This is a genomic window from Streptomyces sporangiiformans, from assembly GCF_005768555.2.
GTDB classification, from domain to species: Bacteria; Actinomycetota; Actinomycetes; order Streptomycetales; family Streptomycetaceae; genus Streptomyces; species Streptomyces sporangiiformans.
Window position 1 is genome coordinate 1 of record NZ_VCHX02000109.1, and the last position, 56,652, is coordinate 56,652.

The following is a 56,652-nucleotide window of genomic DNA, read 5'->3' on the forward strand; positions in this document are numbered from 1 at the left end:
GGGACGCCGCGCGCGTCCCGGTCCGCGGGCTCACTGTCCTGTACGACGCCGAGTGCTCGCTCTGCACGTTCCTGCGCGACTGGCTCGTACGGCAGCGGCAGTTGGTGCCCCTCGAACTGGTTCCGGCCGGGTCGCAGGCCGCCCGGCGCCGCTATCCCGGGCTCGACCACGGGGCCACCCTCGACGAGATCACCGTCGTCGGCGACGCGGGCCAGGTCTACCGGGGCGCCGCGGCCTGGATCGTCACCCTGTGGGCGCTCTCCGAGCACCGTCCGACAGCCCATCGGCTGAGCACTCCGGCCGGGGCGAGGCTGGCGCGGGGCGTGGTGCTCGCCGCCGCGAAGTGGCGCGGCGCCCAGTGGCGTGAGGGCCGGCGGAGCGGGGCCCGGTGGGGCGGCCGCACCTACAGCCGTGGCGACGGGTGGGTGTACGACCCGAGCTGGGGCTGGGTCTACAACGCCCCCGGCTGCCACAACGGCGCCTGTTCCACTGGTTAGGCTCTGTTCCCGTGCCAGCAGCGAAAGACAGCAGTGCGAGCCAGGACGGCCCCGCCGAGTCGCGTACCCCCGCGAAGAGCGAGCAGACCCGGGCCCTGATCCTGGAGACGGCGATGCGCCTGTTCCAGGAGCGGGGTTACGACAAGACGACGATGCGGGCCATCGCCAAGGAAGCCGGGGTGTCCGTCGGCAACGCGTACTACTACTTCGCCGGCAAGGAGCATCTGATCCAGGGCTTCTACGACCGGATGGCCGCCGAGCACCGGGTGGCCGTCCGGACGGTCCTGGACCGGGAGACCGACTTGGAAGCCCGGATCGCCGGGGTGTTGAAGGCGTGGCTGGACGTGGCGACGCCGTACCACGAGTTCGCGGTGCAGTTCTTCAAGAACGCCGCCGACCCGGACAGCCCGCTCAGCCCGTTCTCGCCCGAGTCGGAACACGCGCGCACCGAGGCCATCGGAGTCTGCCGCGAGGTGCTCGTGGGCTCCAAGGCGAAGGTGCCGGAGGAACTGCGGGACGTCCTGCCGGAGTTGCTGTGGCTCTCCCAGATGGGGCTCGTCCTGTACTGGATCTTCGACCGCACCGAGGGCCGCGAGCGCAGCTACCGCCTCGCCGAACGCGGCGCCCGCCTCACCGCCCTGGGCGTCTCCCTGGCCCGTTTCCGCGTGCTGCGCCCGCTGGTTCGCGAGGTGCATGACCTCTTCACGGACTTCCTGCCGGGGATGACGAAAGCCTTCCCCGACCCGGCGGCGTCGTCCCAGGACAAGAGTCAGAGCAAGGACAAGGACAAGAGCAAGGACAAGGGCAGGGTCAGGGGCAGGCGCTTCGGCGCACGTGAGGAGTAGCGCCTGGGCGCGCGAGGAGTGCGCAAGGGCTAGCGCGAGGGGCGCCCGCCTCCGCGGCGGGCGCCCCTCTCACCGACTGCCCCTCAGTTCACCGCGTCCACCTCATCCGCCTCGAGCTCCACGTCGTACACCAGCGGCTCGTCGGACACGGACACCTGCCCCGCGCGGGCGGCGTACGAAGGAGCCGTCACCGTGAGCATGTACGTCCCCGGGAACGGCACCGCGACGATGTAGGAGCCGTCGGCCAGCGACGTCACACGGTCCAGCCGGCGGCCTCCCTGGGAGAGCAGGTTCAGCACGGCACCCTCGACCGGCTGCCCGTCCGCGCCGCGGACGAAGCCGTGGACCACCGAGCTGCCCGCCTCCCCGCCCTTGCCGAGAGGCACGCGCGCGTGGGCGCCGCCGTCCGGCACGCGCGCGTGCGGCACGTCCGTGCGTGCCTCCGCTTCCTCTTCCTCCCGTTCCTCCCCTTCCTCCCTGGGCTCCACCGCCAGATGGGGCAGCCGCTTCTCCAGCCACCCGGGCAGCCACCAGTTGGAGTTCCCCAGGAGGTGCATCGCGGCCGGCACCAGCGCCGTACGGAGGATGAACGCGTCCAGAGCGACCGCCGCGGCGAGGCCGATGCCCGCCATCGCGGCTTCGGGGTCGCCGCTCAGCACGAAGGCGAGGAAGACGCAGACCATGATCAGAGCGGCGCTGTTGATGACGCGGCTGGTCTCGGCGAGGCCCACGCGCACGGCGCGCGCGTTGTCCCGCGTGTGTACCCACTCCTCGTGCATCCGGCTCACCAGGAACACCTGGTAGTCCATCGACAGCCCGAAGAGCAGCGACAGCATGATGACCGGCAGGTAGGCGTTGATCGGCCCCTCCTTGCCGAGGCCGAACAGATCCAGGCCCCAGCCGTACTGGAAGACCGCGACGAGTACGCCGAACGAGGCCGCGGCCGCGACCAGGTTCATCACCGCGGCCGTCAACGGCACCACGAGGGAGCGGAAAGCGACCAGCAGGAGCAGGAAGCCGAGTCCGATGATCGCCGCGATGAAGTACGGCAACCGGTCTCCGGTCACGGTCGCGAAGTCCTTGGACACGGCCGTCACACCGCCGACATGGGCAGGCGCACCGGCGTCCGGGATCACCTCGTCCCGCAGGGTGTCGATGAGCCGGTCCGTCTGCTCGGACTGCGGTGAGGTGGTGGGCACGACCTGGATCACCGTGACGCCCCGGGCGGTCGGAGCCGCCGCGACCTGCGCGACGCCCTCGGTCGACCGGATGCGCGAGACGAGTCCATCGGCGTCGCCGCCGTCCGTGACCACCTGGAGCGGGCCGTTGAAGCCGGGCCCGAAACCCTCGGCGAGCAGGTCGTACGCCTGCCGGGTCGTCGACGACGCCTCGTGGTTGCCCTGGTCGGTGGCGCCGAGGCGCAGCGACAGCACGGGGAGCGCGAGCACGGCCATCACCACGACCGCGAGGGTGGCGATCGAGCGCGGGCGCCTTTGGACGTTCGAGGACCAGCGCACCGCGAGACCGCTCGCCTGCTCCCGTTCCGGCCCCGTGGCGGCGAGCCTGCGCCGCTGCCGGCGGCTGAGCACCCGAGTGCCGAGGAGGCCGAGCAGCGCGGGCAGCAGGGTGACCGCCGCGAGCACGCTCAGTACGACGGTGAGCGAGGTACCGATGACCACACCGTTCAGGAAACGCAGGTTCATCACGAGCATCCCGGCGAGCGCGATGCACACCGTGCCGCCCGCGAACAGCACCGCCCGGCCGGAGGTGTTGAGGGCCGCGACCGCCGCCTCCTCCGGCTTCATGCCCCGCAGGATGCTGCGCCGGTGCCGGGTGACGATGAACAGCGCGTAGTCGATGCCGACGCCGAGTCCGATCAGCGTGGCGAGCAGTGAGGCGAGTTCGGGGACGTTCGTGACATGGCTGAGCAGCTGGGTGGAGAGCAGCCCGGTGCCGACGCCGAAGACCGCGATGACGATCGGCACCAGCATCGCGAAGAGCGATCCGAAGGCCAGGAACAGGACGACCGCCGCCGCCGCGATGCCGACCAGCTCGGCGGTGCCGGTGGGCGGCTCCTGGATGCGTGTGATCGCCTGGCCGCCCAACTCGACCTGCAGACCGCCCCGTTGCGCGTCCTGTGCCGTGTCGACGACGTCCTGCACCAGTTCCTTGGGTACGGAGTTCGCCTGCTCGGCGAAGGTGACCTGGGCGTAGGCGATCTTCCCGTTCTCGCTGATCTGGGCCCCGCCCCGCGCGGTGTACGGGTTGGTGACCTCGCCCACGCCCTTCATCTCGCCGATCGCGGCGAGCGCCGGCTCGATCCGGGAGCGTACGGACTCGTCCCGTACGGTTCCGTCGTCGACCTTCCACACCACCGTGTCGGTGTCGCCCGACCTCTCGGGAAAGGCCTTCTTCATCAGGTCGTACGCGCGCGTGGAGTCCGTGTTCGGAAGGGAGAAGGTGTCCGCGTAGTTCGTGCCCGCGGTGGATCCCGCGAAGCCCAGCCCGAACAGCGCCCCCAGCCACAGCAACAGGACCACCAGCCGGTGCCGATAGCACCACCGTGCCAATGTCGTCACGCCTCAACGCTCCTTAGTCGGTCCGTCGGTCGGTCCCCCCAGGTCCTGCGGCTCAGCATCGGGGGCACCGCACGGGCGTGGACACGGCACGGCCATGACTCTCAAGGAACTCCAATGCGAAGGGCAGCCCCAACGGCCACTGCCCGCGCCGATACTGGGGCCATGACCGCTCACGAAGGAGCCACGGTCCTGGTGGTCGAGGACGAGCCGAGCATCGCGGACGTCCTCGCCATCGCCCTGCGCTACCACCGCTTCGAGGTGATGACGGCGGGCACCGTCCGCCAGGCGCTGACGCTCGCCGAGCGCACGCGCCCCGACGCAGCGCTCCTCGACGTGATGCTGCCGGACGGCGACGGCCGGACGCTCGGCCGCGAACTGCGCGTCGGGCGACCGGATCTGGCCCTGGTGTTCCTGACCGCGCGGGACGCGCCCGCGGAGATCGTCGGCGCGCTCGGCTTCGGCGACGACTACATCACCAAGCCGTTCAACATCGACGAGGTCGTCGCCCGGATCACCGCGGTCCTGCGCCGTACGCGATCCGACGACGTCCTCCCCCAGCGGCCGCCCCTGCGCTACGGCGACCTGGAGCTGGACGAGACGACGTACTCGGTGCGCCGCGCGGGCCGCACGGTGGAGCTCACCCCGACCGAGTACGCGCTGCTGCGTTTCCTGGTGCGCAACGGCGGGCGGATCGTGCCCAAGGAGCAACTCCTGCGCCACGTCTGGCAGTACGAGCACTCGGCCGAGTCGACCGTCGTGGAGACCTACATCAGCTATCTGCGGCGCAAGCTCGACGCTCTCGGCGCGCCCGTGATCACGACCCGCCGGGGTGTGGGGTACGGGCTCGCATGAGCATCCGCCACCGTCACCGCCATGGCATCCACTCGCTGCGCGGCGGGCTGGCACTGGCGAACGTGGCCCTGCTGGCGCTCGGCATCGTCGTGGCGACCGCGGTGAGCCTGATGGGCATGCGCGTCTACCTGCTCGACGGCATCGACACGGATCTGACCCGGACCCGCGACTCGATCGGCGGCACCCGGCTCACCATCGAGCAGATCGACTCGCTGAGCGCGCTGACGGCGCTGAGCGACAAGTTCGCGTCGGAGTCCTCCGGCCGCGATGCCGACGCGCCGGCACGGGACGCCGTCTTCGCGGCGCTGGACGCTCGGGGACGCCCGCTGACCCTCGGCAGTTTCGCGCCGACCGACGACCAGCGCGCGCTCGCCGCCGCCGTGGACGACCCGGCCGCCCTCGCCGCCGACGAGGAACCGCACGACGTCACGGTCAAGGGCACCCCGTTCCGGGTCACCGCGGCGTCCCTGGCCGACGGCACCACGGTGCTGATGGCCACGTCGACCGGCTCCGTGCACGAGGTCATCAGCAAGGCACTCAAGCTCGACCTCGCCGTCGGCACCCTGCTGCTCGCGCTGCTCGCCGTACTGACGATGATCAGTGTGAGCCGACGGATGCGCCCCCTGGAGGACATGGTGGAGACCTCGTCGGCGATCGCCGAGGGGGATCTGACCCGCCGCGTGCCCTCCAGCCGGCACCCGACCGAGGAGGTCGAGCAGTTGCGGCTCGCCCTCAACTCGATGCTGCACCAGGTCGAATCGGCGTACCGCACGCGCGAGCGCAGCGCGGCCCAGCTGCGCCGCTTCGTCGGCGACGCCTCGCACGAGCTGCGTACGCCGCTGTCGGCGATCCGCGGCTATCTCCAGCTGTACGACAAGGGAATGCTGAGCGATCCGGCCGAACGCAAGCGGGCCTGGGACCGGATGAACGGGGAGGTCGACCGCATGGGCCGGCTCGTCGACGAGCTGCTCACCCTGGCGCGCCTCGACCAGCAGCCCGAACTGCGCTTCAAGAACGTCGACTTGAGCCGTCTCGTCCGGGACGCGGCCGAGGACCTGCGGGCCCAGCAGCCCGACCGCCCGGTCTCGGTGGACGCCGACGGTGCCCTTCTCGTGCACGCCGACGAGTCGGGGCTGCGTCAGGTCCTGGGCAATCTCGTGGGGAACATACGGACGCACACGCCCGCCGACGTGCCGGTCACCCTCGGTCTGGGACGCCAGGACGGGACCGTACGACTGTGTGTCGCGGACGAGGGCCCCGGGCTGGCGGAGGAGGACGCGGCGCGGATCTTCGACCGGTTCTTCCGGACGGGCGGCGGCGCGGGCAGCGGTCTGGGAATGGCGATCGTGCAGGGCGTGGTGGCCGCGCACGGGGGCGAGGTGGCGGTGCGGACGGCTCCGGGCAAGGGGCTGGCGGTGACGGTGACGCTGCCGACGCGGACGTACGACTGACGGTCCGGCCTCCGGTGGCTAGCCCGCCGGCACGAGCGCCCACACGGTCTTGCCCTCTCTGCCCCGGCCCCACACGCCCCAGGCCGCCGTGAGGTGCTCGACGAGGTGCAGGCCGCGCCCGGACTCCGCCCCCTCCTCTCCGGCATCCTCGGTCGGCCGCGGGCTCGGCTGGACGGAACTCGCGTCGGAGACCTCGATGAAGCACGAGCCGTCGGCGAGCGCGGTCACCGCGACCTCGAACTCCCGCTCCTGGGGCTGTCCGTGACGTACCACGTTCGTCGCCAGCTCGGAGACGAGCAGGACGGCGTCCTCGAGCGCCGTTCCGTCCCGTCTGTGCCCCCAGTCCGCCAGATGGTCCCGCACCCGGCGCCGGGCGACCGCTACGGAGGCCGGATGCCGGGGCAGGCGGAAGGCGTTGCGTCTCAACACGTTTGCTCCCCCTCCAGCACACGCCTCCGTCACATCATGCTGGGTGGAGTGAACGCACCGCATCACGCCTGCAATCGTCAACCCCGCGTGAACGCGTCAATTCCAGAAGGGGCCTCACGGCCGGGAAAGGCGCCGATACCGTCACAAGTCGACCGCCGTACGGCTCCGTGCACCCCGTGCCGACTGGCCGGAATCCACCGGCGACGGCGCGGTGCGGTGCGGCCGAGACCTTGCCTCAGGCCTGCCGGGAGGCCAGCTGTACGACCGTGATGTCGGACGGTGCGCCCACGCGCGTGGGCGGGCCCCAGGCGCCCGCGCCACGGGTGACGTACAGCTGGGTGTCGCCGTAGCGCTCCAGGCCCGCCAGGGTCGGGTTGGCGAGTTCCGCGATGAAGTTGCCGGGCCAGAGCTGGCCGCCGTGGGTGTGGCCGGAGAGCTGGAGGTCCACGCCGTGGTCCACGGCCTCGTGGATCTGCACGGGCTGGTGGGCGAGCAGCACGCACGCGCGGGCCCGGTCCCGGTCGCCCAGCGCCTTCGCGAAGTCGGGCCCCTGTCCCTCGTCCTCGCCCGCCACGTCGTTGACGCCGGCGAGGTCGAAGCCGGCCAGCTCGGTCCGCGCGTTCTCCAGCGGCCTCAGGCCCAGTTCGCGTACGTGCTCGACCCACTGCTCGGCACCGGAGAAGTACTCGTGATTGCCGGTGACGAAGTACGCCCCGTGCCGCGCCCGCAGTTGAGCGAGCGGTGCGGCGGCGGGCCCCAGGTCCTTCACCGTGCCGTCGACGAGATCGCCGACGACCGCGATGAGGTCGGGCTGGGTCGAGTTGACGGTGTCGACGACCTTCTGGGCGAACCCGGGCCCGAGCAACGGCCCCAGGTGAACATCACTGACCACAGCGATCCGGAATCCGTGCGCGGACCGCGGCAATTTGGCCAGCGGCACGGTCACCCGCTTCACCTTCGGCCCCCGCAGTACCCCGTACGTCCCGTATCCGACCGTCCCCAGAGCGGCGGCCGCGGCGGCCCCGCCCACGACACGTGACACGAAGAGACGCCGCGAGGGACCACTGGGCGTGGTCGGCGGTCCGTCGGAAGACGCCGCGGCCTCCGAAACGCCGTCGGAGGCCCCGGCATTGCCCGCATCGGCGTCAGGCGCCGCGGGATCCTGTGGATCGCCGTCGGGTGTGCCCGCGGCCCCCGCGCCCACTGCGGCGGGCGCGGCGATCTCCACCGATCCGCGATCGTCCAGTGTCCTGGGCACCGCACGCCGCTCGAGGACCCGCCGCAGAACCGGCCGCACGACCTCCCCCACCAGCACGCCCAGCAAGAGGTAGATCGTCAGCGCCATCCACAGGAAGCCCGGCCAGCCCAGCAGCTGCTGGAGCCAGAACGGCGCGCCCGCCCGCTCGGTGGCGATCGCCGCGAACATGATCAGCGGCCCGGCGACGAACACCACCGTGCCCGCACGCCGGGCGAGTCCTCGCCGGGCCGTCGTGTCGCGCACCAGACGACGCCACACGTACCAGTGCATTCCGCCGAAGACGGCCAGGACGGCCACGGCGACCAGAAGAAAGACGATGACCACGCGGTGGCTCCCCGTTATGACAAGTGGCGCATGGCGCGAATACCGCGCAACCCGATGACCCCGATGACCGTCCCAAGGACAAAGGAGACAACGGCGAGCGTCAGGTGCACCCAGAAGTACCCGGTCGGATCGCCCGCGTCGTCGAACGCGAGCCCGCTCCCGTCCTTCCACAGGTTCTTGACGAAAGTGATCCAGATGACCCAGCTCCACACCCCGAAGGCGAGCAGGAACCAGGACACGGGACGGCTGAGCTTCATACGTTCAGTATCGCTGCCGTCGATCGGGCTCCGCCTCCGGGGTGGAGAGGGCGATGGGACTTCCCGGTCGGAGCCATGTACGTTCTCGACCGTGTCCGCCATGAAAAAGACCACCAAGTCGTCCTTGCTGGTCACTTCCGCCACCTTGCTGTCCTTGTCGCTCACCGCGGCCGCCACCGCGCCCGCCTTCGCGGACGGAACGCCGAGCCCGAAGGCCACGACCAAGCCGAGCACGTCGGCCAAGCCGAGCGCCACACCCCCGGCGAACATGTCGGCCGTGGGCGGCGCCCAGCTCGGCAAGGCCGGCACCCAGGCGAACCTCGGCGCCGGCGCCCCGGTCCTTCCGAAAGAGCTGAGCGCCCGTTCCTGGATCGTCGCGGACGCCGAGTCCGGCGACGTCCTGGCCTCGCACAACGCGCACTGGCGGCTGGCCCCCGCAAGCACCCTGAAGATGCTGTTCGCGGACACCCTGCTGCCGAAGTTCGACCGGACCGAGAAGCACAAGGTCGTGCCCTCCGACCTGGCGGGCATCGGCCCCGGCTCCAGCATGGTCGGCATAAAGGAGGACGAGACGTACACGGTCCACGATCTGTGGCTCGGCGTCTTCCTTCGCTCCGGCAACGACGCCGTCCGCGTCCTGTCCGCGATGAACGGCGGCGTCGACCAGACCGTCAAGGACATGAACGCGCACGCCGAGGAGCTTCAGGCCCTCGACACGCGCGTGGTCAGCCCGGACGGCTACGACGAGACGGGCCAGGTGTCATCGGCGTACGACCTGACCCTGTTCGCCCGCTCCGGCCTGCAGAAGAAGGACTTCCGGGAGTACTGCTCGACGGTACGCGCCCAGTTCCCTGGCGAGACCAAGAAGAACAAGAAGGGCAAGAAGACCCGCAAGTCCTTCGAGATCCAGAACACCAACCGGCTGCTGACGGGTGCCTACGACCTCGATGTCTACAAGGGCATCGCGGGTGTGAAGAACGGCAACACCTCGAACGCGGGCTCCACCTTCACCGGTGTCGCCGAACGCGACGGCAAGGTGTTGCTCGTCACCGTCATGAACCCCGAGAAGGAGGAGAGCAACGAGGTCTACAAGGAGACCGCTCGCCTCCTCGACTGGGGCTTCCAGGCATCGGGCAAGGTCGAGCCGGTGGGCGAGCTGGTGCCGCCGAAGGGCGCGGACACGGGCGCGCAGCCGGGTCCGGAGGCCTCCGGACAGGCGGGGGGATCCGGGGCCGGTGAGAAGCCCGTCGCCGCTTCGAAGAATGCGGGTTCGAGCGGTATGGGTATCGCGCTGGCGATCACCGGCGGCCTTCTCGTGCTCCTCGCGGCCGGCGCGTTCCTCGTCAACCGCCGCTGGCCGCTGCCCGACCTGATGCGCCGTCGCCCGCGCCCCTGACGTGCTTTCGGCGGGCGTCGGCCTCGGCGGCGTCCGCATCGTCTGCTTCATCGGCGTCGTCGGCGCGGGCTTCGGCGTCGTCGGCGGCGCGGGCTTCGGACTCGGACTCGGACTCGGACTCGGACTCGGCCTCGGCCTCGGCTTCCACTTCGGCTCGGGCTTCCTGCGAGGACTCCTCGGGGCCTTCCAAGGACTGCTCGGGGCCTTCCGTGTCTTCCGCGTCACCGGCGTCTTCGGAGGAGCCCTCCCCCGTCGCCGTCCAGGCGGCGCAGAAGAGCACGAGCTTCGCGGTGAAGTTGATCCACAGCAGCAGCGCCACGGGCACTCCGAAGGCGCCGTACATGTTCTTCGAGGCGACGCCGCTTATATAGCCGCTGAGCAGCAGCTTCAGCAGCTCGAACCCGACGGCCCCGATCAGTGCGGCGGTGAACAGACGGCGGCGGGGCGGCTCGACCCCGGGCAGCAGCGTCAGGGCGTACAGGAGGAGCAGGAAGTCGGCGAGGACGGCGATGGCGAACGCGGCGGCCTGCAGCAGTCCGCCGCTCAAGCCGGTCTCGTCGATGCCGAGCTGCCGGGCCGTCCAGCCGACCATCGTCGACGCGACGGTGGACGCCGCGAGCGTGACGAGCACGGCGCCACCGAGCCCGACGAGCACCCCGGCGTCCTTCGCCTTGCGCAGGAGGGGGTTCTCGTCGGGGTCGGGCAGCTCCCACACCGCCCGCAGGCATTCGCGCATGGAGCCGACCCAGCCGATGCCGATGAACAGCAGGACGGCGCCCGCGATGACGCCGACGGTGCCGGCGTTCTCCACCAGGCCATCGATGTCCAACTGGTCGGAGATACCCGGGATCTGATCGGCGATCTTGTCCTCGAGCTGGTTCAGCCGCTTCTTGTCCAGGGTCGCGGCGGTCACGGCGGCGGCGACGGTGATCAGCGGGAAGAGCGCGACGAAGCTGATGAAGGTCATCGCCGCCGAGAGCCGGGCCCACTTCACCCGGTCCAGGCGCTCGTACGAGCGCCACGCGTGTGTGGTCATCAGGCGCGCGACGACCGGCCCTATGCCAGGGAGCTTCTTCAGCCAGTCCATGATCCGATTCTGCCCTCGTTACGGCCCTCATGCCGGAAGACCAAGGACCGGGTACCCCAGAACCGCAGGACTGTAGCCAGCGCCATACCGACTCCCGCGCCCGAGATCGTGTCCGCGCGCTGCGAGGTGAACCCGAGGCCGTAGTGACTGACGGTGAGACACAGCAGCTGGACGAGGGCGCCCGCGATGTTCACCGCGAAGAAGATCCCGTACTGCCGCAGTCCACGTGCACTCGTGTGCCGGTAGGTGCCGAGCGCGTTGCCCGCGTACGCGACCGAGCAACCCGCCACGAATGACAGCGCCTTCGCGGTCAGTGGGTCCAGGCCCACGGGGCCACGCAGCCACACGAAGAGGGCGAGGTCGGCGGCGTACGCGAGGAGCCCGGCGGTCGCGAAGCCCAGCAGCTCCCCGGCCGCCGGGCGCCGCGTGTTGCTCACGAGTCCGTCCCGGGGTCGTGGCTCATCGGTCGGGCTCCGGCTCGTGGCTCACCAGTTGGCCACGGCCAGGCCGTACATCGCGAGCCACACCATGCCGATCAGCGCCAGCGCGCGGTCGCGCAGGACGACGTCCTCGGGTTCGCCCGCCGTGCCCCGGTCGGCGAAGACCGCGTACCGCAGGATCGCGAGAATGAAGGCGACCATCGACAGCTGCCGCCAGGGCAGCACGCTGGTGTGCGGCACACCGCCCTCCTCCATGGCCCACAGGCAGTAGGCGAGGACGGCGACGCCGGCCGCGAGCTGCCAGACGAACCGGAGGTAGCCCACCGTGTATTCCGTGAGCAACGCGCGCGTGGCGCCCGATTTCCCGGCCATCTGGACGGCCTCGGAGTAACGCTTGGCGGAGACCATGAACAGCGCGCCGAAGCCCGTCGTGATCAGGAACCAGCGCGACAGCGGAATGCCGAGCGCGAGCCCGCCGATCATCGCGCGCATCAGGAACCCGGTGGTCACCACGGCGAGATCGATGACGAGGACGTGCTTGAGGCTGACGCAGTACGCCAGTTGCATGCCCAGGTAGGCGATCAGCAGGGCCGAGGCGAGCGGCGAGCACAGGAAGGTGGCGGCGGTCGGGGCGGCGACGGCGAGGACTCCCCCGACGGCGTACGCGACAGGGACGGGCACCTGTCCGGCGGCGACCGGACGGTGGCACTTGACCGGATGGGCGCGGTCGGCGTCCGCGTCCCGCGCGTCGTTGACCAGGTAGACGGCGGCGGCGCAGGCCGTGAACAGGACGAAGACGAGCGCGACTTGGATGATCACATGGCGTGAGAAGAGCTCGCCCGCCGCCGCGGGAGCGGCGACCACGAGGACGTTCTTGACCCACTGCCTGGGGCGGGCCGTCCTGATCAGGCCCCTGAGGAGGCCGTATTTCCGCGAGGAGGGCGGCCGCTGCGGCGTTCTCTCCAGGAGTGCCGTTTCAGACATGGTCGCGGCCGCCCGTCAGCATCCAGCGGGTCCCTAGCCCGGCCATGAGACCGCCGAGGGCCGCGCCCGCCGCCACGTCCGAGGGATAGTGGACGCCGACGACGAGCCGCGAGACGCACATCGCGGCGGCCAGCGGCGCCACCACGCGCACGCCCAGTGCTCCGAAGGCCACGGTGGCCGCCGCCGCCGAGGTGGCGTGCGAACTGGGGAAGGAGTGCCGGCCGGCAGTGCGCACCAGGGGCTCGACGTGCCCGGGGCGCGGGCGGCGCACGAGCCGCTTCACGGCCATGCTGACGACGTGCGCGCTCGCGGTGAGAGCCGTGCCGCGCAGCCAGGCGCCGCGCCGCTCACGGTCCACCGCGGCGCCCACGACCCCGGCCGCGAGCCACAGTGTGCCGTGTTCTCCCGCCCAGGACAGGGCGCGTGCGGCGGCCGCGACGCGTGGGTCCGTGCCGCAACCGTGGAGGACCGTCAGCAGCCGGCGGTCCATGTCGTCGAGGTCGTCCATGTGGATTCACTGTTCACTGCCACCGCCGCAGAATTACGTCAATACTGGGCGACATCCAATTAATCACCCATTTCGGGGAGAGACGGTATATTTCATCCACTTCGTAAACAACCGCGCATATAGGGGCGATACGGTCACCGGTATGCCTGTCGACTCTCCGTACACCGCCGTTTCCGGTACCGGCCCCGTACCCGTCACCGGCTGGGGCCGCACCGCCCCCACGGCCGCCCGTCTGGTCCGCCCCCGTACGTACGAGGAGGCCGTGGCAGCCGTCCGGTCGTGCGGGGCCCGCGGAGGCATCGCACGAGGGCTGGGACGGGCGTACGGGGACGCGGCGCAGAACGCGGGCGGGGCCGTGCTCGACATGACCGGGCTGGACCGGGTTCACACCATCGACGCCGGCGGCGGCACGGTTCTGTGCGACGCCGGAGTCAGCCTGCACCGGCTGATGGAAGTCCTGCTGCCGCTCGGCTGGTTCGTGCCGGTGACGCCCGGCACCCGCTACGTGACGGTCGGCGGGGCGATCGGCGCCGACATCCACGGCAAGAACCACCACGTGTCCGGGTCGTTCACCCGCCATGTGCTCTCGCTGGACCTGCTGACCGCCGACGGTGAGATCCTTACGGTGAGCCGCGGCACCCCCCTGTTCGACGCCACCGCGGGCGGCATGGGCCTGACCGGCGTCATTCTCACGGCGACCGTCCGGCTTCAGCCCGTCGAGACCTCGCTGATGTCGGTCGACACCGAACGCGCCACGGACCTGGACGACTTGATGGCCCGCCTCACGGCCACCGACCACCGCTATCGCTACTCCGTCGCCTGGATCGATCTCCTGGCCCGCGGCAGGTCCATGGGGCGCTCGGTGCTGACGCGCGGCGACCACGCTCCCCTGGACGCCCTGCCCGACCGCACGCGCGCGCGTAGGGACCCACTGGCGTTCCGTCCGGGCCGCCTCCCCGCCGCGCCCGCCTTCGTCCCGGAGGGCCTGCTGGGCCGCACGACAGTGGGGCTCTTCAATGAGCTCTGGTACCGGAAGGCGCCACGCGCGCGTACCGGTGAGCTGCAGCGGATCTCCGCCTTCTTCCACCCGCTGGACGGCGTCCCGCACTGGAACCGCGTCTACGGGCGGGGTGGTTTCGTGCAGTACCAGTTCGTCGTCGGATACGGCCAGGAGGACGCACTGCGCCGGATCGTGCACCGGATCTCGCGGCGCCGCTGTCCCTCCTTCCTCGCCGTCCTGAAACGGTTCGGGGACGGCGACCCGGGCTGGCTCTCCTTCCCGATGCCCGGCTGGACCCTCGCCCTCGACATCCCGGCCAACCTGCCGGAGCTCGGCGGTTTCCTGGACGAGCTGGACGAGGAGGTCGCCGCGGCCGACGGACGGGTCTATCTCGCGAAGGACGCTCGGCTGCGGCCCGGCCTGCTCGCCTCGATGTATCCACGGCTCGACGAGTTCCGGGCACTGCGGGGCGAGTTGGACCCGGCCGGAGTCTTCACCTCGGATCTGGCCCGGCGTCTGGGGTTGTGAGCGGGCCCGGCGGTCCGGCGGCGCGGGCGCCCGCTCGGCCGCCTCGCGAGTTTGGTTTCCCGACCCACCTCTATAGGAGTTCGGTTTCATGAAGGACGCCTTCGGAACCCCCCAGTCCCTCCTCGTCCTCGGCGGCACGTCCGAGATCGCGCTCGCCACCGCGCGCCGCCTGATCGCCCGCCGCACCCGCACCGTATGGCTCGCGGGCCGCCCGTCGCCCGCACTGGAGACGGCCGCCTCCGGACTGCGCGACCTGGGCGCGGACGTACGTACCGTCGCTTTCGACGCGCTCGACTCCGACGCCCACGAGGCCGCGCTCGGCAAGGTGTTCGCCGAGGGGGACATCGACATGGTGCTGCTCGCGTTCGGCGTGCTGGGCGACCAGGCCCGCGACGAGAACGAGCCCGGGGCGGCGGTGCGTGTCGCGCAGACCAACTACACCGGCGCGGTCTCGGCCGGTCTGATCTGCGCCAAGTCCCTGCAGACGCAGGGGCACGGCTCCCTGGTGGTGCTCTCCTCGGTCGCCGGCGAGCGCGCCCGCCGCGCCAACTTCATCTACGGATCCAGCAAGGCGGGCCTCGACGCCTTCGCGCAGGGCCTGGGCGACGCACTGTACGGAACGGGCGTGCACGTGATGGTCGTACGGCCCGGATTCGTCCACTCGAAGATGACCGCGGGGCTGCCCGCCGCCCCGCTCGCGACCACTCCCGAGATTGTCGCCACGGCCATCGAGACGGGCCTGCGGCGGCGCTCCGAGACGGTATGGGTGCCCGGCACGCTCCGGGTCGTCATGTCGGCGCTGCGCCACGTACCGCGAGCGGTGTTCCGGCGGCTGCCGGTGTAGGCCGCTGCCCGCGACCGCCGGGGCGCCGCTGCCGGCGCTTGCCGTCGTAGCGGCGACCACGTCCGCCAGGCGCCGGGGGTCGAAGATCTCGTCGTCGCGTGGTCCGCCGGTGATCCCCGGGCGCACGCGCCCTCAGCGCGCGTGTTCTCAGCGCGCGCGTCCTCAGCGTGCGGGCAGCGTGGTGTCCCGGTCCGCGGACGTGCCGCTCTGCGGGGGCACGACGGTGCCGCCGAACACGAAGTCGCGCAGCCTGCGCCACACCCCGTCGGCGCCCTGCTCGTACAGCGCGAAACCGGTGCACGGCCACTCGGCCTCGTACTCGGACAGTTCCTCGAACGCCCGGTCCATCGCCTCGTCGTCGATGCCGTGCGCCACCGTCACATGCGGGTGGTACGGGAACTGCAGCTCGCGCGCCACGGGCCCGGACGCGTCCCGGACCTGCTTCTGCAGCCAGGTGCAGGCCTCGGCCCCCTCGACGACCTGCACGAACACGACGGGTGACAGCGGACGGAACGTTCCCGTGCCGGACAGCCGCATCGGGAAGGACCGCCCGGCGGCCGCGACCTCGGCGAGATGCGCCTCGATCGCGGGCAGCGCCGAGTCGTCGACCTCTGTCGGCGGCAGCAGCGTGACGTGGGTGGGGATGCCGGAAGCCGCGGGGTCGCCGAAGCCCGCGCGCCGCTGCTGGAGCAGGCTGCCGTGTGGCTCCGGGACCGCGATCGACACACCGATCGTTACGGTCCCCACGTCGTCTCCTGTCGTCGTTGTGGTGTTCTGGCGTTGTCGTGTTCTGGCGTTGTGACGCTGTGGTGTTCTGGCGTTTCTGCGCGTTCCTGGCGGGCAGGGGCGGCGGTCGGTCCTGTGTGTCCGCTGTTTCCGTACGGCCTACGACTGTACGGCGGTCGGCCCGATGCCGGTATCAGTGCCCGGGTCAGTGCTTGGCGGGCAGGAAGCCCACCCTGTCGTACGCCTGGGAGAGCGTCTCCGCGGCGACGGCACGCGCCTTCTCCGCGCCCTTGGCCAGAATCGAGTCGAGCGTCTCCGGGTCGTCCAGATACTGCTGGGTGCGCTCCCGGAACGGCGTCACGAAGTCGACCATGACCTCGGCGAGGTCCGTCTTGAGCGCACCGTAGCCCTTGCCCGCGTACTTCTGCTCCAGTTCCGCGATACCGGTGCCGGTGAGGGTCGAGTAGATGGTCAGCAGGTTGCTGATACCCGGCTTGTGCTCGGTGTCATACCTGATGACGGTCTCCGTGTCGGTGACCGCGCTCTTGACCTTCTTGGCGGTGGCTTTGGGCTCGTCGAGGAGGTTGATGAGGCCCTTCGGAGTCGAGGCCGACTTGCTCATCTTGATCGACGGGTCCTGAAGGTCGTAGATCTTCGCCGTCTCCTTGAGGATGTACGGCGCCGGGACCGTGAACGTCTGTCCGAAGCGGCCGTTGAAGCGCTCGGCGAGGTCACGCGTGAGCTCGATGTGCTGGCGCTGGTCCTCACCGACCGGGACCTCGTTGGCCCGGTACAGCAGGATGTCCGCGACCTGCAGGATCGGGTACGTGAAGAGGCCGACGGAGGCGCGCTCCGTCCCCTGCCTGGCGGACTTGTCCTTGAACTGGGTCATGCGGGAGGCCTCACCGAAGCCGGTGAGACAGTTCATGATCCAGGCGAGCTGCGCGTGCTCGGGCACATGGCTCTGGACGAAGAGCGTGCAACGCTCCGGGTCGAGGCCGGCGGCCAGCAGCTGGGCCGCGGCGAGCCGGGTGTTGGAGCGCAGGTCCGCCGGGTCCTGCGGAAGCGTGATCGCGTGCAGGTCGACGACCATGTAGAACGCGTCGTGGGTCTCCTGCAGGGCCACCCACTGGCGGACGGCGCCGAGGTAGTTGCCGAGGTGGAACGAGCCTGCGGTGGGCTGGATTCCGGAGAGCACGCGAGGTCGATCAGAGGCCATGGCCTCATTCTCTCAGGTGCCGGGACCCGCTCCGGAACTGGTCGGAAACAGATGTGACACAGGTGGGAACCGATCGGCCTCCGGCGGTGTAGCAAGAGTGTGAAAACGCGGGAGGGGGACCGCATCGTCGATGAGGCCGCGGTGATCGCACGCGTACGCGCCGGAGAGCCGGAGGCGTACGCCTACCTGGTGCGCGCCCACACGGGCATCGCGCTCAGGGCGGCCCGCGCGCTCGGAGCGGGTGCGGACGCGGAGGACGTGGTGCAGCAGGCCTTCTTCAAGGCGTACTGCTCCCTGGGGCGCTTTCGGGACGGCACGGCGTTCCGGCCGTGGCTGCTGTCGATCGTCGCCAATGAGACGAGGAACACAGTGCGGGCGGCGGGCCGCCGACAGACGCTGGCCGACCGGGAGGCGGCACTGGTCGGGTCCGATCCGCTGATACGGGAATCGGCGGACCCGGCTGTCGCCGCGCTGGAGACAGAGCGCCGCGTGGCCCTGCTGGGCGCGCTGGAAGAGCTGAGCGAGGAGCATCGGCTGGTCGTCACCTACCGCTATCTGCTGGAGATGGACGAGCCGGAAACGGCCCAGGCCCTGGGCTGGCCACGCGGGACGGTCAAGTCCCGGCTCAATCGTGCGTTGCGCAAGCTGGAGCGGTTGCTGCCCGGTTTCCAGCCGCGGGAAGGAGGTGATGAGCATGAATGAGTCGTACGAGAACGGGGGCGCGGAGTCTTCGGGCGGTCGTGCGCCCGGGGAGTCCCGAGAGCCCGGGGGTGCGCGTCGGTCGTCCGGAGGCGGCGGCGAGCGCCGGAGCGCGGGCGCCTCCCGGCTGCCCGAGGAGCTGCGCGCGCTCGGGCGGTCGATGGATCCGCCAGGTGCGAGCGGGACCGAGTCGATGGTCGAGCGGGTGCTTGAGCAGATACTCGCGGAGCGGGTGCCGGTCCCGGTGGCCGAGCCGCCGGGGCCCCGCGCCAGGGTCCGGGCGATGCGAAGGTGGGCGCGGCTGCGCCGTCGCTCGCTTGTCGCGGCGCTGTGCGGGCTGCTGACGGTGCTGGTGCTCACGCCTCCGGTGCGGGCCGCGGTCATCGACTGGTTCGACTTCTTCGGGGTCGAGGTGCGGTACGACCCGTCGGCGCCGCCCCCTTCGCCGTCTCCGGTGCCGGGCTGCGAGGAGGGCCTCGGCGTGGCCGACGCGGCGCGGAAGGCGGGGTTCGAGCCGCTGCTGCCACGGGAGTTGGGACGGCCGGCGGCCGCGCAGGTGTCGGGGGACCGCCGGGTCCTGTCGGTGTGCTGGCGCGACGGGGACGGCGAGGTGATACGGCTCGACCAGTTCCGGGCGAAGCTCTCACCGCTGTTCTGGAAGTCGACGACGGCACCGCACAAACCGGTCACGGTGAGCGGCGACTCGGGCCTGTGGTTCGCCGAGCCCCACCGCCTGGAACTCGCCCTGGTCGACGACCGGGGCCGCGAGTACGCCAGGACGGTCCGCACGGCGGGGCCGACGCTGCTGTGGACGCACTGGAGTGAGGTGACGCTGCGGCTTGAGGGAGTGGCGTCACAGCCGCGGGCGCTGGAGATCGCGGAGTCCGTGAGGAGCGGGAGTCCATGAAGCAGGCGGAACTGGTGGCGCATGGATCGGTCCGAACGGGCGAGGACCGAGTGGGAACCTCGACGGGTCGAGCGGTGTACCAGAAGTGACGAGGTGCGGACGGGCCGCACCCGGCACCGACTGGGGGTCCGATGCGAAGCGTTCGTGAACTTGCGGCGGCGGCCGGGGCGTTGGCGGCAGCGCTCGCTCTGCTGGTGACGGGGGCGCCGGCTGCGGTGGCGGGTGGGCCGACGAGTGTGCTGCTGGTCTCACCCAACAGCGGGGAGACGGCGTCGCTGTACAACAGCGAGCAGGAGTACATGCGTCTGAGCGACCTACTGCTTGCCGATCCGGGCCGCGGCCTCGACAGCTCGAAGGAGAAGCCGCCGGAGCCCGACTTCATCGGCCGCCGCATCAATGTCACGTGGATGATCCATGACGTCACCCCCTGGCGAGTGGACATGATCCACCCCGACGTGGCCGGATCCCGGAGCGTCTGGATCCTCACGCAGCTCAAAATGGATCTTGGTACGTCGGAGCCTTCGAAGGAGATCTGGCACCAGGCGAAGAACTCGGACGAGCTCCGGGCCCTGCTCACCGATCTCGGCGTCATGAGCAAGCACCCCAAGGGGACGAACCCGGATTCGGGGCCCGAGCAGCCCTCCGGCGACATCTCTGCCGCCGCGCCGGCAGGAACGCCCGCCACGGGAGCGGGCGACGGGACCGACTGGTGGTGGGCGATACCGGGGCTGGCGGCCGGAGCCACGCTGGCGCTGATGCTGCGGCCGGTCGCCGTGCGGCTGTCGGGGGCGGGGCCTGTGGGGTGGTGGCGGAAACGGGAAGCCGGCCCTCGGCAAGAGCTGAGGGACGTCTGAGGCGGGATGTGCCGACGAGCTCATGCGGGGAGCGGGACTCGTGAGGGGGGAATGTCAATGAGGGGGATCTCATGAAGGAGCCGGCTGGACGGGCCAGGGCGGCCCGGGGCGTGTTTCTCGCCGTCGAGACGCTTGCCGCTGCGGTGCTCGCCGCGGTCGTGCTCGCCGGACTCGGTGTGTCCCCGGCACACGCTGCCGCGCCCGCTGAGGTGGACCCCGACGCCCCGGATCTGGCGGTGGTCATAGCCAACGGCACGGGACGGACGACCAGCGTGCGTTCCGGGGAGCAGGACTTCGCCCGGCTCTGGAAGTTGTTGGCGCCCTCGTACACGGACACGGAGGAGGTGCCGGAGGACTGGATCGACGGCCGCCATCCGCCCGTGCGGGCCACCGTGCTGTGGGGATTGACCGGTGTCGGCGGCTGGCCGGAGACCGACAGTCCGCCCCGGGGCGACGTCTATATGGGACGCCAGGACCAGGTGTTTCGAGCGGAGGACGGCACCCCCTGGGTGCGGACCGACCCGTCGGTGGACGTGAACGACGACGACATCCGCTGGCATCGGGCCCCGCGCTCGGTCTTCGACCAGCTCGAGAGGAGGGAGCTGTTCGGGCCCGCCCCCACGGAGGACGGGAAGTCGGACCCGCTGGCCGGTGCGTGGTGGGCGATACCGGGACTCGCGGCGGGCCTCGCGCTCGGCTCCGGCGGCACCCGGCTGATACGCCGCGTCATGCACGGCGCGGCGGCCCAGCGCGAACCAAGGCCGCCGAAGGAGCCGCGACAGGAGCTGATCGACCTCTGAGACCGAGCGGCTGCGGGCCTGCGCCTTGGGGCATGCCCTCGGTGCGGGCCCAGGGCCTCCTACGGCGAGCCGGGCCATGCTGTCCGGCCGGACAGACCCCATGCCTGGGCTCAACGACGCCCGGCACGCGGAGCCGGCTCGGGGGGTGCCCGTACCCGGCCCGGCTCGGCCGGGCCGGGTGGCCGAGCCCCGGGAGGTCCTGGGCCGGGGACCCGCCTCGGAAGTGGTCTCCGGCCTGGCGGGGTGATGGTCGGGACCCACATGGCCGACCGCCGCGTCCGTCTCGGCCACGCCACATCCCTGGGTCCGGGTCCGGGTCCGGGTCCCGGTGCGAGGACCAGGAGCCGGGGCCGACACGAGGCCGCTGGGCGAGGCCGGGAGCCGGGGTCCGCTGGGCGAGGCCGGGGCGAGGCGGCAGCCGGCCCCGTGCCTCAGTCGGCGACCGGCGCCTCAGCCGAGGTCGATCTCCGGGTACAGCGGGAAGCCGGCCAGCAGGTCGGTGGCCCGGTGGGAGATCTCGTCCGCGATCTTCGGGTCCAGGATGTGCTGGGCCTTGGAGGGGGCGCCCTTCGCGGTGGTGCCCGGCTCGGCGGTGGTGAGGACCCGGTCGATCAGGGAGGCGATCTCGTCCATCTCGGCGGTGCCCAGGCCACGCGTGGTGAGGGCCGGCGTGCCGATGCGGATGCCGGAGGTGTACCAGGCGCCGTTGGGGTCGGCGGGGATGGCGTTGCGGTTGGTGACGATGCCCGAGTCGAGCAGGGCCGTCTCGGCCTGGCGGCCGGTGAGGCCGTAGGAGGAGGCGACGTCGATCAGGTTGAGGTGGTTGTCGGAGCCGCCGGTGACCAGCGTGGCGCCGCGCCGCATCAGGCCCTCGGCGAGGGCGCGGGAGTTGTCGACGACGGCCTGCGCGTAGTCGCGGAACTCGGGGCGGCGGGCCTCGGCGAGCGCGACGGCCTTGGCGGCCATGACATGCGGAAGGGGACCGCCGAGAACCATCGGGCAGCCGCGGTCGACCTGGTCCTTGAGGGAGTCGTCGCACAGGACCATGCCGCCGCGCGGGCCGCGCAGCGACTTGTGCGTGGTCGTGGTGACGATCTGGGCGTGCGGGACCGGGTCGAAGTCGCCGGTGAGGACCTTGCCGGCGACGAGGCCGGCGAAGTGTGCCATGTCGACCATCAGGGTCGCGCCGACCTCGTCGGCGATCTCCCGCATGATCCGGAAGTTCACCAGGCGGGGGTACGCCGAGTAGCCGGCGACGATGATCAGGGGCTTGAACTCGCGAGCGGAGACACGCAGGGCCTCGTAGTCGATGAGACCGGTGGCGGGGTCGGTGCCGTAAGAACGCTGGTCGAACATCTTGCCGGAGATGTTCGGGCGGAAGCCGTGGGTGAGGTGGCCGCCGGCGTCCAGGGACATGCCGAGCATGCGCTGGTTGCCGAAGGCCTGGCGCAGCTCGGCCCAGTCGGCCTCGGAGAGGTCGTTGACGTTGCGGACACCGGCCCGCTCCAGGGCGGGGGCCTCGACGCGCTGGGCGAGGACGGCCCAGAAGGCGACGAGGTTGGCGTCGATGCCGGAGTGCGGCTGCGCGTAGGCGTGCCGGGCGCCGAAGAGTTCCCGGGCGTGCTCGGCGGCGAGGGCTTCGACGGTGTCGACGTTGCGGCAGCCGGCGTAGAAGCGGCGGCCGATGGTGCCTTCGGCGTACTTGTCGCTGAACCAGTTGCCCATGGCAAGGAGCGTGGCCGGAGAAGCATAGTTCTCGGAGGCGATCAGCTTGAGCATCTCGCGCTGGTCGGCGACCTCCTGGCCGATGGCGTCGGCCACCCGGGGCTCGACGGCACGGATCACGTCGAGGGCGCTGCGGAAGGCGGTGGATTCGGTGGAGACAGGCGCAGAGTTGGCAGACATGGGGGACCTCCGGACGTGGCGTTCAGCGTTCACGGTACGGCCCAGGCGCACGGCACATGTTTGCTCGGGCCGCTCCCCGATGGTTGGTCCCATCCCAGCGCGCCAGTCACGGCCCGCCCAGCAGCCTACCGGGCGCGCCGGATGACCGGCCACGCGGCGGTCGCCGCGGCTCGATGTCGCCCGGTCCACCATGCGAGCGACGATAGGGGTGAGGGGCCACATCCGCCCGGTGCCGTGAGAAACGGAGATCCCGTGACCGCTACGGAGCGGCTGATCGCCTCGGCCGAGGCGCACAGCGCGCACACCTACCACCCGCTGCCGGTCGTCGTGGCCACGGCGGACGGGGCCTGGATGACGGATGTCGAGGGGCGCCGCTTTCTCGATCTGCTGGCCGGTTACTCGGCGCTCAATTTCGGACACGGCAACCGCCGGCTGATCGACGCGGCCCGAGCGCAGCTGGAGCGGGTGACGCTGACGTCGCGGGCGTTCCATCACGACCGGTTCGCCGCCTTCTGCACCGAACTGGCCGAGCTGTGCGGCATGGAGACGGTCATGCCGATGAACACGGGCGCGGAGGCGGTCGAGTCGGCCGTGAAGACCGCGCGGAAGTGGGGGTACCGGGTCAAGGGCGTGCCCGACCGGATGGCGAAGATCGTCGTGGCGGGCGACAACTTCCACGGGCGTACGACGACGATCATCAGCTTCTCCACGGACGCGGAGGCGCGGGCGGACTTCGGGCCGTACACACCGGGCTTCGAGATCGTGCCGTACGGGGATCTGACCGCGATGCGCGAGGCGCTCACGGAGAACGCGGTCGCCGTGCTGCTGGAGCCGATCCAGGGCGAGGCGGGGGTGCTGGTGCCGCCGGCCGGTTATCTCGCGGGCGTACGGGAGTTGACGCGCGAGCGGAACGTGCTGTTCGTGGCGGACGAGATCCAGTCGGGGCTGGGCCGGACGGGGCGCACGTTCGCGTGTGAGCACGAGGGCGTGGTGCCGGACATGTATGTGCTGGGCAAGGCGCTCGGGGGCGGCGTGGTGCCGGTGTCGGCGGTGGTCTCGTCGGCCGAGGTACTGGGCGTGTTCCGGCCGGGCGAGCACGGTTCGACGTTCGGGGGGAACCCGCTGGCCTGCGCGGTGGCGCTGGAGGTCATCGCCATGCTGCGGTCCGGCGAGTTCCAGGCGCGGGCGGCGAAGCTGGGTGAGCGGCTGCACCGTGAGCTGGGGCGGTTGTGCGATACGGGCAGGGTGACGCAGGTGCGCGGGCGGGGCCTGTGGGCGGGGATCGACATCGCCCCGGCGTACGGGACGGGCCGGGAGGTCTCCGAGAAGCTGATGGACCGGGGTGTGCTGGTCAAGGACACCCACGGCGTCACGATCCGGATCTCTCCGCCGCTGGTGATCAGCGAGGAGGACCTGGACTGGGGGCTCGCACAGCTCGGGGCCGTACTGCAGGACTGAGCCGGCCCCGGAGCCTCAAAGGATCACGTGCGGCAGAAAGCGGGCGTACTCGTCCGTGACCAGTCCGGAGGACTCGCGGATGCCGAGGCCGGCCGACTCGTTCTCGACGACCCAGGTGCCGAGGACGACACGGTTGCCGTCGAAGGACGGGAGTGGGGCCAACTCCTGGTAGCAGCAGGGCTCTTCGCGTGTGCCTGACGGCATGGCCTCGGCGGCGACGGGAGCGGTGCCCGGTTCGCCCGGCTCGTGCACGGTCACCCCCGCGCCCTCGCGGCCGAGGAGGGGCTTGGCGACGTACCCCGTCGTGGTCGCCAGCTCCCGTGGGCCGTCGAGGTAGGCGGGGAGGAGGTTCGGGTGGTCCGGGTAGAGCTCCCACAGGATGGCGAGGAGGGCCTTGTTGGAGAGGAGCATCTTCCAGGCGGGCTCGATCCACATCGTCGTGCCCGTGCCGCCGCCGTTGTCGAGGGTGTCCAGGACGTGCTCACCGAAGCGGTCGGTGGTCAGCCACTCCCACGGGTAGAGCTTGAAGCAGCTGCGGATGAAGCGGAGTTGCTTGTCGACGAAGCGGCCGGAGAGGCGGTCCCAGCCGATCTCCTCCATGGAGATCCAGTCGGTGTCCAGCCCGGCCTGTTCCGCGGTCTCCTTCAGATACGCGACGGTCATCAGGTCCTCGCCGAGTTCGTCGGCGGCCGAGTGCGCGAAGTAGAGGGGGCTGCCCGGCGGGAGGAGGGCGGACTGCTTCTTCCAGGCGTCGATGAGGCGTTCGTGGAGGGAGTTCCACTGGTCGGCGCCGGGGAAGCGGTCCTCCATCCAGAACCACTGGGGGCTGGCGGCCTCGACCAGCGAGGTCGGCGTATCGGCGTTGTACTCCAGGAGTTTCGCGGGGCCGGTGCCGTCGTAGCGAAGGTCGAACCGGCCGTAGAGGGACGGGAGTTCGGCGCGGCGGTGCCAGGCCTCCGCGACGAGTTCGACGAGGTGGGCGTCGGTGATGCCGAGGTCCGCGAAGCGGTCCTGCTCGACGATGTGCGCGGCGGCGGCCAGGCACATGCGGTGCAGTTCCTCGACGACCTCCTCCAGGGCCTCGACCTCGGGCAGCGAGAAGACGTAGTACGCGGACTCGTCCCAGTACGGACGCAGGGAGTTGTCCGGGTAGCGGGTCAGCGGATAGATGAGGCCCTGCTCCTCGACGGTCTGCTGCCAGCCAGGGCGGGGGTGGATGACGCGGCGTTCCATGGCGGTCGCTGTCTCAGGGATTCAGCCGCCGGAGCTGCCGCCGTCGCCGCTGCCGAAGCCGCCGCGGTCCACGCCTCCGCTGCTCGAACCGCCGGAGCCGCCGGAACTGCCCGAGCCGTCGGAGGACTTGGTGAAGGAGCCGCCGTCGACCCAGCCCTTGCTCTCCTCGCCGCCGTAGTACCAGGCGTCGGTGTCGGAGGAGATCTTGCGGCTCTTGCGGCTGCTGGAGCCGGTCGTCTTGCAGTTCTTGTCAGAGACGACCTTGTAGCCCTTGTCGAGGGTGTAGCTGTCCCGGTCGACGCAGCGCTTGTCGGGGTCCGACGAGCAGGCCGTGAGTGCCGCCGCCAGCAGCCCCATGCCGCCGAGTACCACCGTGCCCGAACGCAGTTGCCGTCGTGAGTCCGCCATGTCCGCTCCCCCGTGACCGTTCACCATCAACTTCTGGCCACCAGCCTATAGATCATGGTCCCGGCTGCCGAAATCGGGTCCCAGGGCCTGTCCCGAGGGCATGGCAGGCCGGGGCGGGGTGCCGCCCCGGCCTGGGGGCCTTCGGGTCAGCCGCCGGTCCGGGGCAGAAGGGAGACGATCTTGCTGCCGTCCCGGGCGACCAGCACATCCTCGTAGAGCAGGAGTTGGGGCGATTCCCTGTAGACGGGCCCCGGCCCCGGCTTGCTGATGTCGACGTGACCGCGCCAGACCTGCTCACCCGTGCGCAGGTCGAGGCCGGACAGATCTCCGGTCGGGCTGAGGAAGTACACGACCCCCTGCCCCGCCGACACCACGGGAGACGCGATGCCCAGCACCGTGTCCCTGTCGGGCATCTTGACGCCCACCGGGCTGGTCCACAGGGTCTTTCCCGTGGTCAGCGAGTAGGCCGAGGCCTTGCCCTTCCAGGATACGGAGATCAAACGATCACCGATGACCTCCGAGGCGGCCATCGCCCCCTCGACCCGATAGGGGTGTGAGGTCTGCTTCCCGGCGCTGCTGATGGTGGTCAGCCGCAGGTCCTTGCGGGCCGCGTCCTTCGCTTCGATCAGGACCATCCGGTCCCCCGAGGTCCCGATGAGTTGCGGCCTGCCGGGGATGGTCGTGACCTTCTTGGCACTTCCGGTGGCCGGATCGAGACGGAAGACGTCGGTGTCGTCCGGTTCCTCGGCGTCCCGCGCGCACAGGAGATAGGGCACACCGCTCAGCACCGCCCGTTGGCACACGATGCCCTTGTCCCAGGTGTGGCGCCATTTCTCCTTGCCGGTCAGCGGATCGAGGGCCGACATCGCGCGAAGCGACGGGGTGTTCGCCAGCACCGCGCCGTCGATGAGCATGGCGGCCTGGTCGGTGCGGTCGTCCTGCGGCATCTCGACCGTCCACAGCACATCGCCGGTGCCGGCGTCCACCGCCATCAGATCGGTGCCGCCCGCGTAGTCCCCGTTCGGCTGGTTCTTCGCGGTGTGGTTGCGGTAGGCGTAGACCACGCCGTCGCGCACGGCGAACGCGTGGTCAGGCCCGTCGCCTTCGCGATTGACCTTGACGGTCCACAGCCGCTCGCCGGTGTTGGCGTCGAACTTCGCGGCGTCGTACTTGGACCCGCTGCAGTACAGGGCGGAACCGTCCACCAGGCAGCCCCGCTCGCTGGCGCCCGGGGCGCCGCTCTGCCACGGCTTCCAGCCCTCCGGCGACGTCGCCGGCCGCGCGGGCCGGTCCTGCTCGGCCGTACCGCCGCCCCCGAAGCCGAACACCGCCCCCACGGTGATCGCGGCAACGGCCACCGCCGCCCCCGCGGCCTGCGAGAAACGGCGCCGGCTGCGCCGCCGCACCACCTTCTCGGCCAGGTCCCCGGGCGCCCGCACCTGGTCCAGGGCGACCGCGTGCAGCGTCTCCCGGACCTTCTGCTCCACCTGCTCCGTCGTCATCCCTGGATCCCCTTCGAGGTATAGCTGAGCGGCTTCACCGGTTCCGCATGCCCTTCGGGCCCGAGCTCCGGTACGAGCACCCGGAGCTTGGCGAGCGACCGGTGCGCCGTACTGCGCACCGTGCCGACCGGGCACCTCAGCAGCGCCGCGACCTCGGCCTCCGGCAGGTCCTCGAAGTAGCGCAGCACGACCACCGCGCGCTGCCGCTTCGTCAGACGACCGAGCGCCGCCCACAGCGCGATCCGCAACTCGGAGTCCGACCCGGCGTCGGCGTCCGTGCCGGACTCGGGCAGTACGGGCACCGTCGTCTCGGCGCGGTGCCTGCGCAGCCGCCAGCGATTGACCTGCTGGCGGTACATGACCTGGCGGACATACGCCTCGGGCTGCTCGATGTGCGCCCAGCGCCCGTAGGCCTTCATCAGCGCAATCTGCAGCAGATCCTCCGCGGCATGCCGGTCCCCGCCGGTGAGCAGCACCGCGAGCTGCAGCAACGCGGTGGAGCGCATCGCTACGAACTCCCGGAACTCGTCGTGACTCAAGGCCTCCATCGACCCTCCCCTTCTCTGCAACCATCACGACGCGATGAGCCGCCCGCGGCTATCCCTCAGCGGGCGAGATTGTGTCTCCGCTCCGCCACCGAGTCCTCACCGGAGGTCCCGCGACACGCCTCAGGGGAGCACTCTGCACAGGGCGTCCAGCGCCCCCGACCAGGCGTGGTCCGCGGGTGTGCCGTAGCCCACGACCAGGGCGTCCGACGGCTCGGTGGCGGCGTCCGCGTGGCGGTAGCGGGTCAGTCCGTGCAGCAGCAGGCCCTGCCAGGTCGCCGCCTGGACCACCGACCGCTCGGTGCCGGGCGGGAGTTGGAGGACGGCGTGGAGGCCGGCCGCGATGCCGGTGGCGCGTACCGACGGGGCGTGGGAGGCGAGCGCCGCGACGAGTTGGTCACGACGGCGGCGATAGCGGAGGCGGGACGCGCGGACGTGACGGTCGTAGGCACCCGAGGCGATGAACTCCGCCAGGGTGAGCTGGTCCAGGACCCCGCACGACCAGTCCGTGGCGCCCTTCGCCGCCAGGACCTCCGGTACCAGCGAAGGCGGCAGGACCAGCCAGCCGAGCCGTAGCCCCGGCGCCAGGGACTTGCTCGCGGTACCCACGTACACGACGCGGTCGGGGTCGAGGCCCTGGAGCGCGCCCACCGGCTGGCGGTCGTAGCGGAACTCCCCGTCGTAGTCGTCCTCCATGATCAGCCCGCCGGTGCGCCGCGCCCAGTCCACGACGGCGGCCCGCCGGTCGGGCTGCAACAGCACGCCCATCGGGAACTGGTGAGAGGGCGTGAGCAGGACCGCCCGTACGCCGGCCAAGGCGTCCGCGCGCGCACCCGTCGCCGCCCCCACGGGCTGCCACGCCGCTCCAGCTCCAGCTCCAGCTCCAGCTCCAGCTCCAGCCAAGTCTCCGGTGCACGTGCCGCGTTCGTCGAACGGCAGCGGTACCGTCCGCAACCCCGCCGCCTCCGCGACCTGCCAGTGCAGATCGAGCCCGTACGACTCCACGGCGAGCGAGCGCAGCCCTCGTTGCCGCAGTACGGCACCGAGCAGCCGCAGGCCGTGCACGAAGCCGGAGCAGATGACGATGCGGTCGGGGTCGGTGCGTACGCCGCGGGCGCGGGCGAGGTAGGCGGCGAGTGCGGTGCGGAGTTCGACGCGGCCCCGTGGGTCGCCGTAGCCGAGGGCGTCGTAGGGTGCCGCGGACAGCGCGCGGCGGGCCGACTTGAGCCACTCGGCTCGGGGGAAGGAGGCGAGGTCGGGGTTGCCGGGTTCGAGGTTGTGCGTCGGCCCGCGGGGCGAGCGCGGCCGGGACGCCGTAGCCGAGTCCGGCGCCGCCACCACGGCCCGTGGTGCGACCCGCGTGCCCGAACCCTGGCGCGCGGTGAGCCAGCCCTCGGCGACGAGATCGGCGTACGCGTCGGCGACGGTGTTGCGCGCAATCCCCAGGTCGGCGGCGAGCGACCGCGAGGACGGCAGCCGCGTCCCCGGTGCGAGACGTCCGCCCCGCACAGCCTCGCGCAAGGCGTCCGTGAGTCCTCGGCGCACACGGGCGCCGCTCAGGTCGAGATGCAGATCGACGCCCAGAGTGGCCCAGGTTTTCGCCATGGAAATGGACCATATACGTGGGCTACTCCGACCGTAGGGTCGAGGACATGACTACGACGAACAACGCGGCCAAGGACACCTCGTACGTCCCCGAACACACCCCCCGTCTCGCGTGGGCCGAGCTCGCGCCCGACGTCTACAAGGCCATGATCAGGCTCGACACGGCGGCCCGGCGGGGCGTCGACCCCAAGCTCCTGGAACTGGTGAAGATCCGCGCGTCGCAGATCAACCACTGCGCCTTCTGCGTCGACATGCACTCCAAGGACGCGCTCGCGGCGGGCGAGAGCGTCGAGCGGATCATCCAGCTCAGCGCATGGGACGAGTCGCGGCACTTCTACACGGAGAAGGAAGTCGCGGCGCTCGCGCTGACCGAAGCGGTCACGGTACTCACGGACGGATTCGTGCCCGACGAGGTGTACGACGCGGCCGCCAAGTGCTTCGACGAGGCCGAGCTGGCGCAGCTGATCGCCGCGATCACGGTGATCAACGCATGGAACCGGTTCGGCGTGACCTGCCGCATGGTCGCGGGGCACTACCAGGCGGGCGAGCACAAGTGACGGCTCGCACGAAGCTCCTCGACCCCGAGGTCGGCAAGGCCATGGCCGCGCTGAGCGCCGCCGCGAAGAAGGGCCTGGGCGACCCCGGGCTCGCCGAACTGGTGCAGATCCGCGCCTCCCAGCTCAACCACTGCGCGTTCTGCCTCGACATGCACCTCGAACTGGCCCGCAAGCACGGTGTGGCCGAGAAACAGGTCGAGCTTCTGAACGCCTGGGAGGAGGCGGAGGACCTCTACAGCGAGCGCGAGCGGGCCGCGCTCGCGCTGACCGAAGCGGTCACGGTGCTCACGGAAGGCTTCGTGCCCGACGAGGTGTACGAGCGGGCGGCGCGGCACTTCGACGACGCCGAACTCGCCCATCTCATCGGGCTGATCACCGTGATCAACGGATGGAACCGGCTGATGGTCAGCCGGCGCGTTCCGCCGGGGGGCCACGCATGGTGAGCAAGGTCGAGGTCTTCCGCACGCTGCACCAGGACCGTGCACCGGGCGATCCTCCCCCACTGCCTTAACGGCGTGGGGGCACCCCCAGTCCTGCCCGGCCCGTGGGACGCCATCAGCGCGCTGGTCTTCGAGGCCGCCGGGTTCCCGGCGCTCGCGACGCCCAGCGCCGGGATCGCCGCCTCGCTCGGGTACGAGGACGGGGCCACGCCCGCCGACGAGATGTTCGCGGCGGTCGCCCGCGTCGTGCGGTCCGTCGACGTGCCCGTGTCGGCGGACGTCGAGGACGGCTACGGCCTGGCGCCCAAGGAGCTGGTGGAGCGGCTCCTGGAGACGGGCGCCGTCGGCTGCAACCTCGAGGACTCCCGGACGGGGGTCCTCAAGGACCCCCGGGAGCATGCCGACTGGCTCGCGGAGGTGCGGGCCGTCGCGGGCGACGCGTTGTTCGTCAACGCACGCGTCGACACGTTCTCGTGCGGGGACGCCGACCCCGAACGGGCCATCGAGCGGGCCGACTTGTACGTGGCGGCGGGCGCCGAGTGCGTGTATCCGATCGGAGCGCCGCTCGACGTCCTTCCGCAGTTGCGGGCCGGGATCGAGGTCCCGGTCAACGTGTACGCGTGGCCCGACGGCCCCGCGCTGGAGGGGCTGAGCGAACTCGCGGCGATGCGGGTGACGTTCGGTCCGCGCCTGCAGCGGTGGGCGGCCGAGGAGCTGGCCGGCTTCGCCCGCGCGTTGCGCGACGCCTGACAGCCACAGGTGTCGGACGCCGCGCGCCGGGCGTCACTTGGGCAGCCACGCCTTCCACGTCGACTCGTGGCTGCCCACCCACTTCTTCGCCGCCTCCTCGGGAGTCAGCTTCTGGTCGGCGATCATCAAGGAGACCGCGTTCTGGTCCTCGAGCGTCCACTTGAAGTTCTTCAGGAACGCGGCCGCCTTGCCGCCACCGCGGGCGAAGTCCGAGTTGAGGTACTTCTGCAGCGGGGTGTGCGGATACGCGCAGGCGACCTTCTCCGGGTCGGCGTCACAGCCCTCCTTGTACGCGGGCAGTTTCACCTCGGTCATGGGGACCTTCTCGAAGAGCCACTGCGGTTTGTACCAGTACGTGAGGAAGGGCTTCTTCTCCTTCGCGAACTGCCTGATCTGGGTGATCTGCGCCGCCTCCGAACCCGCGAACACCACCTGGTAGTCCAGGTTCAGGTTCGCCACCAGCGCCTTGTCGTTCGTCACGTAGGAGGGCGAGCCGTCCAGCAGCTGTCCCTTGCCGCCGCTCTCGGCCGTACGGAACTGGTCCGCGTACTTGTTGAGGTTCTTCCAGTTCGTGACGTCGGGGTGCTGCTTGGCGAAGTACGTCGGGACGAACCAGCCGATGTGCCCGGTGACCCCGAGGTCGCCGCCGGGCGTGATCGTCTTCTTGTCCTTGACGTACCGCGCCTCCTGGTCCGGGTGGCCCCAGTCCTCCAGGATCGCGTCGATCCGCCCCTGGCTGAGCGCGTCCCACGCGGGGACCTCGTCGACCTGGACGGTGTCCACGCGATAGCCGAGCTCGTGCTCCAGCAGGTACTGCGCGACGGCCACGTTGGCCTGGGCGCCCACCCACGACTGCACGGACAGGGTGACGGTCTTGGAGCCGGCCACGCCCGCGAAGGGCGAGGCCTGCTTGGTCATGTCGGCGGCCCCGCAACCGGTCAGCACCAGCAGGGAGGACACACCGGCAACGGCCGAGAGCATCTTCCTACGCATCTCAGGCCCCCTTCCTCGTACGGCGTTCCGTCGGCTGTGTCACCCGGTCGAGCATCAGGCCGAGGCACACGATCGCCGCGCCCGCGACGAGGCCGGTGGCCAGATCGCCCTGGGCGAGCCCGAACACGACGTCGTAGCCGAGCGCGCCGCCGCCGACCAGACCGCCGATGATGACGACGGCGAGGACCAGGACGACGCCCTGGTTGACGGCGAGGAGCAGCGCCGGACGGGCCAGCGGCAGCTGTACCTGCCGCAGTTGCTGCCAGTTCGTGGCGCCCAGCGAGCGCGAGGATTCCATCGCCGCCGGGCTCACCTGGCGCAGCCCCTGCGTGGTGATGCGTATGACGGCGGGGAGGGCGTAGACGACGGCGGCGGCGACGGCCGGGGCGCGGCCGACGCCGAACAGGGCGACGACGGGGATCAGGTACACGAACTGCGGCATCGTCTGGAACACGTCCAGTACGGGACGCAGCAGCCGTTCGAGGCGCTCGCTGCGCGCGGCGACGGCGCCGATGGCGAAGCCGACGACCAGCGTGACCGCCACGGCCGCCAGTACCTGCGAGAGCGTGTCGAGCGACGGCTTCCACACACCGAGCGCGCCGATCGCGGCCATCGCGAGGACGGCGGTGAGGGCCGTGCGCCAGGTGCCGATCAGCCAGGCGAGCGTGGCGACGATCAGCAGGACCGACCACCAGGGCAGGCCCTGCAGGCCGTCCCGCACGGGGTCCAGGACCCAGGTGGTGAAGTGGCCCGCCCAGTCGGCGGTGCCGCCCACGTAGGGGACGCCGGAGTAGAGGTGGGCGGTCATCCAGTCGACCGCGCGGTTCACCGGCTCGGCGATGTTCACGACCCAGCCCTGAGGCCAGTTGAGCCGGTCGGTGAAACGACCCGCGAGTGCTACGGCGACGGCGCCGACCGCCACGCAACCCCACCACACGAGGCCGGACTTGGCAGACGACGCGGAAGACCCGGAGTCTCCGAGCCGCTCCCCCGCCGCGCCCGTCACCCGGTCCAGGACGATCGCGAGCAGCACGATCGGGATGCTGGCCGCGAGCGCGGCGCCGACGTCGACCGAGGCGAGCGCCTGGTAGACGCGGTCGCCGAGGCCGCCCGCGCCGACGAGGGACGCGATGACGGCCATGGACAGGGCCATCATGATCGTCTGGTTGAGGCCGAGGAGGAGTTCCTTGCGGGCGAGCGGGAGGCGGGCGGTCAGCAGCCGCTGCCGTGCGGTGGTGCCCATGGACGCGACGGCCTCCATCACGCCGCCGTCGGCGCCCCGCAGGCCGAGCGCGGTGAGCCGGGCCATCGGCGGGGCCGCGTACACGACGGTGGCGATCACGGCCGCGGGGACGCCGATGCCGAAGATCAGCACGACCGGCAGGAGGTACGAGAAGGCCGGGAGGACCTGCATGGTGTCGAGTACGGGGCGCAGTGCGCGGTACGTACGGTCGGAGAGCCCCGCCGCCAGGCCGAGCAGCGCGCCGAGTACGACGGACGCGAGGACCGCGACCACCATGAGCGCGAGCGTCTGCATGGCGGGCACCCACATGTTGAGCAGCCCGCTGACGAGGAACGCGACGCCCGTACCGATCGCCAGCCGCACTCCGGCCACCCGCCACGCGATCAGCGCCGCCGCGGCTGTGACGCCCGCCCAGCCGGCGGCGAGCAGGACGACGTAGACGGCACGGACGGAGAGGACGACGGCGTTGGAGACGTGACCGAAGAAGTAGAGGAACAGCGGGTGGCTGTCACGGTTGTCGATGATCCAGTCGCTCGTCTTGGTGAGCGGGTCGGAGACGTCGACGGTCAGGGCTTCCGGCCATGTACCGCTCGCCCAGCGGGCGTTGACGACGGGTATGAGGACCGCCGCCACGACGGCGAGCAGCAGGAGCTTGCCGAAGGCGCGGTGTTTGACCACGCTTCTGGCCAGGGCCGCCGCGCCGGTGGCGGGAACGGCAGTGGTGGTGGCAGCCATCAAGCCACCCCCTCACCGGCGGACCGTGCGTCACGACTCTCCGCATCGGCATCGGGGACGGCATCGCCATCGGCATCGGGGACGGCGTCGGCGGGCCCACCCGTACCGTCGGCGGGCCGGCCCGTGCCCGCCACCACCCCGAGCAGCGCCTGGGAGTCGACGACGCCGAGGCATCGGCCCTCGTCCACCACCCGTGCCGGGCTTCCGGTGCGCGCGACCGCCTCGATGGCCTCGGAGACCGTCGTGTCCGGCGCCACGGCCGGACCGCGGTCGGCCTCGTCCCCGGACGCGGCCCGCATCGCCTTGCGTACCGTCATGACCTGCTCGCGCGGCACGTCCCGGACGAACTCGCGGACGTAGTCGTCGGCGGGCGAGCCGACGATCTCCTCGGGCGTGCCGAGCTGGACGATGCGGCCGTCGCGCATGAGGGCGATGCGGTCGCCCAGGCGCAGGGCTTCGTTCAGGTCGTGGGTGATGAAGACCATCGTGCGGCCCTCCTCGCGGTGGAGCCGGATGACCTCCTCCTGCATATCGCGCCGGATCAGCGGGTCGAGCGCGCTGAACGGCTCGTCGAACAGCAGGACTTCGGGGTCGACGGCCAGCGCCCGCGCGAGACCGACCCGCTGCTGCTGGCCGCCCGACAGCTGTCCGGGCTTGCGCTGCTCCATGCCCTCCAGGCCGACCTTGGCGACGAACTCGGTCGCCTTCTTCCGGCGCTCCGCCTTGCCCACGCCCTGGATCTCCAGGCCGTACGCGATGTTGTCGAGCACCGACCGGTGCGGCAGCAGTCCGAAGTGCTGGAAGACCATCGAGGCGCGGTGACGGCGCAGTTCACGCAGGCGCGCCTTGTCCATCGCGCGTACGTCCTCGCCGTCGATCGAGATGGTCCCCGCCGTCGGCTCGATGAGGCGCGTCAGACAGCGTACGAGCGTGGACTTGCCCGAGCCGGACAGGCCCATGACGACGAAGACCTCGCCCTTGCGGACCTCGAAGCCCACGTCCCGGACGGCGGCCGTGCAGCCGGTGCGGGCCCGCAGCTCGGCGGGGCCGAGGTCGGTGAGCGCCGAGTCGCCGGGTATGCGCTCGGCCTTCGGCCCGAAGACCTTCCACAGGCCGTCGACGGCGAAGACGGGCGAGCCGGCCTTACCGACGCCGCCGGACGAGGAAGAGGAAGCGGAAGCGGAGGAGGAAGAAGAGGGAGAGGAAGAGGAAGCAGTCGATGTAGTCGTCATCACGCGGCACCACCCATCAGGTCAACACATTTCTCACCGACCATGAGCACCCCGATCATCGGGTTCACGGCGGTCATCGTCGGGAAAACGGACGCGTCGGCGATGCGGATGCCGTCGAGTCCTCGGATCTTCAACTCGGGGTCGACGACCGCGAGTCGGTCGTCCGGGGCGCCCATACGGCAGGTACCCGCGGGGTGGTACACGGTGTGCGCCACCTTCCGCGCGTACTCGCTGAGCTCCTCGTCTCCCGTGACGTCGGGGCCGGGGCACACCTCACGCTTCAACCACCCGGCCAGCGGCTCCGACTTGGCGATCTCACGGGCGATGCGGATGCCGTCCACGAGAGTGCGGCCGTCGTAGTCCTCCTCGTCCGTGAAGTAACGGAAGTCGAGGGCGGGTTTCTCGGCCGGGTCGGCGCTGGTCAGGTACAGCCGCCCGCGGCTGCGCGGTTTGGGGATGTTGGGGGTCATCGAGACGCCGTGCGCGGGGCGTTCGTAGCCGAGCCGTTCCGGGTTGTCCGTGAACGGGATTTGGTAGAAGTGGAACATCAGGTCCGGACCCGCGCTTTGGGGATCACGGCGCACGAACAGGCCGGCGTCGGAGTCCATCGCCGAGTTCTCGGGAATCGGCCCGTTCGTCTCCCAGACGATGACCGACTCGGGATGGTCGAGCAGGTTCTCGCCGACACCGGGCAGATCGTGCACGACGGGGATACCGAGCCGCTCCAGGTCCTCCTTGGGCCCGACACCGGAGTGGAGGAGCAGCCGGGGCGAGTCCACCGCGCCCGCGCACAGCAGGACTTCGCTCTTCGCGCGTACGAGGATCTCCTCCCCGTCCTTCGTGCGGACGTGCACACCCTGCGCGCGCGTCCCGTCGAGCTCCAGCTTGTACGCCCAGGTCTCCAGGAAGATGCGGAGGTTGGGCCGCTCGTCCATGACGGGGTGCAGATACGCGACCGACGCGCTCGAGCGCTTGTTGTTCTCCGGGTGGTACGCGAGATCGAAGAACCCGACGCCTTCGTTGAACGGCTTCTTGTTGAAGCCCTCGACGCGTGGCACGCCCAGAGCGGCCTGGGCGGCGTCGACGAAGTCGCGGGCGATCGCGTTCCGGTCCTTCTCGTCGACGGCGACGACGTTGTTGCGCAGCCGGGCGTAGTACGCCTCCATGGGCACCGCGCCCCAGCCCTTGGCGCCCGCCGCCTCCCACTCGTCCCAGTCGGACGGCAGCGGCTTGAACGCGATGAGCGTGTTGTGCGAGGAGCAGCCGCCGAGGACACGGGCGCGGCTGTGCCGGATGTGCGAGTTGCCGCGCGGCTGCTCGGTCGTCGGATAGTCGTAGTCCAGGTCCCCGCCGAGCAGGCCCATCCAGCGGCGCAGGGTCAGGACGTCCTCGCGGTCGACGTCGCTGGGGCCGCCCTCGATGACGGCGACGGTGACGTCCGGGTTCTCGGTCAGGCGGGATGCGATGACAGAGCCCGCGGTACCGCCGCCGATGACGACGTAGTCGTACGTGTGCTCTTGGTCAGGCATGGGGAGCTGCTCCTCTGGGTCGTGCAAGGTGCTGCGCTTGGGGAGTGGGGGACGGGGGTGGACGTGGTCTCGCGCAGGGCTCAGCCGGATCGGGCGGCCGGCCGGACCCGGTGGCCGGCCGGACCCGGCGGTCAGCGGGACCCGGTGGTCAGCCGGCGAACCACCGCACCGGCTGGGGCGCGAGGTTCTGGTACACGTGCTTGGTCTCGCGGTACTCGGCAAGACCCGCGGGTCCGAGCTCCCGCCCGACGCCGCTCTTGCCGAAGCCGCCCCACTCCGCCTGCGGGAGGTAGGGGTGGAAGTCGTTGATCCACACGGTGCCGTGCCGCAGTCGTCCGGCCACGCGCCGGGCGCGGCCCGCGTCGGCGGTCCAGACGGCGCCCGCGAGCCCGTACTCGGTGTCGTTGGCGAGCTCGACGGCCTCGTCCTCGGTGCGGAAGGTCTCGACGGTCAGGACGGGCCCGAAGACCTCCTCGCGTACGACCTTCATCTCGCGGTGGCACCGGTCGAGGACGGTCGGCTCGTAGAAGTAGCCGGTGGCGGGCCGTACGTCGGACGGCTCGGGCCGCTTCCCGCCGGCCCGCAGCATGGCGCCCTCCGCCAGGGCGGAGGCCACGTATGCCTCGGTCTTCTCGCGCTGCTGCTCGGAGACGAGCGGCCCGCACTCGACACCGTCCTCGGTGCCGCGGCCGAGCTTGATCCTCTCTGCGCGGCGGGCGATCTCGGCGACGAAGCGTTCGCGTACGGACTCCTCGACGATGAGGCGTCCGCCGGCGGAGCACACCTGGCCGCTGTGGATGAAGGCGGCGTTGAGGGCCTGGTCGACGGCGGTGTCGAACCCTTCCTCCGTGGCGCAGGCGTCGGCGAAGACGACGTTGGGGTTCTTGCCGCCGAGTTCGAGGGCGGCCTTCTTCACGGTGACGGCGGCGGCCTGCGCGACCTTGACTCCGCTGATGAGGCCGCCGGTGAAGGACACGAGGTCGACCCCCGGGTGCTCGGCGAGCCGGGCGCCGACCGAATGCCCGGGCCCGGTCACGATGTTGGCGACACCGGCGGGCAGCCCGGCCTCGACGAGCAGCTCCACGAGGGCGATCGTGGTCAGCGGAGTGATCTCACTCGGCTTGATGACGAACGTGTTGCCCGCGGCGAGCGCGGGCGCGACCTTCCAACTCGCCTGGAGCAGCGGATAGTTCCACGGCGTGATCATGGCGCACACGCCGACGGGTTCATGCACGACGACGCTGTGAATGTCATCGGACCCCGCATCGACGACCCGTCCCCCGCCCTCTCCGACGACGAGGTCGGCGAAGTACCGGAAGGCGTCGGCGACACAGTCGATGTCCACGCGCCCCTCTTCGACCGTCTTGCCCGCGTCGCGGCTCTCCAGGAGTCCGAGCCGCTCCCGGTCGCGTACGAGGAGGTCGGCGACGCGACGCAGGAGTCCGGCGCGCTCGGCGACGGGGGTGCGGGGCCAGGGTCCTTCGTCGAAGGCCCGGCGGGCCGCGGCGACGGCCGCGTCCGCGTCCTGCCCGTCACCCTCCGCGACCACGGCGAACGGCTTGGCATCCGCCGGGTCGAGAATCTCCCGTGTGGCCCCGGCAACGGCTTCGAGCCACTCCCCGCCCACGTGAATGGTCTGCTGCGCCTGTCGTTCCGCTGGTCCCGCCATGATCGGTGTTGCCTTCCGTTCCTGATCCGTGCCCCCGTGTCACACCCCGTGGCACTCCTGGGGCGGAGTGCCCCTGCCCCCTGACCGTCGGTACATGCACAATCCGTGGCTGAAAGTGCGCTGAGTCACTGAAAGTGAGCCGCTCAGCCTGCGCCGACCACCGAAAGGCTGCCCGTGCCATCGACATCATCCTGATCTTTGACTAAAGTCAAAGAAGTATGGAGCCAGTGTCAGCGGAGCATGTGACGACCCTGCGTCGCTTCAATCGCTACTTCACCCGGCGTATCGGCGCGCTCGACGACCACTATCTGGGCCAGGACCGGCCACTCGGTGAGGCGCGGTTGCTGTTCGAGATCGGGGACGGGGTCTCGCTGCGGGAGCTGCGCGGCCGGCTCGGGCTGGATGCCGGGTATCTGAGCCGGATGGCCCGCGCGCTGGAGGCCCAGGGGCTCGTACGCATCACCGTGCATCCGAAGGACACCCGGCAGCGGCTCGCGGAGCTCACCCCGGCCGGGCACGTCGAGGTGAAGGAGCAGAACCGGCGGGCCAACCACCTCGCCGAGGGGCTGCTCAAGGGTCTTACGCCGCCCCAGCGGGGACAGTTGACCGAGGCCCTCGGCTCCGCCCAGCGGCTGCTGCGGCTCGCCGCGATCAGCGTCGAGGTCGTCGACGGGGCCGCACCCGACGCCCGCGCCTGCCTCGACGCCTACGCCGCCGACATCGACGAACGGTTCCCCGAAGGCTTCGACCCGGCGTCCCTCGTACGACCGCATGAGGTGTCGGGGGACACCGGCGCCTTTCTCGTCGCGTACGAGGAAGGGCGTCCCGTGGGATGCGGGGCGCTGCGGCGGCTCGAAGCCGGCGTCGGCGAGATCCGGCACGTGTGGGTGCACCCGGACGCCCGTCGCCTGGGCCTCGCCCGGCGTCTGCTCGACGCGCTGGAACGGCAGGCCACGCAGCGCGGGTACGAGATCGTACGCCTCGACACGCATGCCTCCCTCACCGAGGCGCAGGCCATGTACCGGGCGTGCGGGTACGCCGAGATCCCTCGGTACGACGCGAACGTGTACGCCGCGTACTGGTTCGAGAAGCGGCTCGGGCGCTGAGGACCAGGACTACCGCTGCGACGCCGCCGCCGCGTGCTTGGCCAGTTGCACCGCCGACTTCAGGCTCAGCCCCGGCGCCGCCTCGCGCAGCACCTTGATCGCCTGTACGGAGTCGGGTGCTCCCTCGTACCCCGCCGCGGCGAGGCGTTCGTGGACCCAGCGGGCGAACAGGTCGGCGTCCTCGGCCGCCGCGGCCTGCTCGATGAGGGCGGCGGCCCGCTCCAGGCCCGGCCGCTCCTCGGGCGAGGCCTCGTCGAGCGCCCAGCGCACCCGCGCGGCGATGACATCGGCGTCCCGGAGGACGAGGACGTTCAGGTCTGGTTGCTGGGATCGTCCGAACATGGGCCCATGCTCGACGCAAACCACCTTGCGGATCAAGGAAGTTGAGCAGCTTCTGAGCCGGGCTCGGTCGGCGGATCCGTCGGCCGCTCAGTCTGCGGCTCAGTCGGCGGCTCTGTGGGCGGCTCGGTCGGCGGGCTCAGCCGCTGGCCGGTTCCGGGCACTCCGTGTCCGGTGGGCAGAACCAGCTCAACGCCGCGTCCAGAACTTCCTGTTCGTCGTCGTAGCCGTCCGCCGCCGGGCCGTAGGAGGTCAGTGCGTACAGCTGGCCGTCCACGGATTCGAAGCGGTGGTCGATGACGTGCCAGGTGCCGCCGATGTCGCTCTCGCCCCTGAGGGAGTCGGCGAGGTATTCGAGGCGGGCGGCCGGGCGGCCGTCCTCGTCGAGGGGGTCCAGGGAGAGCTGGTCGAAACCCTGGGGCGTTGCGTTCGGGTCCGACACGTACTCCTGAAGGGATGCGTACGGGGTGGCCTCCCGCACCTTGTAGATCTGGAGGCGGCGGGAGCCGTCGGCGCTGCGGTAGTGGACGACGCGAAAGCCGTGCTGGGAGTCGCTCGTCGTGCGGTTCCAGTCCTTGTTGACGGCCACCCGGAAGCCATACGGGTCCGCCACGGCCGCGTATCCGAAGGGCGGTCCGCCCGTCGGGCTCGGCGACGCCGTGCCCTCGGTGCCGGTGCCGTCCGTGCCGTCCTTCTTGGTGTTCTGTTCGGGCGGGACCTCACGGGCCACGAAGTACCCCGCCGGCTGCGGCTCGTCCTTCCAGCCCAGCGCCCAGGTGCCGAAGGCCAGTCCGCAGACCGAGAGCCCCACGACGGCGCCGCGCAGCACCTGGCGCTGGAGCGCCGCGTCGCGTCGCTGGAGCGCGACGATCCGCTGTTCCTCGTCCGGCCCCGCCCACTCCTGACGGTCGGCGTCGAAGACCTTCACCATGGTTCGCCGTCCTTCCGGCAGCTCGGCGCTCAACGCTGCAGGAGCTGGGTGATCGCCTGGGTGACGGCGGTCACGGACGCGGCGGTCGCCGCGGCGGGACCGTAGGCCTCCAGGCGGGCCCGCAGCCGGGTGAGCGGGCCGTGTCCGCTGCGCCCTGTGCGGGCGATCTCGCCCTCCACCACGGCCAGTTCGGCGCCGAGCGCTTCGCTCTCAGCCGTGTGCTCCTGCTGCTGCCCGAGTTCGGTGCGCAGCGTCCGTACGGCGGTGAGCAGCTGCGCGTACCCCGGTTCGGCCGTCACGACCGTGTAGTTGGTGGACTCGGCCTTGCCGTGCGCGCCGAAGGCCTGGGAGCCCCCGCTGACCGTCCCGATCTGGACGTGCGCCCCGCCGTCCGTCTCGAACGCCCCGCCGCTGTCCCCGCCGGTGCTCATACCGTGCTCCTCTCCGTGTGCGTGGCCTGGCCGTGCGAGCCCGTGGCGAGTGCGCCGCCGGACATCTCCTTGATGTAGAGCCCGCTGTTGTGGATGTTCGTGATGTTCTGCTCCAGGCGGTCGGTGCGGTAGCCGTGCGCCCGCAGGGCGTCCCGTACGCCCTCGCCGATCCGGTCCTGGAGGGTCCTGACGTAACGGGCGACGTCCATCTCCTGGAAGAGGGACAGCTCGTCGGTGCTGGCCAGCTGGCGCAGCGACATCAAGGGGGCGTCGGGGGCCGCCTGTTCGGGACGGGCCGACCACCGGCGCAGCACGGAGCGGAGGGCGCGCAGGGCGGCAAGTCCGGTCGCCACGCCGACCGAGGGAGCGTCGATCAGGGCGCGCGCCGCGTCCCGCAGCGGGCCTTCCGGCTCGGATCCCACGATCGCGTCGATCTCCCGGAACTCCGGCACGATCGGTCCGAGCACATGCGGCACCACTTCGAGGACCAGCATGCCGCCCTGGGTGTGCACCCGGACGAGAAGCGAGACGACGACCTGCTCGTTCCAGGCGCCGACCCTGATCCGCAGGAAGTGACGGCGTGCCTCACCGCCCTCGCCCACCGACTCGCCCAGGTGGCGTTCGACCTGCGCGGAGTCGTACACGACGGCGGTCCGGCCGTCGCCCAGGCCGGTGGAGACCGGTTCGTCGCGGCCCACACCGGACGGGAGGTAGACGAACTCCTCGATCTCCAGGTCCCGCAGCCGGTCCCGGCCGGTACCGGTGTCCCCGGCGGACTTCTTCAATGCCTTCAGCCGGGGCTCGATCATGCCGATGACCTCACGCGCGGTGAGCTGCGCGGCCGCCGGGCGCGGACCCGGTACGCCGCCGTCCTCCCCCGCCTCCCTGTGCCGCAGTTCCAGTACGACCGACCAGGGTTTGCGGGGCGATCCGGCGCCGACGAAGGGACGGTTGGCGTCGTAGAGGGTGAGCGAGGCGTCCTGCTCCCGGCGGATGCGCCCGGCGAGGTCCGCGTAGCGGTCGGGCAGGTCGGGCGGCGGCGTCTCGGCGAACGTCTGGCGGGCCAGCGCCGTGCGCAGCGTCTGCTTCCGCAGCCACTGGTGGCGCCAGACGACGACGGCCAGCAGCAGCGGGAAGATCACCGGGTACGGCGTGTCGGCGATTCCGCCCCAGGCCTCCCACCAGTACCGGAAGACGGTCACCCAGGCGGACGCGGTGACCAGCCATGCGAAGCGCCGCCGTAACCAGGCCAGCCAGGGGGGCAGGGGCACCCGCGGGAGCACGGCGGTGTCCCTGCCCCGGCCGGAGAAGATCCGCGCGAACCACAGCAACAGGACGACCGCCGCGTACGACGCCGCCCAGCCGCCCGGGACGAGCCCGCCGAACAGGCCCGGCGCGCCCGTCCCGGCCGACTCGAAGGCGAGCGCGAGGGAGTCGTCGGCGGACAGCCCGGAGTCGCCGCCGGAGCTGTCCTCCGCGGCGTCCCAGATCATCACCACGTCGCTGACCAGGAAACCGGCCCACACCGCGAGCAGCAGCAGGGCGGTGCGCACCTCGTCGCGTCGGGCGCGCAGCGCGTGCGCGAGGACGGGCAGGACATCCGCGCCGAGCGGCGGCGCCACCGGGCGCTCCGCGTGTCCGACGAGTTCGTCGATGACCTGTCTACGGAACCCCGCGTCCAGATGGGCCCCCGCGCACAACAGCCTGGTGGCCTCGGTGTGGCCACAGCGCCGCCTCGACGGTTCGCTCCCCATGTTCCCGACACTCCTGTTGCCGCAGGTGAATTCCCTTGGTGGGCAAGGAGACGGACGCTAACGGAGGAGCTGTGGAGGCAGGAGGAGACGGACGGAAAAGCCCCCCGGACAGGTGAATCTCTCCTGCCAAGCGTTTAAGCCGGGCCGGAGAAGCGTGCGGGGAACAGCGCGCGAGCCCGCACGGCCGGATGGCCGTACGGGCTCGCGGAGTACGGGCTCGCGGAGTACGGGCTCGCGGAGTACGGGCTTGCTCAATACGGGCTAGCGGTCGGCTCAGATGAGGCCGAGCCCGCGCACCGCCTCGCGCTCCTCCTCCAGCTCCTTGACGGAGGCGTCGATGCGGGAGCGGGAGAAGTCGTTGATCTCCAGGCCCTGGACGATCTCGTACTTGCCGTCCTTGGTGGTGACGGGGAAGGAGGAGATGAGGCCCTCGGCGACGCCGTACGAGCCGTCGGACGGGATGCCCATGGAGGTCCAGTCGCCGTCCGCCGTGCCGTTGACCCACGTGTGGACGTGGTCGATGGCGGCGTTCGCGGCGGACGCCGCGGAGGAGGCGCCACGGGCCTCGATGATCGCCGCGCCGCGCTTGGCGACCGTCGGGATGAACTCCTCGGCCAGCCACTTCTCGTCGTTGACCGTCTCGGCGGCGTTCTTGCCGGCGACCGTGGCGTGGAAGATGTCGGGGTACTGGGTGGCCGAGTGGTTGCCCCAGATCGTCAGGCGCTTGATGTCGGCGACCGTCGAACCCGTCTTCTTCGCCAGCTGCGTCAGCGCGCGGTTGTGGTCCAGCCGCGTCATCGCGGTGAAGCGCTCGGCCGGTACGTCCGGGGCGGCGGCCTGCGCGATGAGCGCGTTGGTGTTCGCCGGGTTGCCGACGACGAGGACCTTGATGTCGTCCGCCGCGTGGTCGTTGATGGCCTTGCCCTGCGGCTTGAAGATGCCGCCGTTGGCCTCCAGCAGGTCGCCGCGCTCCATGCCCTTCGTACGCGGGCGGGCGCCGACCAGGAGGGCCACGTTCGCGCCGTCGAAGGCGACGTTCGGGTCGTCCGAGATCTCGATGCCCTGGAGGAGGGGGAAGGCACAGTCGTCGAGTTCCATCGCAGTGCCCTCGGCGGCCTTCAGCGCCGGGGTGATCTCCAGGAGGCGCAGCTTGACCGGCACGTCCGCGCCGAGCAACTGACCGGAGGCGATGCGGAAGAGCAGGGCGTAACCGATCTGGCCGGCCGCGCCGGTGACGGTGACGTTCACGGGAGTGCGGGTCATGGCGTTCTCCGTATGACAGCTGGCGGTTGGGGCGTCCCTGCCCCGGGGTGCGGGATCCCCTGCGCCGGCCTGATGACCGGCGCTCGTTCGCCACGCTGATCGATCACGGGTACGGATGATCGATCTCTTGGCGTCAAGAGAGATCCAGCGGTCAGGCTATCGCGCATCCGGCGGACCGGACGGCCGGGCCGGTGTGGCCCGCCCCACAGGCCCCACCAAGAGGCGGCCGCCGGTCCGGGAGAGAGGGACGACAGCGGCCGCCGGGTGGGGGTGCCGGGGGGCCGGGAGGGGCTGGGACTCCTCCCGGACGGCGCCGGACTCCCGTGGGGGTACGGTGCACCTGCCCCGGAGCGGGGCAGGCATTCCTCCCTCATGGGAATTGCTCCGGGCCGGACGGCCACGGCTCCGGAAGCCCGTCCCATCTGCTCCCATCAGCCCCGCCAAAGACCGCGTCCCCCGTGCGCGACCGTCCCGCCTCATCTGCCTGCCGCGCGCCGCCCCTCCGCCGGATCCCCGCGCGCGGTCCCTCCCTCGGATCAACTGCGCGCGGCTCTTCCGCCGGATTTACTCCGTGCAGCCCTTCTGGCCCGACTTCAGCGTGACGCAGGCCTTCGCGTCACCGGCGTCCTTCACGGCCACCATCGGGGTGTACGCGTCGGTGTCGGTATCGACCTTGCCGCTCTGCGCGGCCGCGCCGCTCGCGGTGATCTCGACCTCGTCTCCGACCGCGGCCTGCGTGATGCGGCCCCAGGCGGCCGAGCAGGTCTTGCTGTAGCGGACCTCGACGACGGCCGTGCCGACGGTGACGCTGTTGGTGGTCTTCGCCAACTCGCCGCCGCAGCCCATGTTCTCCGGGTCCTCGCCCGTGCAGTCCTTGCCGATGCACTGGACGCCGGGCGGCAGGTCCTTGCTGACGGACGGGGTCGGGCTCGGCTTCGCCTCGTCGCCGCCGTCCCCGCCGGAGTCGGTCAGGAACATGGCGGCCGCGACCACCACGAGCACGCCGACGACGCCCGCGAGGAACATCGTGAGCCGCCGCTTCCGCCGCTGCCCGTCGGGTGAACCGGACGAACGGCGGGGGCGCGCGTCCTCGGGCGGCCCACCGGCCGGACCGGACGGCCCGGCGGGCCCGGACGGCGCGGAGTACCCCGAGGATCCGGGAGAGCCGGAAGACCCGGGAGAGCCGGAAGACCCGGGCGAGCCGGGAATCCCGGAGACACCCGGCTGACCGGAGAACCCCGCCGAACCCCCGGCGCCTCCGGGCCACCCCGGAGGCCTGGGGACCGCACCCCAACTACCGCCACGCGCAGCCTGGTCGGACGCCGAAGATCCCCCCGGCGAAGCAACGTCGGACGAGCCGGACGAGCCGAACGACCCGGACGAGCCTCCGCCCCGAGGAGCCCCGCCCCGCCCGCCGGACGGCAGCTGTTCCTCACCCGGCGGCGGGCTCTGCGCCGGCACCGACGGTGCCACTCCGGCCGACCCGGCCGCCCCGGGCCTGGGCGCGGCCGTCGCGCCGCCCCCCTTGCGCGTCTGCTTCCCGTCCCGGCCGCCCCCCTTGGCCGGTGTGGGCCCGAACTCCCCCAGCGCGGCGCGCGCCTGGGAGATCCGTATCGCCTCCATGGTCATGTCGTGACGCATCTCCGAGCGGCTCCACGCCCGCTCGGCCAGCTCCCACATCGTGGTCAGATGGACCGGGTTGGTATTCGTCACCTCGGCCAGCGCCACGATCGCGCCCTTGGGCGCGAGCAGCCGGCCGTTCAGATACCGCTCCCACGACGTCTTGCTGTAACCGGTACGGTCCGCCACGGCAGCGATGCTCAGCCCACTGCGGTCGACAAGTCGGCGCAGCTGGCTGGCGAACTCTCTGACCTGCGGATCGAGTTCGTCCGGCAAAGCCCTCCAACGAGGCATTGCTCCCCCTCTTCCCCCGTACGTGCTTGTTCTTCCCAGCGCGTGGCGCCCCTCCGCCAAGTCCCCGTTCTGGCTACCCAGGGGGATGCGCCCATCAAGGATCTCAGTTCCCCGGCCGGGGGCGCACAGGAGCATTCAGGCCGTGGGCATGCACCGTTGCACGCCCGCTGGTCTGCGGTCCAGTGTTCCACCGATATCCCGTGCGGCTGTTCGGAGCCCCCTGGTCCGCGCACGGGACGTCCCGGACCGTCCCGATTGCCCACGTTATCCCTGATGTCGAAGGCGATCGGACCACATCCTCGAACTTGTCGATACATCGACACAAGGGGAACACATGCGCGGTCTCGTGGGTCACTCGTGCCATCTGTGTCACCACACGACCCGGGTCCAGGGACGTCACGTCAGGGTGACGGCACCCGCCAACGCGGTCAGGAGGAGGGCGAGAACGATGAGCACGGCGTAGAGCAGCAGGCGGTGGGAGGGGGCCGGGGCAGGGGCCCGGGGAGGGTCCGGCTCGTCGGCCAGCAGGTCCCACCACGGGACCGTCGGCGCCTCCTCGTAGTCGTCGTCGCACTCCGCCCCGCCTCCGGTCCCGCCCCCGGTCCCGCGCTCGGCGCCCCTCCCCTCGACGGACCCGTTCACGGAAGCCGCCGCCCCGGCGGCGGGCACGCTCGCCGCCGGATCCGCCGGGCGCGGCCACGCCCGTACGGCCAGTTCCCAGCGCACCACGAAGCGTTCGGCGTCCTCGCCGACGACCCGGCACAGGGCGACGACCGCCTGCCGGGGCGGTGGCTGCGTCGCGTTGAGGTAGCGCTGCCAGGAGGACTTGCTGTACGCGGTCCGCGCGCCCAGGGCGACCAGGCTGAGCCCGGTGCGGTCCTTGAGCAGCCGCAGCTGTTCCACGAAGTGCCCTACCTCCGGCGGAAGATCCGCCGGCAGCGGCTGCCAGGCGCTCATCGTTCTCCTCCTCGGCTTCCTCCGCTCTGCCCCCAGGGACGGTGTCTGCCGCGGTTCGGTTCCCCTCCAGAGATCGTTGAGGGACTCGTCGCACGATGCACGCGACGTACCGGAACTGTCACTTCCGTGCCACAGGGAACAGACAGGTGTTGAACCGCCGTTGGCGCGTCCATGACTCTTGATCCCAAGCGGCGTCCGTCCGTACTCGGGGGAGTGGACGGGCGCCGCTCCTGAAACGGGCTTCCCCGGATCACGCTCCGAAGCAGATCCGGTCGCCCTTGACGGGCACCAGGCAGACGCGTGCCCCGTCCGACCCGCCGGGGCCGTCCCGGCCGCCCTGGCCATCCGGGCCGCCCGCTGCCGTCATCGGCGTCGCGAGATATCCCAGGGTGTCGGCCCGGTCGGAGGCCTGTACGGCCTTGGGGCGGGCCCCCGGCCGGGTCAGTTCGATCCGGTCGCCGATCCTCAGCCGCGACCCTCGTGCCCACACGGCGTGGCACACCTTGCCGTACCGCAACTCCACGCGGCGTCCTCCGGGGAGGGTGCGTTCGGCGGCCGAGGTCACCATGGACTGCCCGCCGCAGCCCATGGCGATGGGGTCCTCACCGTCGCATTCGGGGCCCGTGCAGCCGGGTGCGTACGTCGGCGGTGGGGGCGACGCGGTATCCGCGGAGTCGTCCGGCAGGAGGAGAACCGCGGCGCACACGGCGGCGGCGAGGCCCACGAACGCGCCCGCGGCGAACAGGACCCGGCGCGCCCGGCCGCCGTCGTTCCCCACGGCCACGGCCACGTCCACGGCCACGGCCACGTCCACGGCCACGACCTCGGCCTTGGCCGCGTGCCGTGCGCGCCCGCTCCACTCCGTGTCGGCCAGCTCCCACAGCGCGAGCAGCCGTTCGGGCCGCTCGCCCGCGATCTGGCACAACGCCACGACGGCGTCGTACGGCACGGGCTTCTCGCCGTTGAGATAACGGGCCCAGGAGGACTTGCTGTAGGGCGTGCGTTCGGCGAGCCGGGTGAGGCTCAGGCCCGCCGATTCCCGTAACTGCCGCAGGCCCGCGATGAGCTGGCGTACTTCCGGAGTCACTTGCGCAGCTCCCGCCAGGTGTCGGGGCCGACGATGCCGTCCACGCCGATCTCCCGCTTCTCCTGGAACGCGGTGGCCGCGCGTTTGGTCTGCTCGCCGTAGACGCCATCGGTGCCACCCGGGTCGAAGCCGTGCCGGCGCAGCAGGCACTGCGCCTCGACGACGTCCCAGCCGATGCTGTTCAGGTCGAGCAGTACGTCCCGGGAGACGCTGTGCCCGGCGTACAGTCCGCCGTCCTTGCGGGAGATGTCGCAGTCGTACGCCTGCCCGCGCCGGTATGCGTCGGCGGTGGGCGCGGGCTGCTGCCCTCCCGAGCCGTCGCCCTGCCAGGACAGGCCGGTGATCATGCCCGCACCGAACGCGACGAGCAGCGCTGCGGCCGCGCCGAGTACGAGGCGGGGGCGTGGGCGTGGGCCCCGAGCACTCGGCCGGTCGGTCGGCCGGGTGGTCACGCGGGCGGTCGGCCGGGCGGGCGGCATGATGCTCGGTCCGGCGGTCGTTTTGGTGGTCCTGGGCTCGACGGCCGAACCGGAGCCCGGCGTGACGGTGGGCCCGGCATCAGGCTCGGCACAAGGCTCGGCACCAGTCTCTGCACCAGGCCCGGCAGCTGCTCCCTCCGCCACCTCGTGCAGCACCAGCAGCCGCGTCGGCTCCGTGCCGCACACCCGCGCGAGTTCCGTCACGGCCCCGCGGGGAACCGGCTTCTTGCCGTTGAGCCAGCGCTCCCATGACGAGGAGCTGTACGTGGTCTTCGCCGCGAGAGCGGCCAGACTCAGTCCGCTGCGGTCCTTCAACCGCCGCAACTGGACGACGAGTTGCCGTTCCCGCTGGTCAAGCGAGTCGGGCAGTTCCTTCCAGCGCGCCATGTCGTCACCCCCCGTGAACCCTTGGCGCGTACTTATATGAAGTTCCGTCAGTCCGAGGACGTCCGCACAGGGGTGGTGCGGTTGCGTGCCCAGAGTTCACGTTACCCAACCGGGACGACATCCCCCGTCCCACACCGTTGTCATGGGACGGGACTTCCCAGCAGGTCAGAGCGGGGGACGTACCACGCATCCCCAACTCCCCCGACGACTGTGGCCGTTGTCGTACCTGGTCACGCAGGGTTGGTGACGCAGGACCCGGCGGCACGACGCGGAGGCCCGCACTCATCGACTCGGGGGAGAGTGCGGGCCTCCGTCACGCGCGCTACGTCCTGATCGTGAAGTGCAGCGTGTCGTCCAGGAACGGGATCTCCAGCCACGGGTTGGGCTGGGCCATCATCGCGAGCAGCACGATGGTCACGCCCAGGATGCCGTACGTGACGAGGTCGGTGAAGCGGGAGCGGACCGCGAGCATGCCCACGCCGGGCAGCGTCCAGCGCAGCACGCCGCCGGCGAGCAGCCCCGTCCCGATCAGCAGCGTGCCGTACCGGAAGACGCCGAGCGCGGTGAGCAGCAAGCCGAGTCCGACGGCCGCGACCACCGTGAGCATCGGCCATTGCCGAGCCGGTGCGGGCGCGTCCCCTGACGCGGCACGGCCGCCGCCCTCGGGGCGTGCGGTGTCCCGGGTGACCCGGGGGAAACGGCGCGTCGTGCGCTGCGGCTGCCCGTCGGGGCCGGGCGCACTGACGGGGTCCCGCACAACAGGCTCTTCACCGTCGTCCCGATGCTCATGCCCGCCCGCCTCCGACGTGTCCGCCGCCGCGTGCGTTTCCCCGCCGTGCCCCTGGGCAGCCCGGCCCTCCACGCCTTGCGGCTCGGCAGCACGCGGCTCCACGTCTTCCGCCTGCGCGCCACGCAGCCCCGACTCCGTGCCTGCCGACACCGCGTCCTGTGGCCCCGCGCCCTGCACCGTGCCCTGCGTCACCGCGCCTGCCGACTTCGCGCCCTGCGGCACCGTGCCTTCAGACGCCGCGCCTTGGGGCTCCCCGGCGCGCGGTCCCATACCCTCGGGTCGCACCGGCTCGGGCGACGGGTCGGCGCCCCGCTTCGGGGTGTCCTCAGCCGACACTGCGTTCCGCCGCCTCGACCACGTTGACGAGCAGCTGCGCCCGGGTCATCGGGCCGACGCCGCCGGGGTTGGGCGAGATCCACGCGGCGACCTCGGCGACGCCGGGGTGGACGTCACCGACGATCTTGCCCTCGGCGCTGCGCGAGACGCCGACGTCGAGGACGGCCGCGCCCGGCTTCACGTCCTCGGGCCGGACCAGGTGGGCGGAGCCCGCCGCGGCGATGATGATGTCGGCCCGCTTCAAGTGGGAGGACAGATCGCGCGTGCCGGTGTGGCACTGCGTCACCGTCGCGTTCTCGCTGCGCCGGGTCAGCAGCAGCGGCATCGGGCGGCCGATCGTCACGCCCCGGCCCACGACCACCACCTCGGCCCCCTTGATCTCCACGCCGTACTGGCGGAGGAGGGTGAGAACACCGTTGGGCGTGCAGGGCAGCGGTGCCGGCTCGTTGAGTACGAGACGGCCGAGGTTCATCGGGTGCAGGCCGTCCGCGTCCTTGTCCGGGTCCATCAGCTCCAGGATGCGGTTCTCGTCGATACCCCTGGGCAGCGGCAGCTGGACGATGTAACCGGTGCAGCCCGGATCTTCGTTGAGCTCGCGGACGACCGCCTCGATCTCCTCCTGCGTGGCGGTCACGGGCAGTTCCCGCTGGATGGAGGCGATGCCGACCTGGGCGCAGTCGCGGTGCTTGCCCGCGACATACTTCTGGCTGCCCGGGTCGTCGCCCACCAGGACGGTTCCCAGGCCGGGCGTGACGCCCTTCTCCTTCAGGGCCGCCACGCGGGCGGTCAGATCGGACTTGATCGCGGCTGCGGTGGCCTTGCCATCGAGAATCTGGGCGGTCATGACCCCATCCTCGCGGATGACCGGGTCCCGGTTCCAATCCGGTCACCCTGCGGACTCCGCGACTCCCGTCCCACATGGTCACTCGTATCCATCCATGATCAGTGATGTTGCACTTGCACAACACATGCGGCATCCGGCTGGACAAATAAGAGGCGCGTTAAGGACGATGAACGTCACAGTGCCGCGGGGCAGTACCGGGGGGACGAACCGCATCTGTAGAACTTTCCTCCGAAATGTGCCGCGTCGTCCCCGCACCATGCAACGGAGGAAAGACGCCATGAGCTTTGGCGACCCGAACAACCCCTACGGCGCGCCGCAGGGCCAGCAGCCGGGTTACCCGGCCCAGCCTCCCCAGGGCCAGCCCGGCCCCGGTTACGGCTACCCGCAGGGTGCCCCGCCCCAGCAGCCCGGCTACGGCTATCCGCAGGGTGCTCCGGGCCAGCCGCCGGCGTACCCCGGCTACCCGGGCGGCGCTCCCAACTCGATGCCGATGGAGATGCCGGGTCTGATGAAGACCTCGCGCGTCCTGCTGTTCATCCTCGCGGGCTTCCAGCTCCTGTTCGGCGTCATCGCGGGTATCGCCGTCGGCGCTGTGCAGGACGTGTCCAACGGCGTCGGCAGCGGTGACGACACCGACACGCTCGCCGGACTCGGCTTCTTCTTCGCGGCGCTCCTGGTGGGCCTGGGTGCGCTCTCCATCTTCCTGGGCGTCAAGTTCAAGAGCGGCGGCAGCGGCATCCGCATCACCACGATCGTGTACGCGGCGCTGATGATCCTCGGCGGCATCGTCAACATCGTGAACGGTGCGAACGGTTCCGCCACCTTCGGCGGACTCATCTCGCTCGCCATCGCCGGCATCATCCTCGCCTCGATGGTCAACGGCGCCGCCTCGGCCTGGTTCAACCGCCCGCGTTACTGAGCCGAGCCGCAGCACGTTCGCGCCATTCACGTCAATCACGCCAAGGGCCGTGTCTACCCCGCAAAGGTTGGACACGGCCCTGGTGCGTCGCTCTACCCTGATTCCACAGCTGCGCACGGGACGGGGAGAACGACCTTGTACAGCATCATCGTGGTGCCCCCACGCACGACGGACGACGAGCACGGCGCACACCAGATCAAACTCGCCCCAGGGGAACGTCTCGCCTTCGGCCGCTCGGAGTCCGACAACGGGCTTGCGATCGCACACGAGGGGGTCTCCCGGAAGGCCGGGGAGATCACGGCCCAGGGCGCCTTCTGGATACTGAGCAATCTCTCCGCCCACCAGACGTACGTCGTGGAGAACCCGGAGGGCGCGGGCGAGCACATCAAGGTCGGTCCGGGCCGCCTCGACGCGCCGATCCCCTTCGAGTTCTCCCGGATCGTGCTCCCGGCCGCGGGCGACCTGCTGCCCCTCGAGGTGTGGGCACCCCGCCACGACTATCTGAACTCTTCCGGCGGACTCGACGGCGCGACCACCGCACCCGCCTTCTCGGTCGACCACACCAAGCGGTACTTCGCGGTCCTCGCCGCCCTGTGTGAGCCCCGCCTGCGCGGCGCACCGCACGCCCCGCTGCCCACCGTCGACCAGGTCGTGGAGCGGCTGCGTCCCGGCTGGCCGGCGGCGAGCCCGGCCGCCGTGCACTGGAACATCGACTACCTCGCGGTGAAGCTGCGCCTCAAGCCCGGCCCCGACACGGCGGATCCGGGCCCGCGCCTGAACGGCAAGAAGGAGTCCCTCGTCTCCCTCGCGCTCCGCTTCGACCTCGTACGGGAGGACGATCTCGTCGTCCTCGGCAACTCCCCGAGCCGAGCGGCACGGTGAGCGACGGCGCGTACGCGGTGTCCGTCCCCCGCGGATACCGCGTCGGCTCCTGGGAAGTGCGCGAGCCGATCGCGACGGGGGCGTTCGGCAGCGTGTACGGGGCGAGACGCGTCCCGGAGGGGCCGGCTGCGAAGCCCCCGAAGGCGACCGACCGGGGACTGCCGAAGACGGCCGACCAGGAACTCCCCAAGACGGCCGCCCTGAAGTTCTTGCCGACCGGCACGCACACCCCCCGCCAGCTCGCGCATCTGCGTGACCTCGCCGAGCGGGAGCTGGAGTTGCTGAGCAGGCTGCGCACCGCACCGCGGCTGGTCCGGATGTACGAGGCGCTGACGGTCGACGACCCCGGGCGGCCCGAACTCGACGGCGCCACCGTCCTCGTACTGGAACGGGCCGAGACCTCTCTCACCACGCTGCTCGCCGGGAACCACCGGCCCAAGCACGGTCCCGTGCTGCTCGCGCAGATCTGCGAGGGCCTGGTCCAGCTGCACCGGGCGGGCTGGGTGCACGGGGACCTCAAGCCGGCCAACGTCCTGCTGATGAAGGACGGTTCGGCCCTCCTCGCCGACTTCAACATGGCCGCCGAACTCGAGGGCACCCACGCCTACACGCCCGCCTTCTCGACGCCCGACTACACCCCGCCCGAGCTGCTCTGGGCCGAGATCGGCGAGCGCGGCCGGCAGATCCGCCCCTCGGCCGACGTCTGGGCCTTCGGCGTGCTGGCCCACCTCGTCCTCACGGACCAGTTCCCCTTGCCCGGCGGCACGCCTTCGGCCCGCCGGGACGCGGCGGCGCGCTACGCGCGCGGCACCGAGGAGCTCCGCCTGTCCCCCGAACTCCCGGATGAGTGGCGGGAGATCGTACGGGACTGTCTGGCCCGAACGCACCAGGAGCGGATCAGCGGGGAAACACTGCTGCGGCGGGTCGAGACGGTCGCCGGGACCGCCCGCTCCCCACGACTGCCGCGCCTGTTCCCGCTCAGACGCGGACGCCGGACCGGTGTGATCCTGAGCGCCGCGGCCGCCACGGCCGCCACCACCGCTCTCGCCACCCTCGGCTACGGCATGCTGGCGGACGACGGTTCCGACGACGGGAAGAACTCGGGCACCGCGAAGGTCGCGCCAGCGGCGTACGGCGCCGCCGAGCTCCGTACGGACAAGGGCGTCCCCGTCGCCTACCGGCCGCTCATCGTCGACTCCGCCCACGACTGTGTGCAGGAGGAGGTCACGCCGTCGCTGATCGCCGCCATGCTGAAGGTGGAGAGCGACTTCGACCCGGACCTCTCCGACCCCGCCATGGACGAGTACGGGATCGCCCGTTGGACCCCGCGTGTGCTGCGCTGGTGGATGCGGTCCGACGGCAAGCCCGAGAAGACGATCCCTCAACCCCCCTTCTCTCCCTCCGAGTCCATCCCGGCCATGAGCCGGTATCTGTGCTGGATCGCGCCGCGCCTGGACTCCGCGCTGGGCGGTGACCGCCGGCAGGTTCTCATCGCGGCCGCGTACCGGACGTCGTACGAGAAAGTGAACGACGCGGCCGGTGTTCCCCCGAAGCACCGCGACTACGCCGACCGCGTCGCTCACTACCTCAAGGAGTACACGCCGGCCGGGAAGAAGTGACCCTCAGAGTTCCGAGGTTCCGGGGGTGCGTCTCCGCTGAGACGGTGAGCTGAGGGTTCACCACCGGGGGCGGCCCCGCCCCTCACGGGGGAGGGGACGGGACCGCCCCCACACCGCTGTGCCCATGGGGCCGCTGCCTCGTGACTCCTCGGACTGTTCCCCATGACTCCTCGGGCTGTCCCCGTCGCGCCGCCGTGACAGGTGAACGGCGACTTCGGCCCTCTGACCCACGGGGCCGTCGTCACCCTCCAGAAGCGGGCCGGACTGGACGCGGACGGAATCGTCGGCCCGAACACATGGCGTGCGCTGCGCACCAAGGGCTGAGTGGCAGAGCGGAGGCGTCGGGCCCGGCCCTTCCCCATGCCTTCGGGAACGCCAGGGCCTGTCCGGCCTAGTCGGTGACGGCCGTGACGTGCGTACGTCCTTTCGTGGTGCACAGCACGAGGGCCGTACCGGAGATCTTGTCGGCCAGCAGCCCTCGCTTCCCGGCACAGGGCTGCCGGGCGACGTCGCTGGAAGCGGTGACCCGTACCCGTTGCTTGCCCTCCGCCTCGTAGGGGTCGGCCAGAGCGACGAGGGTGCCGGAGCGTGTGAGGACCAGTATCGGCTGGTAGAGGTCTCCGCGTCCGGCGTCCCGCTGCCCGCGCCGGTCCCTGACGATCACGTCACTGTCCGCCAGGCCGACGACGGGGTCGCCACGCCTGGGGACCACGGTCCACCACACGTCGAAATTGTCGCCGTCCACCATCTTCACGGTGTCTCCCCACGCCTCCAGCAGATGGTGCACGCCCCCACTGCGGACGAACGTGACGTCGGGCGCCGCATCCGCCACCGGCGACTTCGCCCACCTCTGGAATCGTGCACTGTCGCTGTCCGAGAGGCTGATCCGCGCCCGGTACGCCTTCCCGGCGCAGTCCCACTCCGTCTCCACCAAGGTGGTGACCGAGGCCGACAGGATCCGCAGGGGTCCGCTCCGGCAGCCTCGCGGAGGAGCGGGCACGGGCATCTCCGCGTGGGCGAGCAGCGGTTGCAGGGGCGGGAGCCGGTACGCCGGGGGCCGCTCCTTCCGCAGCTCCTCCGGGGCTTCGGGCTCGGGGAGGACGGCGACGGCGGACCGGCCCGCACAGTCGTCCATGAGCAGTTGCCCGGATTCGGGCTCATTACGGTAGTAGTCGACGAGGTGCGTGCAGCTTCCGTACCGTCTGTCGGCCCAGGCCACCAGTTCGGCATCGCTGCGCCGTACGGCCACGATCCCGTCGTCCCAGGCCGTCAGATGCGCGTACTCCGCGTCGGACAAGCTGACCAGCCGTGGCCACGGGTATTTCTCGGGGGCCGGCGTGATGAAGTGCCATGCGCCGTGACGTGCCTGTGGAAGCACCGAACTGCCCTCGACCTTCCCCGTGTAGGCGTCGACGGCCAGTACGACGGTGCCGATCAGCACCAGCACGGTGCACCCCTCGCCGACCGCCACCTGGCTCAGCTCCGCGGTGTCCTGACGGCGTACGGTGACGGACCACCGACGGGTGCCGTCCCGCGCGTCGTGCCCCACGATCACGGAGTGCCGCGAGGACTCCTCCAGCGCGACGAGGGTGCCGCGTGCCCGCTCACCACGGCCGCACATACTGAGCGCCACCGGCCCCTTGAAACCGCGCTGCCACGCCACACGCTCCGGCCGATCCGGCAGCCGGACGAAATGACTTTTCCCGTCCCATTCGGCCGCCCCCTCGTCGAGCCTGTCCTCCGGCACCGGCACGGAGCCGGCGAGCTGCCCCCACCAGGGCCCGAGCGCTTCCCTCCGCTCCCGCTGGAGTCCACTGGCCCCGAAGGTGGCCCCCGCTCCCAGCAGCCCACCCACGAGCACTCCGGCGACCCCCGCGGCCATCGCCCGGCGGGCGTGCCGCCGCAACGTGGCCCCGGTGGCATACGGACGTTCGTACTCCTGGGGACCGGAACCTGTCGCGGTAGCAGGAGCAGGAACAGGGTCGAGGTCAGGACCGAGAGCCACCCATGGACGCTGCCGGCGGACCAGCATCACGACACACAGCGCCAGGACCACGGCGGCGGCCAGGGAACAAGCCAGCGGCGCGGCCGGCGGCGCGGCCGCGTACACCCTGTGCCACTCATCCGGCGGCACGTCCTCGTACCAGGGCCGGGCACGGACCTGATCATCCCGCCGCCCGTCCAGAACGACCTTCTCGCGGGGCCAGGCCAGAAAGCTCACGACCCCCGCCGCCAGGGCCGCTCCGCCGACCACCCCGGCCCACGCCGTGTACTTCCGCTCCCCCATCCCCGTTACGAACAGCACCACCGCCGCCACGAGCGGGCT

At 71.1% G+C, this 56,652-nt stretch carries 51 protein-coding genes, 2 pseudogenes and 1 riboswitch (1 of these 54 only partly in view); of the genes and pseudogenes, 20 read left to right on the plus strand and 33 right to left on the minus strand.

Features of this window, described 5'->3' with window-relative positions; all coding sequences use genetic code 11:
* Together FGD71_RS12845 and FGD71_RS12850 are read left to right on the plus strand one after the other, a co-directional pair.
* Positions 1-497: thiol-disulfide oxidoreductase DCC family protein (locus FGD71_RS12845; RefSeq protein ID WP_240436554.1), on the plus strand; the 497-nt coding region annotated here is incomplete at its 5' end.
* Between the two features lie 11 nt (positions 498-508).
* Complete coding sequence (locus FGD71_RS12850; RefSeq protein WP_119100551.1) at positions 509-1,342, plus strand: TetR/AcrR family transcriptional regulator; 834 nt, start codon at positions 509-511, stop codon at positions 1,340-1,342.
* An 83-nt stretch (positions 1,343-1,425) separates the two neighbouring features.
* Here the strand turns inward: FGD71_RS12850 and FGD71_RS12855 are convergent, their stop codons facing one another.
* A complete protein-coding gene (locus FGD71_RS12855; protein ID WP_119100552.1) occupies positions 1,426-3,912 on the minus strand; it encodes an MMPL family transporter in 2,487 nt (828 codons plus the stop codon).
* Positions 3,913-4,083: 171 nt separating this feature from the next.
* Here FGD71_RS12855 and FGD71_RS12860 point away from each other — a divergent pair, with 171 nt between their 5' ends.
* Both FGD71_RS12860 and FGD71_RS12865 read left to right on the plus strand, forming a co-directional pair.
* The gene (locus tag FGD71_RS12860; protein WP_119100553.1) at positions 4,084-4,773 is read left to right on the plus strand and encodes a response regulator transcription factor; all 690 of its coding nucleotides are present in this window, start codon (positions 4,084-4,086) and stop codon (positions 4,771-4,773) included.
* Positions 4,770-6,224, plus strand: a complete 1,455-nt coding sequence (locus FGD71_RS12865) for a sensor histidine kinase (protein ID WP_119100554.1) — start codon at positions 4,770-4,772, stop codon at positions 6,222-6,224. The genes FGD71_RS12860 and FGD71_RS12865 overlap by 4 nt, the downstream gene beginning before the upstream one ends.
* Positions 6,225-6,242: 18 nt before the next feature.
* Here the strand turns inward: FGD71_RS12865 and FGD71_RS12870 are convergent, their stop codons facing one another.
* The 3 genes from FGD71_RS12870 to FGD71_RS48775 form a co-directional block, all read right to left on the minus strand.
* Positions 6,243-6,653 (minus strand): ATP-binding protein, encoded by a 411-nt coding sequence (locus FGD71_RS12870; RefSeq protein WP_119100555.1) that lies wholly within the window; start codon positions 6,651-6,653, stop codon positions 6,243-6,245.
* A 235-nt stretch (positions 6,654-6,888) separates the two neighbouring features.
* Positions 6,889-8,235, minus strand: a complete 1,347-nt coding sequence (locus FGD71_RS12875) for a metallophosphoesterase (protein ID WP_119100556.1) — start codon at positions 8,233-8,235, stop codon at positions 6,889-6,891.
* Between the two features lie 14 nt (positions 8,236-8,249).
* The gene (locus FGD71_RS48775) at positions 8,250-8,492 is read right to left on the minus strand and encodes an SCO4848 family membrane protein (RefSeq protein ID WP_240436555.1); all 243 of its coding nucleotides are present in this window, start codon (positions 8,490-8,492) and stop codon (positions 8,250-8,252) included.
* Between the two features lie 100 nt (positions 8,493-8,592).
* Between FGD71_RS48775 and FGD71_RS12880 the strand changes: the two genes are divergently transcribed.
* Positions 8,593-9,888 carry a D-alanyl-D-alanine carboxypeptidase family protein gene (locus FGD71_RS12880; protein WP_420878281.1) on the plus strand — a complete coding sequence of 432 codons (1,296 nt, stop codon included), beginning with the start codon at positions 8,593-8,595 and terminating at the stop codon, positions 9,886-9,888.
* A gap of 211 nt (positions 9,889-10,099) precedes the next feature.
* Here FGD71_RS12880 and FGD71_RS12885 read toward each other — a convergent pair.
* The 4 genes and pseudogenes from FGD71_RS12885 to FGD71_RS12900 form a co-directional block, all read right to left on the minus strand.
* Positions 10,100-10,975 (minus strand): annotated as a pseudogene (locus tag FGD71_RS12885) (YihY/virulence factor BrkB family protein); the annotation flags it as partial.
* Complete coding sequence (locus tag FGD71_RS12890; protein WP_119100558.1) at positions 10,963-11,412, minus strand: GtrA family protein; 450 nt, start codon at positions 11,410-11,412, stop codon at positions 10,963-10,965. The gene FGD71_RS12890 and the pseudogene FGD71_RS12885, both read right to left, overlap by 13 nt.
* A 48-nt stretch (positions 11,413-11,460) precedes the next feature.
* Positions 11,461-12,399 (minus strand): decaprenyl-phosphate phosphoribosyltransferase, encoded by a 939-nt coding sequence (locus FGD71_RS12895; protein WP_119100559.1) that lies wholly within the window; start codon positions 12,397-12,399, stop codon positions 11,461-11,463.
* Positions 12,392-12,907, minus strand: a complete 516-nt coding sequence (locus FGD71_RS12900; protein WP_119100560.1) for a phosphatase PAP2 family protein — start codon at positions 12,905-12,907, stop codon at positions 12,392-12,394. Before FGD71_RS12900 ends, FGD71_RS12895 begins: the two co-directional genes overlap by 8 nt.
* Positions 12,908-13,049: 142 nt before the next feature.
* Between FGD71_RS12900 and dprE1 the strand changes: the two genes are divergently transcribed.
* Both dprE1 and dprE2 read left to right on the plus strand, forming a co-directional pair.
* Positions 13,050-14,435, plus strand: a complete 1,386-nt coding sequence (gene dprE1 / locus FGD71_RS12905; RefSeq protein WP_119100561.1) for a decaprenylphosphoryl-beta-D-ribose oxidase — start codon at positions 13,050-13,052, stop codon at positions 14,433-14,435.
* 88 nt (positions 14,436-14,523) lie between these two features.
* A complete protein-coding gene (gene dprE2 / locus FGD71_RS12910) occupies positions 14,524-15,279 on the plus strand; it encodes a decaprenylphospho-beta-D-erythro-pentofuranosid-2-ulose 2-reductase (protein ID WP_119100562.1) in 756 nt (251 codons plus the stop codon).
* A 162-nt stretch (positions 15,280-15,441) separates the two neighbouring features.
* On the opposite strand, the gene FGD71_RS12915 is transcribed toward dprE2, so the two are convergent.
* Positions 15,442-16,026 (minus strand): 2'-5' RNA ligase family protein, encoded by a 585-nt coding sequence (locus tag FGD71_RS12915; RefSeq protein WP_119100563.1) that lies wholly within the window; start codon positions 16,024-16,026, stop codon positions 15,442-15,444.
* A gap of 184 nt (positions 16,027-16,210) precedes the next feature.
* A complete protein-coding gene (gene trpS, locus FGD71_RS12920; protein ID WP_119100564.1) occupies positions 16,211-17,224 on the minus strand; it encodes a tryptophan--tRNA ligase in 1,014 nt (337 codons plus the stop codon).
* A gap of 99 nt (positions 17,225-17,323) precedes the next feature.
* On the opposite strand from trpS, the gene FGD71_RS12925 reads away from it, so the two are divergent.
* From FGD71_RS12925 to FGD71_RS12940, 4 genes are all read left to right on the plus strand, one after another.
* On the plus strand, positions 17,324-17,926 hold the full coding sequence (locus FGD71_RS12925; RefSeq protein ID WP_181359186.1) for an RNA polymerase sigma factor: 603 nt from the start codon (positions 17,324-17,326) through the stop codon (positions 17,924-17,926).
* Entirely contained in the window at positions 17,913-18,830 is a 918-nt protein-coding gene (locus tag FGD71_RS12930; RefSeq protein ID WP_240436557.1) for a hypothetical protein, read from the plus strand. Before FGD71_RS12925 ends, FGD71_RS12930 begins: the two co-directional genes overlap by 14 nt.
* Positions 18,831-18,961: 131 nt before the next feature.
* Positions 18,962-19,684: a hypothetical protein gene (locus FGD71_RS12935; RefSeq protein ID WP_119100566.1), complete on the plus strand. Its 723-nt coding sequence runs from the start codon at positions 18,962-18,964 to the stop codon at positions 19,682-19,684.
* Positions 19,685-19,755: 71 nt separating this feature from the next.
* Positions 19,756-20,484: a hypothetical protein gene (locus tag FGD71_RS12940; RefSeq protein WP_240436558.1), complete on the plus strand. Its 729-nt coding sequence runs from the start codon at positions 19,756-19,758 to the stop codon at positions 20,482-20,484.
* 450 nt (positions 20,485-20,934) lie between these two features.
* On the opposite strand, the gene FGD71_RS12950 is transcribed toward FGD71_RS12940, so the two are convergent.
* Positions 20,935-22,389 (minus strand): glycine hydroxymethyltransferase, encoded by a 1,455-nt coding sequence (locus FGD71_RS12950; protein ID WP_119100567.1) that lies wholly within the window; start codon positions 22,387-22,389, stop codon positions 20,935-20,937.
* A 32-nt stretch (positions 22,390-22,421) separates the two neighbouring features.
* Positions 22,422-22,509: riboswitch (ZMP/ZTP riboswitch) on the minus strand.
* Between the two features lie 132 nt (positions 22,510-22,641).
* Here FGD71_RS12950 and rocD point away from each other — a divergent pair.
* Complete coding sequence (rocD, locus tag FGD71_RS12955) at positions 22,642-23,847, plus strand: ornithine--oxo-acid transaminase (RefSeq protein WP_119100568.1); 1,206 nt, start codon at positions 22,642-22,644, stop codon at positions 23,845-23,847.
* A 15-nt stretch (positions 23,848-23,862) separates the two neighbouring features.
* On the opposite strand, the gene FGD71_RS12960 is transcribed toward rocD, so the two are convergent.
* The 5 genes from FGD71_RS12960 to pdxR all read right to left on the minus strand — a co-directional run bounded on the left by FGD71_RS12960 (position 23,863) and on the right by pdxR (position 29,140).
* A complete protein-coding gene (locus tag FGD71_RS12960; protein WP_119100569.1) occupies positions 23,863-25,080 on the minus strand; it encodes a glutathionylspermidine synthase family protein in 1,218 nt (405 codons plus the stop codon).
* A 21-nt stretch (positions 25,081-25,101) separates the two neighbouring features.
* Positions 25,102-25,488: a hypothetical protein gene (locus tag FGD71_RS12965; protein ID WP_119100570.1), complete on the minus strand. Its 387-nt coding sequence runs from the start codon at positions 25,486-25,488 to the stop codon at positions 25,102-25,104.
* A gap of 146 nt (positions 25,489-25,634) precedes the next feature.
* On the minus strand, positions 25,635-26,990 hold the full coding sequence (locus FGD71_RS12970) for an outer membrane protein assembly factor BamB family protein (protein WP_119100571.1): 1,356 nt from the start codon (positions 26,988-26,990) through the stop codon (positions 25,635-25,637).
* Positions 26,987-27,538 (minus strand): SigE family RNA polymerase sigma factor, encoded by a 552-nt coding sequence (locus tag FGD71_RS12975; RefSeq protein WP_119100572.1) that lies wholly within the window; start codon positions 27,536-27,538, stop codon positions 26,987-26,989. Before FGD71_RS12975 ends, FGD71_RS12970 begins: the two co-directional genes overlap by 4 nt.
* A 120-nt stretch (positions 27,539-27,658) precedes the next feature.
* Positions 27,659-29,140 carry a MocR-like pyridoxine biosynthesis transcription factor PdxR gene (gene pdxR, locus FGD71_RS12980; RefSeq protein WP_119100573.1) on the minus strand — a complete coding sequence of 494 codons (1,482 nt, stop codon included), beginning with the start codon at positions 29,138-29,140 and terminating at the stop codon, positions 27,659-27,661.
* A gap of 47 nt (positions 29,141-29,187) precedes the next feature.
* Here pdxR and FGD71_RS12985 point away from each other — a divergent pair, with 47 nt between their 5' ends.
* The 3 genes and pseudogenes from FGD71_RS12985 (at position 29,188) to FGD71_RS12995 (ending at position 30,887) form a co-directional block, all read left to right on the plus strand.
* On the plus strand, positions 29,188-29,697 hold the full coding sequence (locus FGD71_RS12985; protein WP_119100619.1) for a carboxymuconolactone decarboxylase family protein: 510 nt from the start codon (positions 29,188-29,190) through the stop codon (positions 29,695-29,697).
* Positions 29,694-30,140 (plus strand): carboxymuconolactone decarboxylase family protein, encoded by a 447-nt coding sequence (locus tag FGD71_RS12990; protein ID WP_119100574.1) that lies wholly within the window; start codon positions 29,694-29,696, stop codon positions 30,138-30,140. Before FGD71_RS12985 ends, FGD71_RS12990 begins: the two co-directional genes overlap by 4 nt.
* Positions 30,134-30,887, plus strand: a pseudogene (locus FGD71_RS12995) (isocitrate lyase/PEP mutase family protein). Before FGD71_RS12990 ends, FGD71_RS12995 begins: the two are co-directional and overlap by 7 nt.
* A gap of 33 nt (positions 30,888-30,920) precedes the next feature.
* Here FGD71_RS12995 and FGD71_RS13000 read toward each other — a convergent pair.
* The 5 genes from FGD71_RS13000 to FGD71_RS13020 form a co-directional block, all read right to left on the minus strand.
* A complete protein-coding gene (locus FGD71_RS13000; protein ID WP_119100576.1) occupies positions 30,921-31,880 on the minus strand; it encodes an ABC transporter substrate-binding protein in 960 nt (319 codons plus the stop codon).
* Position 31,881: 1 nt separating this feature from the next.
* Complete coding sequence (locus tag FGD71_RS13005; RefSeq protein ID WP_119100577.1) at positions 31,882-33,858, minus strand: ABC transporter permease; 1,977 nt, start codon at positions 33,856-33,858, stop codon at positions 31,882-31,884.
* Entirely contained in the window at positions 33,858-35,090 is a 1,233-nt protein-coding gene (locus FGD71_RS13010) for a quaternary amine ABC transporter ATP-binding protein (protein ID WP_119100578.1), read from the minus strand. The genes FGD71_RS13005 and FGD71_RS13010 overlap by 1 nt, the downstream gene beginning before the upstream one ends.
* On the minus strand, positions 35,090-36,619 hold the full coding sequence (locus tag FGD71_RS13015; protein ID WP_119100579.1) for a GMC family oxidoreductase: 1,530 nt from the start codon (positions 36,617-36,619) through the stop codon (positions 35,090-35,092). The genes FGD71_RS13010 and FGD71_RS13015 overlap by 1 nt, the downstream gene beginning before the upstream one ends.
* Positions 36,620-36,767: 148 nt before the next feature.
* Entirely contained in the window at positions 36,768-38,288 is a 1,521-nt protein-coding gene (locus FGD71_RS13020) for an aldehyde dehydrogenase family protein (protein ID WP_119100580.1), read from the minus strand.
* A gap of 218 nt (positions 38,289-38,506) precedes the next feature.
* On the opposite strand from FGD71_RS13020, the gene FGD71_RS13025 reads away from it, so the two are divergent.
* Positions 38,507-39,394, plus strand: a complete 888-nt coding sequence (locus FGD71_RS13025; protein WP_119100581.1) for a bifunctional helix-turn-helix transcriptional regulator/GNAT family N-acetyltransferase — start codon at positions 38,507-38,509, stop codon at positions 39,392-39,394.
* A gap of 9 nt (positions 39,395-39,403) precedes the next feature.
* Here FGD71_RS13025 and FGD71_RS13030 read toward each other — a convergent pair whose 3' ends face one another.
* From FGD71_RS13030 to FGD71_RS13085, 11 genes are all read right to left on the minus strand, one after another.
* Entirely contained in the window at positions 39,404-39,736 is a 333-nt protein-coding gene (locus tag FGD71_RS13030; protein WP_119100582.1) for a hypothetical protein, read from the minus strand.
* A gap of 136 nt (positions 39,737-39,872) precedes the next feature.
* On the minus strand, positions 39,873-40,664 hold the full coding sequence (locus tag FGD71_RS13035) for a hypothetical protein (protein ID WP_119100583.1): 792 nt from the start codon (positions 40,662-40,664) through the stop codon (positions 39,873-39,875).
* Between the two features lie 29 nt (positions 40,665-40,693).
* Positions 40,694-41,095, minus strand: coding sequence for a hypothetical protein (locus FGD71_RS13040; protein ID WP_119100584.1), 402 nt, complete (start codon positions 41,093-41,095; stop codon positions 40,694-40,696).
* Positions 41,092-42,849, minus strand: a complete 1,758-nt coding sequence (locus tag FGD71_RS13045) for a hypothetical protein (RefSeq protein WP_119100585.1) — start codon at positions 42,847-42,849, stop codon at positions 41,092-41,094. Before FGD71_RS13045 ends, FGD71_RS13040 begins: the two co-directional genes overlap by 4 nt.
* A gap of 273 nt (positions 42,850-43,122) precedes the next feature.
* On the minus strand, positions 43,123-44,112 hold the full coding sequence (locus FGD71_RS13050) for a malate dehydrogenase (protein WP_119100586.1): 990 nt from the start codon (positions 44,110-44,112) through the stop codon (positions 43,123-43,125).
* 564 nt (positions 44,113-44,676) lie between these two features.
* Positions 44,677-46,026 carry a helix-turn-helix domain-containing protein gene (locus FGD71_RS13060; protein WP_119100588.1) on the minus strand — a complete coding sequence of 450 codons (1,350 nt, stop codon included), beginning with the start codon at positions 46,024-46,026 and terminating at the stop codon, positions 44,677-44,679.
* A 396-nt stretch (positions 46,027-46,422) separates the two neighbouring features.
* Positions 46,423-46,983: a helix-turn-helix domain-containing protein gene (locus tag FGD71_RS13065; protein ID WP_119100589.1), complete on the minus strand. Its 561-nt coding sequence runs from the start codon at positions 46,981-46,983 to the stop codon at positions 46,423-46,425.
* 250 nt (positions 46,984-47,233) lie between these two features.
* On the minus strand, positions 47,234-48,070 hold the full coding sequence (locus FGD71_RS13070) for a helix-turn-helix domain-containing protein (RefSeq protein WP_162931112.1): 837 nt from the start codon (positions 48,068-48,070) through the stop codon (positions 47,234-47,236).
* On the minus strand, positions 48,067-48,936 hold the full coding sequence (locus FGD71_RS13075; RefSeq protein WP_119100591.1) for a helix-turn-helix domain-containing protein: 870 nt from the start codon (positions 48,934-48,936) through the stop codon (positions 48,067-48,069). Before FGD71_RS13075 ends, FGD71_RS13070 begins: the two co-directional genes overlap by 4 nt.
* Before the next feature lie 322 nt (positions 48,937-49,258).
* Positions 49,259-49,852 (minus strand): DUF3017 domain-containing protein, encoded by a 594-nt coding sequence (locus tag FGD71_RS13080; RefSeq protein ID WP_420878282.1) that lies wholly within the window; start codon positions 49,850-49,852, stop codon positions 49,259-49,261.
* A gap of 199 nt (positions 49,853-50,051) precedes the next feature.
* Positions 50,052-50,906, minus strand: coding sequence for a bifunctional methylenetetrahydrofolate dehydrogenase/methenyltetrahydrofolate cyclohydrolase (locus FGD71_RS13085; protein ID WP_119100592.1), 855 nt, complete (start codon positions 50,904-50,906; stop codon positions 50,052-50,054).
* A 277-nt stretch (positions 50,907-51,183) separates the two neighbouring features.
* Here FGD71_RS13085 and FGD71_RS13090 point away from each other — a divergent pair, with 277 nt between their 5' ends.
* From FGD71_RS13090 to FGD71_RS13105, 4 genes are all read left to right on the plus strand, one after another.
* Positions 51,184-51,825, plus strand: coding sequence for a hypothetical protein (locus tag FGD71_RS13090; RefSeq protein WP_119100593.1), 642 nt, complete (start codon positions 51,184-51,186; stop codon positions 51,823-51,825).
* Between the two features lie 135 nt (positions 51,826-51,960).
* The gene (locus FGD71_RS13095) at positions 51,961-52,707 is read left to right on the plus strand and encodes an FHA domain-containing protein (protein ID WP_119100594.1); all 747 of its coding nucleotides are present in this window, start codon (positions 51,961-51,963) and stop codon (positions 52,705-52,707) included.
* Positions 52,704-54,326 carry a protein kinase domain-containing protein gene (locus FGD71_RS13100; RefSeq protein ID WP_240436559.1) on the plus strand — a complete coding sequence of 541 codons (1,623 nt, stop codon included), beginning with the start codon at positions 52,704-52,706 and terminating at the stop codon, positions 54,324-54,326. Before FGD71_RS13095 ends, FGD71_RS13100 begins: the two co-directional genes overlap by 4 nt.
* Positions 54,327-54,527: 201 nt before the next feature.
* Positions 54,528-54,650, plus strand: coding sequence for a peptidoglycan-binding domain-containing protein (locus FGD71_RS13105; RefSeq protein WP_240436560.1), 123 nt, complete (start codon positions 54,528-54,530; stop codon positions 54,648-54,650).
* 67 nt (positions 54,651-54,717) lie between these two features.
* Here FGD71_RS13105 and FGD71_RS13110 read toward each other — a convergent pair whose 3' ends face one another.
* Positions 54,718-56,652, minus strand: partial view of a hypothetical protein gene (locus FGD71_RS13110; RefSeq protein WP_162931113.1) — the 3' portion only. 156 nt of this gene lie beyond the right edge of the window; 1,935 of the gene's 2,091 nt are visible here — the last part of the coding sequence; its start codon lies off the right edge, out of view; it ends in the stop codon at positions 54,718-54,720.

Excerpts from the sequence above, each read along its gene's own strand:
- FGD71_RS12970 (WP_119100571.1), bottom strand. The coding sequence starts at position 26,990 with ATGACGACGGAGCAGGTGGAGCAGAAGGTCCGGGAGACGCTGCACGCG.
- FGD71_RS13020 (WP_119100580.1), bottom strand. The coding sequence starts at position 38,288 with ATGGCGGGACCAGCGGAACGACAGGCGCAGCAGACCATTCACGTGGGC.
- FGD71_RS12985 (WP_119100619.1), top strand. The coding sequence starts at position 29,188 with ATGACTACGACGAACAACGCGGCCAAGGACACCTCGTACGTCCCCGAA.
- FGD71_RS13090 (WP_119100593.1), top strand. The coding sequence starts at position 51,184 with ATGAGCTTTGGCGACCCGAACAACCCCTACGGCGCGCCGCAGGGCCAG.
- FGD71_RS12880 (WP_420878281.1), top strand. The coding sequence starts at position 8,593 with ATGAAAAAGACCACCAAGTCGTCCTTGCTGGTCACTTCCGCCACCTTG.
- FGD71_RS12940 (WP_240436558.1), top strand. The coding sequence starts at position 19,756 with ATGAAGGAGCCGGCTGGACGGGCCAGGGCGGCCCGGGGCGTGTTTCTC.
- FGD71_RS13000 (WP_119100576.1), bottom strand. The coding sequence starts at position 31,880 with ATGCGTAGGAAGATGCTCTCGGCCGTTGCCGGTGTGTCCTCCCTGCTG.
- FGD71_RS13060 (WP_119100588.1), bottom strand. The coding sequence starts at position 46,026 with ATGCCTCGTTGGAGGGCTTTGCCGGACGAACTCGATCCGCAGGTCAGA.
- FGD71_RS12865 (WP_119100554.1), top strand. The coding sequence starts at position 4,770 with ATGAGCATCCGCCACCGTCACCGCCATGGCATCCACTCGCTGCGCGGC.
- FGD71_RS12895 (WP_119100559.1), bottom strand. The coding sequence starts at position 12,399 with ATGTCTGAAACGGCACTCCTGGAGAGAACGCCGCAGCGGCCGCCCTCC.
- FGD71_RS13075 (WP_119100591.1), bottom strand. The coding sequence starts at position 48,936 with ATGGCGCGCTGGAAGGAACTGCCCGACTCGCTTGACCAGCGGGAACGG.
- FGD71_RS13015 (WP_119100579.1), bottom strand. The coding sequence starts at position 36,619 with ATGCCTGACCAAGAGCACACGTACGACTACGTCGTCATCGGCGGCGGT.
- FGD71_RS13035 (WP_119100583.1), bottom strand. The coding sequence starts at position 40,664 with ATGGTGAAGGTCTTCGACGCCGACCGTCAGGAGTGGGCGGGGCCGGAC.
- FGD71_RS12960 (WP_119100569.1), bottom strand. The coding sequence starts at position 25,080 with ATGGAACGCCGCGTCATCCACCCCCGCCCTGGCTGGCAGCAGACCGTC.
- FGD71_RS12860 (WP_119100553.1), top strand. The coding sequence starts at position 4,084 with ATGACCGCTCACGAAGGAGCCACGGTCCTGGTGGTCGAGGACGAGCCG.
- trpS (WP_119100564.1), bottom strand. The coding sequence starts at position 17,224 with ATGGCCTCTGATCGACCTCGCGTGCTCTCCGGAATCCAGCCCACCGCA.
- FGD71_RS13045 (WP_119100585.1), bottom strand. The coding sequence starts at position 42,849 with ATGGGGAGCGAACCGTCGAGGCGGCGCTGTGGCCACACCGAGGCCACC.
- FGD71_RS13050 (WP_119100586.1), bottom strand. The coding sequence starts at position 44,112 with ATGACCCGCACTCCCGTGAACGTCACCGTCACCGGCGCGGCCGGCCAG.
- FGD71_RS48775 (WP_240436555.1), bottom strand. The coding sequence starts at position 8,492 with ATGAAGCTCAGCCGTCCCGTGTCCTGGTTCCTGCTCGCCTTCGGGGTG.
- dprE2 (WP_119100562.1), top strand. The coding sequence starts at position 14,524 with ATGAAGGACGCCTTCGGAACCCCCCAGTCCCTCCTCGTCCTCGGCGGC.
- FGD71_RS12900 (WP_119100560.1), bottom strand. The coding sequence starts at position 12,907 with ATGGACGACCTCGACGACATGGACCGCCGGCTGCTGACGGTCCTCCAC.
- FGD71_RS12965 (WP_119100570.1), bottom strand. The coding sequence starts at position 25,488 with ATGGCGGACTCACGACGGCAACTGCGTTCGGGCACGGTGGTACTCGGC.
- FGD71_RS13005 (WP_119100577.1), bottom strand. The coding sequence starts at position 33,858 with ATGGCTGCCACCACCACTGCCGTTCCCGCCACCGGCGCGGCGGCCCTG.
- FGD71_RS13065 (WP_119100589.1), bottom strand. The coding sequence starts at position 46,983 with ATGAGCGCCTGGCAGCCGCTGCCGGCGGATCTTCCGCCGGAGGTAGGG.
- FGD71_RS13025 (WP_119100581.1), top strand. The coding sequence starts at position 38,507 with ATGGAGCCAGTGTCAGCGGAGCATGTGACGACCCTGCGTCGCTTCAAT.
- FGD71_RS12930 (WP_240436557.1), top strand. The coding sequence starts at position 17,913 with ATGAGCATGAATGAGTCGTACGAGAACGGGGGCGCGGAGTCTTCGGGC.
- dprE1 (WP_119100561.1), top strand. The coding sequence starts at position 13,050 with ATGCCTGTCGACTCTCCGTACACCGCCGTTTCCGGTACCGGCCCCGTA.
- FGD71_RS12975 (WP_119100572.1), bottom strand. The coding sequence starts at position 27,538 with ATGGAGGCCTTGAGTCACGACGAGTTCCGGGAGTTCGTAGCGATGCGC.
- FGD71_RS13085 (WP_119100592.1), bottom strand. The coding sequence starts at position 50,906 with ATGACCGCCCAGATTCTCGATGGCAAGGCCACCGCAGCCGCGATCAAG.
- FGD71_RS12950 (WP_119100567.1), bottom strand. The coding sequence starts at position 22,389 with ATGTCTGCCAACTCTGCGCCTGTCTCCACCGAATCCACCGCCTTCCGC.
- pdxR (WP_119100573.1), bottom strand. The coding sequence starts at position 29,140 with ATGGCGAAAACCTGGGCCACTCTGGGCGTCGATCTGCATCTCGACCTG.
- FGD71_RS13030 (WP_119100582.1), bottom strand. The coding sequence starts at position 39,736 with ATGTTCGGACGATCCCAGCAACCAGACCTGAACGTCCTCGTCCTCCGG.
- FGD71_RS13040 (WP_119100584.1), bottom strand. The coding sequence starts at position 41,095 with ATGAGCACCGGCGGGGACAGCGGCGGGGCGTTCGAGACGGACGGCGGG.
- FGD71_RS12935 (WP_119100566.1), top strand. The coding sequence starts at position 18,962 with ATGCGAAGCGTTCGTGAACTTGCGGCGGCGGCCGGGGCGTTGGCGGCA.
- FGD71_RS13010 (WP_119100578.1), bottom strand. The coding sequence starts at position 35,090 with ATGACGACTACATCGACTGCTTCCTCTTCCTCTCCCTCTTCTTCCTCC.